The organism is Nocardioides ultimimeridianus (assembly GCF_054777895.1).
In genome coordinates, this window is sequence record NZ_BAAHAB010000022.1 from 113,389 (window position 1) to 170,468 (window position 57,080).

The window sequence follows — 57,080 nt, forward strand, 5'->3', positions numbered from 1 at the left end:
GAACCCCCACCAGAAGGCCGCCCTCTACCTCAACGGCTTCGGCCCGGCCGGGCTCGCGCAGGCCGAGCAGCTGCACGGCAAGGAGATGTCGTACAACAACTACGTCGACACCGACGCCGCGCGTCGGGCCGCCAACGACTTCGCCGAGCCGGCGGTCGCGATCATCAAGCACGCCAACCCGTGCGGCCTCGCGGTCGGCGCCGACATCGCCGAGGCGCACGCCAAGGCCCACGCGTGCGACCCCGTCTCGGCGTTCGGTGGCGTCATCGCCGCCAACCGGCCGGTGACGGTGGAGATGGCGAAGCAGGTGGCCGAGGTCTTCACCGAGGTGATCGTCGCGCCGGCGTACGAGGACGGCGCCGTGGAGATCCTCCAGGGCAAGAAGAACATCCGGATCCTGATCGCGCCCGCCGACGGCGGCTCGCCGGTCGAGACCCGGCCGATCTCCGGCGGCCTGCTGATGCAGACCGTCGACCACGTCGACGCCGAGGGCGACGACCCGTCGACCTGGACGCTCGCGACCGGCGAGGCGGCCGACGAGGCCACGCTCGCCGACCTCGCGTTCGCCTGGAAGGCCTGCCGCGCGGCCAAGTCCAACGCGATCCTGCTCGCCAAGGACGGCGGCTCGGTCGGCATCGGCATGGGCCAGGTCAACCGGGTCGACTCCTGCAAGCTCGCCGTCGAGCGGGCCAACTCCCTGGCCGAGGGCGTCGCCCGCGCCGAGGGATCCGTCGCCGCATCCGACGCGTTCTTCCCGTTCGAGGACGGCCCGCAGATCCTGATCGACGCCAAGGTCAAGGCCATCGTCCAGCCCGGCGGCTCGGTCCGCGACGAGCTCACGATCGAGGCGTGCAAGGCTGCCGGGGTGACGATGTACTTCACCGGCACCCGCCACTTCTTCCACTAGTCGCCTCCGGGCCGAGCGTGTCGCCGCTGTCGATGTCTCGTCGGACTTGCTCGCTCGGCTCCTCCGGTCGCTCGTTCCTCGCTCCCTTCGTCGCCTCGCTCTCGCGCCCGACCTCGACATCGGCGGCGCCACGCTGCCGGCCTTCCGGCCTGCGCGGTTGGCTTGGCAGGGCGTCGCCTCGGTCTGGCGGCAAGACTTGGGTGACCCTGTTGTCCGTTCCTCTGAAAGGATGTCGATGTGACTGCGCAGAAGCTGGACGGCAACGCGACCGCCGCCGCGATCAAGGGCGAGCTCAAGGCCCGGATCGCCGCGCTGGCCGAGCAGGGGATCACCCCGGGGCTCGGGACGGTGCTGGTCGGGTCGGATCCCGGCTCGACCTGGTACGTCAACGGCAAGCACAAGGACTGCGCCGAGGTCGGCATCGCCTCGATCCGCGAGGACCTGCCCGAGACCGCCACGCAGGAGGAGATCGAGGCCGCCGTCGCCCGGCTCAACGCCGACCCGGCGTGCACCGGCTACATCGTGCAGCTGCCGCTGCCCAAGGGCCGCGACGAGAACCGGGTGCTCGGCCTGATCGACCCCGCCAAGGACGCGGACGGCCTGCACCCCACGAACCTGGGCTGGCTGGTGCTGGGCAACGAGGCGCCGCTGCCGTGCACGCCGTACGGCATCGTCGAGCTGCTGCGTCGCCACGGCGTCGAGATCAACGGCGCGGAGGTGTGCGTCGTCGGGCGCGGTGTCACCGTCGGCCGGCCGATGGGCCTGCTGCTGACCCGGCGCTCGGAGAACGCCACCGTCACCCTGTGCCACACCGGCACCCGTGACCTCGCCGCGCACGTGCGCAACGCCGACATCGTGGTCGCGGCGGCCGGGGTGCCGGGCATCATCTCCGCCGACATGATCAAGCCCGGCGCGGCCGTGCTCGACGTCGGTGTGTCGCGTGTCGACGGCAAGATCGCCGGCGACGTCGCCGACGAGGTCTGGGAGGTCGCGGGCTGGGTCTCGCCGAACCCGGGTGGCGTCGGACCCATGACGCGGGCCATGCTGCTCGCGAACGTCGTGTCGATGGCGGAGAAGGCTGCCGCCACCGCGTGACCGAGCAGCAGGTGGAGATGACCGAGGACCAGGCGCCGGAGCAGGCCCCCGAGGAGGGGCCGCGACGCTACCCCTCAACGCTGGGTGGCGCCTTCTACATCGGCGTCGTCCTCACCGCCGCGGCCGGTCTCGCGATCGTCGGCTTCGGCGGGTCGTGGCGGGTCGGGATCCGGGTGCTGTCCGGTGCCCTCGCCGCTGCCGGCCTGCTGCGCCTGGTCCTGCGTGACCGGGACGCCGGCATGCTCGCGGTCCGCAACCGCTGGCTGGACGCGGCCCTGGTGATCGCCGCCGCGGTCGCTCTCACGATCCTCTCCATCACCATCCCCGACCAGCCGGTCTGATCCTCTCCGGGTTGGTGTGGGCCAACCACACCGACCCCGTCGACGACGAAGGCCGGCCCCGCAACGGAACCGGCCTTCGACGTCGATCGTTGATCAGATGAGGCCCAGCTCGGTGACGGCGGCCTTCTCCTCGGCGAGCTCGGCGACGCTGGCGTCGATCCGGCCGCGGGAGAAGTCGTCGATCTCGAGGCCCTGGACGATGGTCCAGTCGCCACCGGCCGTGGTGACGGGGAAGGACGAGATCAGGCCCTCCTGGACGCCGTACGAGCCGTCGGAGACGACCGCCATCGACACCCAGTCGCCCTCCGGCGTGCCGTTGAGCCAGTCGCGGGCGGCGTTGCAGGTCGCCGAGGCGGCGGACGCGGCCGAGGAGGCGCCGCGCGCGTCGATGATCGCGGCGCCGCGCTTGGCGACGGTCGGGATGAAGTAGTCCTCGATCCAGGACTGGTCGCCGACGACCTCGGCGGCGTTCTTGCCGCCGACCTCGGCGTGGAAGAGGTCGGGGTACTGGGTGGCCGAGTGGTTGCCCCAGATCGTCATCTTCTTGATGTCGTTGACCGAGGCGCCGGTCTTCGCCGCCAGCTGCGAGATCGCGCGGTTGTGGTCCAGGCGGGTCAGCGCGGAGAACCGCTCGTTAGGGATGTCGGGCGCGTTGGTCATCGCGATCAACGCGTTGGTGTTGGCCGGGTTGCCCGTCACGCCGATCCGTACGTCGGACGCCGCGACCTCGTTGAGCGCCTTGCCCTGCGCGGTGAAGATGGCGCCGTTCGCGGAGAGCAGGTCGCTGCGCTCCATGCCAGGCCCGCGCGGCCGCGCGCCGACCAGGAGCGCGAGGTTCACGCCGTCGAAGATCTTGGTCGGGTCCGAGCCGATCTCGATGCCGGCCAGGTCCGGGAACGCACAGTCGTCCAGCTCCATCACGACGCCCTCGAGGGCCCCCAGCGCGGGCTCGATCTCGAGCAGCCGCAGCTCGATCGGGCGGTCGCCGCCGAGGGCGCCGCTGGCGATGCGGAAGAGCAGGCTGTAGCCGATCTGGCCGGCGGCGCCGGTCACGGCCACCTTGAGCGGACTGGTGCTCACGAGTAACTCCTTGTGGTCTGAGGGGACTCCGCGAACGTAGCAGCGCAACGCCGGGTAGCGGGAGGAGGCCGCCCACCGGAACGGCACTGGGACAATCTGATCCGTGGCCTCCTGCAGGAGTACGACGAAGCGCGCCGGTGCGGCAGCGACGGTGCTCCTGGCGACGGTGCTCTCCACGGTGCTGGCCGGGTGCGGCACCGGCGCGCCGGCGTACCCGCCGACGGGGGTGGACGGACTGCAGATCCCGACCGCGTCGCCGGCTCCGCGCGACTTCGTGGCGGTCGTCGACAACCCCTGGTTCCCGGTCGTGGCGGGCACCCGATGGGTCTACCGGACGACCGGGAGCCCGCTGCGGACTACCGTGGTCGCCTCGGCCGGCCCCGTCGTCGACGGGGTGGCGACGGCGATGCTGACGACCACCGAGCCGGGCTCGGCCACCACCCGCGACTACTACGCCCAGGACCGTGCCGGGAACGTCTGGTGGTTCGGCCGCGCGGGGGAGTGGCGAGCCGGCGACGGGGTCGGCGCCGGGCTGGCGATGCCGGCCGCGCCGCGTCGCGGGGACGGCTACTGGATGGCCTCGGCGGGCGACCTCGGGGTGCGCGGCGTCGTGGTCGACACCGACCGGTCGTGGACCGCCCCGATCGGCAGCACCCGGGCCGCGGTCGTGATCGAGGTGGTGCGGGGCAGCACGGCCGACATCGAGACCTTCTCGCCCGGTGTGGGGATGGTCCGGAAAGGCCAAGCGGGGCTGGTGTCCTACACCAGCCCCGCCTGAGGGTCCTCTGCTACGCCCGAGCTACTGCGGCGGACGCACCATGGTGTGCTCGCCACCGTCCTGCGGCGGCTGCCAGCCTCCCTGGACCTCACCGCCGAGCGGCGCCTGGCCGGCCTGCGGCGCCTGCGGGGCGGGCGGGGCCTGCGGGGCCGGGATCCACTGCTGCGTGGCCGGGTCCCACTGCCAGCCGTCCTGGATGATCGGCTGCTGCGCGGCGGGCTGCTGGCCCCACTGCTGGGCGAAGGCCTGGTCGGCCGCACCGCCGCCACCGCCGCCGAAGCGGAGGCCCGAGCCGGGGACCGGGTCGGCGTCGCGACCGAAGATCAGCGGGTAGAGCAGCCCGGAGATGGCCGCGCCGATGAGGGGCGCGACGATGAAGACCCACAGGTCCTTGAGACCCTCGCTGCCGCTGAACAGCGCGGGACCGATCGAGCGGGCCGGGTTGACCGAGGTGCCGTCGATGGCGATGCCGACGAAGTGGATCGCCGAGAGCGCCAGGCCGATCGCGAGCGGAGCGAGCCGCTGCGCCGGGTTCCGGGCGTCGGTGACCGCCAGGATGATCAGCACGAAGATCGCGGTGAGCACGATCTCGGCGATGAGGGCACCCCACCAGGCCATGTGGTTGTAGTCGTCGCCGAACCCGTTGCGGCCCAGGCCGTTGTCCGAGGCGCTGAAGCCGTCGAAGCCCTTGAACACGACGAAGAGCACCAGGGCACCGACGATGGCGCCGACGATCTGCGCGACGACGTACAGGCCGGCGTCCTTCCACGCGACCCGGCCGCCGAGGGCAGCGCCGACGGAGACGGCGGGGTTGAAGTGGCCCCCCGAGACGCGACCGAAGGCGTAGACGGCCATGACGATGGCCAGGCCGAAGGCCAGGCCGACGGTGCCGACGAATGCGGCGAAGCTGTCGCCGCCGTCGTGCGCGGCCCAGGTCATGCCGGTTGCGGCGCCGCAGCCGATGACGACGAGGATCAAGGTGCCGATGAACTCGGCAGCGAGCTTCTGGACAAGGGATGGGGCGACGGGTTCGTCGATCGCCTGCACTACTTCTGTCATGTGGGTAGTCCTCTCCTCGACTCGGTCCCCGGAAACAAGCAGGATGCAGGAGCAACCCTAGTGTTGCGGGCCCCGGTTGCCTGGCACCCAGTGCGGTGCAAGGCTGAGCCGGCACCCGAGTCCTGGCTCGATGAGATATCTTGACGTCAAGATTATCTGTACGCCGCAGGTCGACCGATCCCTAGGAGACGCTCCCGATGCCGAGCATCATCTACACCCACACCGACGAGGCGCCGCTGCTGGCGACGTACTCCTTCCTCCCGATCGTCGAGGCGTACGCCGCCAAGGCCGGAGTCGCCTTCGAGACGCGTGACATCTCGGTGGCCGCGCGCATCCTGGCCCAGTTCGGGCTGGCCGACGACGCGCTGACCGAGCTCGGCGAGCTGGCGAAGACGCCGGAGGCGAACATCGTCAAGCTGCCCAACATCTCCGCCTCCATCCCGCAGCTCAAGGCCGCGATCAAGGAGCTGCAGGCGAAGGGCTACGACGTCCCGGACTACCCCGAGTCGCCGGCCACCGACGAGGAGAAGGCCATCGCGGCGAAGTACGACAAGGTCAAGGGCTCGGCGGTCAACCCGGTCCTGCGCGAGGGCAACTCCGACCGTCGCGCGCCGCAGAGCGTGAAGAACTACGCCAAGACGCACCCGCACACCAACAAGCCGTTCACCGAGGGCTCGAAGACCAACGTGGCGACCATGGCCGCGCACGACTTCAAGGACAACGAGAAGTCGGTGACCCTGGCCCAGGACGACACCCTCTCGATCGTCCTGGAGACCGAGAACGGCGAGAAGGTCACCCTGCTCGAGAGCCTCCCGGTGCTGGCCGGCGAGATCGTCGACGCCACCAAGATGTCGGCGGCCGACCTGGACGCCTTCCTGGTCAACGCGCTCGCGCGGGCCAAGGCCGACGACGTGCTGTTCTCGGTCCACCTCAAGGCGACGATGATGAAGGTCTCCGACCCGATCATCTTCGGCCACGTGGTGCGCGCCTACTTCAAGGATGTCTTCGAGCAGTACGGCGCCGACCTGGCCGCCGCGGGCCTGTCCGCCAACGACGGCCTCGGCTCCATCCTCGCCGGCCTGGACGCGCTGCCGAACGGGGCCGAGATCAAGGCGGCCTTCGACGCGGCCCTGGCCTCCGGCCCCCGGCTGTCCTACACCAACTCCGACAAGGGCATCACCAACCTGCACGTGCCCTCCGACGTCATCGTGGACGCCTCGATGCCCGCGCTCGTCCGCAACGGCGGCCGGCTCTGGGGCGCCGACGGCGGCGAGGACGACACCCTCGCGGTGATCCCGGACAGCTCCTACGCGGGCGTCTACCAGGCCGTCATCGACGACGTGAAGCGGAACGGCCCGCTCGACCCGGCCACCATCGGCACCGTCCCGAACGTCGGGCTCATGGCGCAGGCCGCCGAGGAGTACGGCTCGCACAACAAGACCTTCGAGATCGCCCAGGCCGGCACGGTCCGCGTCCTCGCCGCGAACGGCGACGTGCTCCTCGAGCACGACGTCGAGGCGGGCGACATCTGGCGCGCCTGCCAGACCAAGGACATCCCGGTCCGCGACTGGGTGAAGCTGGCCGTGACCCGCGCCCGCGCCTCGGAGACCCCGGCCATCTTCTGGCTGGACGAGAGCCGCGCCCACGACGCGGAGATCATCAAGAAGGTCAACGCCTACCTGCCCGAGCACGACACCGAGGGCCTGGACATCAAGATCCTCGCGCCGTCGCTGGCCTGCTCGTACTCCCTGGAGCGGATGCGCAAGGGCGAGGACACCATCTCGGTGACCGGCAACGTGCTGCGCGACTACAACACCGACCTGTTCCCGATCCTCGAGCTCGGCACGTCCGCGAAGATGCTCTCCGTCGTGCCGCTGATCGCGGGCGGCGGCCTGTTCGAGACCGGTGCGGGCGGCTCGGCCCCGAAGCACGTGCAGCAGCTGGTCGAGGAGGACTACCTGCGCTGGGACAGCCTGGGTGAGTTCTTCGCCCTCGTCCCCTCGCTGGAGAAGTACGCCGAGCAGGCCGACGCTCCCGCCGCGACCGTGCTCGCCGCCGCGCTGGACCGCGCGACCGGCACCTTCCTCAACGAGGACCGCTCGCCGGGCCGCAAGCTCGGCACGACCGACAACCGCGGCTCGCACTTCTACCTCGCGCTCTACTGGGCCGAGGAGCTCGCCGCGCAGACCGACGACTCCGACCTCGCGGCGACCTTCAAGCCGCTGGCCGAGACGCTGCGCGCCAACGAGTCCAAGATCGCCGAGGAGCTGATCGCGGTCCAGGGCAAGCCCGCCGACATCGGCGGCTACTACTACCCCGACCCGGAGAAGACCTCCGCCGTCATGCGGCCGAGCGCGACGCTGAACGAGGCGCTCGCCAACTTCTGATCGGTCGCAGACGTCCGACGGCCCCGCCTCCTTCTGGAGGCGGGGCCGTCGGTGTTCGGGGGTCGCATGCAGATGACCCAGGACAAGACGTGGATATCGGTGGGTGAGCCGTTGTGCGACCGTGCGCGTCGGCAGGCTGAACGACGTCCCCGTGAGTCGCAGAGCGTTGCCGGCCGTGTAGGTGGGCGCGTCAGCGCCTCGTGAGGCGGGGCCGAGTCTGCACGGTGACCGTGGTCAGCCGATGTCGTGCCCGATCGGCGAGGTCGGACACGGGCAGGATTCTCCCGGGCTGCGTTCGGTCATTGCGCCGCGGTCAAGGCACGCAGATCGCCCACGCCCGCAAGTAGTACCTCTGCCCATAGCTGTTGCCGCCGCGAACGTGCCAGTCTCCCGGGCTGCTGCCGTTGGGCTCTTCTGGCCAGCTGTCGCTGGTCACCAGGCCGACACCGGCGACCACCGCACCGCCGCTGTCGGTCCAGACCGCACCCCCTCCGCTCGGGTAGGGCGCGTCGGTCGGGCAGGTGGCGTAGGTGTTGCCGTTCTGGTTGGGGTCGACAGGAACAGTTCCCGGCGACGCGTAGCGCGGCCGCATGTCCACACATGATGTGTTTCCGGACAGATCAGACCCCTCCGAGACACTGCCACTCGCACACCGAGACGGAATGACGGCGCCCCGGCACGTCCAGGAGTCCCCGTTCCACTGCGGCACCTCAGGGTACGAGCACCCTTGCGGGAGCTGGAAGTTCGACGAGATCCCGATCTGCCCACCGCTGATCGTGAGGCCGGTTCCGGCCGTGTATGACGCTCCGTCCGCACCCTTTGCGCCGTTGCAGGCGTACGTCGTCCCGCTGGCCGACACGAACTTCGCCCCGCCGTTGGGGCAGTTGGTGCCCGCAGGCTCGGACGTGCTCGTCACGCTGGTGCCGTTGGCGCCCGGTACACCCTGCGCGCCGATGTCGCCCTTCGGTCCGGCGGGGCCGGTGAGTCCGGTCGCGCCGGCGTCGCCCTTGGCACCCGTCGGGCCGGCAAGCCCGGTGGGGCCGGCGGGTCCTGTGGCGCCGCGGCTGGCGAGGAGGCCCCAGTAGGTGGTGTTGGTGGGCGCCGTACCGACAGGTGGGTTGGCCTTGGCGACGTATGACGAGCCATCCGAGGTGACGACGTCGAGGACGTTGTAGTCGACCGTGGCGCTGTAGGCGCCCTTGGAGGAGTAGCCCTTGGACCAGTTGACGGTGGTCTCGTTGGTGGTGCACTTCTTGCCGGCCTGGGCGTCGATGATGCGGACGGCGGCGGTGGTCTTGTTGACGCAGCCGGTGATCGTGCCGGTCGAGGACGAGGGCACGGTGGCGAGCGCGGCGGTGGTGCCGGCGATGGCGAGGAGGGTGGCGGAGACGGCGCCCAGGACCGCGGTGCGCCGGCTGGGCCGACGCAAGCGGCGGCGTGGTCGGCCTCGGTCGAGGGCGGCCTCGAGGGCCTCGATCCGGTCGAGCAGCGCGGCGGTGCTGAGGTCGGGAGCGTCCATGTCCCGAAGGTAGGGATCGGTGGGCCGGTCCCGCGCCGGTGCTGACCTCCGGATCGAAGGGGTGGCTACCTTCCCCGTCAGTCCACGCGGGTGAGCAGGAGCCGGGACCCCATCCCGACCGCCCGCCCCAGGGCGTCGTGCTGCAGTCCGGTGAGCAGCGAGCTGCCTCGGATCTCCCACAGCAGGCAGACGGTCGCCCACGCGGCCTCCCGCGCCATCTCGATGTCCCAGGCACTCACCAGATGCGCGACCCGACCGATGCGGTCGTCCACCGCACGCTCGGCCCGGTCGAGGAACGAGCGCCGGATCTCGGCCTCGACCGAGGCCAGCAGGTCGTTGACGCGCTCGTAGTCGGTCCGGATCGAGGACGGCTCGCGGTCGTTCGCAACGCAGCTGGCGACGACCGCGAGCGGCAGGTCGTGCTCGATGTGCGCGTTCATGCCCGCCAGGGCGAACTGGATCGGGAGGAGGGGATCGTGGCGGCGCTCGAACAGGGGCGCCCAGGCCCGCGAGGGTTCCGTGGCGTCGTACGCGCCGAACCAGTAGCGCGCGAAGGTGACGTCGAGCTGCGCCATGAAGGGGCCGTCGGTGAAGGTGCTGCCGGCGCGCAGCAGTTCGTCCACGCTCCGCGTCACCCGGAGGTAGATCGCGTTGAAGACGGCGACGCCGTCGCTCGGCTCGAGCTCCCCGTCGATCGCGGTCATGCGGGCGATGACGTCCTGCACCGTGCTCAGGTCCATGCCTCGACCCTAGGGCGGCTAGGTTCCGGAGGTGACCGTTCTCGTCGACCTCATCCGGGCGGCGCTCCGCTCGGCGGCCGACCCGTCCCTGGCGCCGGGTCAGCAGGCGTACATGAAGTCGGAGATGCCCTTCCTCGGCGTACGGGTGCCGCAGGTGCGCCGCATCGTCAAGGAGCAGGTCCGTGACGCAGGCATGGCGAAGGACGGGCGTGCGCTCGCTGCCGCGAGCCTGCAGCTGTGGGACGAGGCGAGCCACCGCGAGGAGAGGTACGCCGCGAGCGAGCTCCTCGCGCGACCGGTGCTCGCCGGCGACTGGACGCTGGTGCCCCAGCTCGAGCACATGGCCCGCACCGGTGCCTGGTGGGACCACGTCGACGGGCTCGCGCACCGGGTCGCCGCGCTGCACGACGCGCACCCGGTCGCCACGGCCGTCCTGGTACGCCGATGGGCGGTCGACGACGACCTCTGGATCCGCCGCCTCGCCATCATCGGCCAGCTCGGGCGCGGTGACCGGCTCGACCGCGAGCTCCTCGCCGCGACCATCCGGCCGAGCCTCGCCGACCGGGAGTTCTTCCTCCGCAAGGCGATCGGCTGGGCGCTGCGCGACGCCGCGCGCGCCCACCCGGACTGGGTCCGCGCCTTCGTCGCGGACCACGACCTCAGCCCGCTCAGCAGGCGTGAGGCCCTCAAGCACCTGTGACCCGGGGCCGCAGATAATCCGGAGGAAGTTGTCGGTGGCAGCAACTACTCTCGTCTGAGTGACGACGACGTTGACCCGGGCAGCCGCGCCCGCCGCCGAACCCGTCGTTCCCGATCCCAGCCGGCGGGTCGATTGGCGCCGCCTGCGCCGCCCCGCCGCGGGCTTCGCGGTCGGAGCCGTGGCGCTCGCGGCGATCGGTCAGGCGCTCGGCACCGTCGTGGCGGGCCGGATCGCCAACCACCCGACCGGCACCCTCCTGACCTGGCTCGCGGTGTGCGTCGTGGGCGCCGCCACGATCGACACCATCGGCCGCGTGGTCTGGGCCGGCGTGGTCGACCGCGCCGAGGGCAGGCTGCGCGGCGACCTGCTCAGCGCGGCCCTCCAGCAGCCGCTCGAGCACCTCACCGAGCAGGCCGTGGGCGAGGTGCTCGACCGGGTCGACGACGACACCCACGAGGTCGGCACCCTGCTGCGCCAGCAGTTCTGGATGGCCATGCGCACCGGCTTCGCCGTGGTGCCGATGTGGCTGGTCGCGGGGTTCACCTGGTGGCCCGCGTTCCTGCTGTTCCCGGCCGTCGGCGTGGTCACGGCGACCGTGATGCGGCCCGCCCTCGCCGAGATCGCGCGCCGCAAGGTCGTCGAGGAGGCGGCCTGGACCGACCATGCAGCCGCGCTGGAGGAGGGCGTCGCCGGGCGCGACGACCTGCGCACGAGCCTGGGCCAGCCCTTCGTCGTACGACGCCTTGCGGAGCTGTCCGCCGACGTGCACGCGAAGTTCCTGCGGGTGCTCCGGATCGAGGCCCGGCTCGCGATCGTGGTCGGGATGCTGCTCAACGGGCTGCTCGCGATCATCGCGATCTCCGGTGTGCTGCTCGTCGGCGGCGACCACCTGGGCGTGGCGCGGCTCGTGACGCTCTTCCTGGTCACCTCGATCTTCGTGGGCCAGATCAACAACCTGGCCCACCAGCTGCCCGACATCCAGGCCGGCCTCGGCGCCGTCCTGCGGCTGCGCCAGCTGCTGGCCGTCGAGGCCGAGCCGGTCGGCGGCGAGGCCGTGCCGTCGGGCGCGCTCGACCTCCGGATCCGCCACCTCGACTTCGCCTATGAGGAGGGGAAGTTCGCGCTCCGCGACGTCAACCTGTACGTCGAGGCCGGGCACACCCTCGCGCTCGTCGGCCGGACGGGCTCGGGCAAGTCCACCCTCGCCTCGCTGCTGTCGCGCGCCTCCGACCCCGCACCGGCGACGGTCTTCCTCGGCGGGGCCGACATCACCACCCTGGACCTGCACGAGCTGCGCCGCCGGGTCGGCGTCGTCACCCAGCGCACCGAGATCCTGGCCGGCACCCTGGCCGACAACATCACCCTGTTCGCGGCGGTCCCGCGCGAGGAGGTCGTGGCGGCGGTCGACGAGCTCGGCCTCACCGACTGGGTGGCCGGCCTGCCGGACGGTCTCGACACCCTGCTCGGCCCCGGCGGCACCACCCTCTCGGCGGGCGAGGAGCAGCTGGTGGCGTTCGCCCGGCTGCTGGTCCGGCACGTGCAGCTCGTCGTCCTCGACGAGGCGACCGCCCGGATGGACCCGGTCACCGAGGCGCGCGTCGTGGCGGCTGCCGACCGGCTGCTCAGCGGCCGCACCGGCATCCTGGTCGCCCACCGGCTGAGCACCATCGAGCGCGCCGAGGCGGTCGCGGTGCTCGACCACGGCCGGGTCGTCCAGCACGGTCCGCGCGACGAGCTCGCGGTCGTGGACGGCCCGTTCCGGCGGCTGCTCGCGGCCAGCGACACGGCGGGCTTCGCCGACGGGGAGCCGGCGGAGCCGGCTGAGCCTCTCGACGGGCTCGAGGCGGGGGTGGGTGGCCGGCGGCGTACCGGCGAGCCGCCGCAGCGTCCCGAGGTCGCCACCGGCCCCTCCCTCGCGCGCGGCATCTGGCACGCGCTGTGGGTCCGGCCGTGGTGGGGCGCCTGGTCGGTCGCGCTGTTCCTGGGCGGCACCGTCTTCGCGCCCCTCGGCGCGCTCACCGGCTACGTGTGGGGCCGGATCGTCGAGCGGCTCGAGGCGGGGGAGTCCGCGACCGCGCTCGTCGCGGTGCTGGTGGCGTCGCTGCTGTTCGCGCCGGTCCTGCTGGCCGATGCCTTCCGGCGCTACCCGCGGTGGTGGATCGAGGTGATGCTGCGCGTCCGGATGAACGTGCTGCTCGGCCAGGTCCGCAGTCACCGCCTGCCGCGCACGCCACCGGGCGAGGTGGTCGCGCGGTCGATGGATGCCGACCGCTACGCGAGGTACGCCGACCGCTGGGTCGACTTCGTCAACGGCCTCCTCATCGCCGGCATCACCATGGTGGCGGGCGGCACCTGGCTAGCGGGCGGGGTGCTGCTGGTCGTCATGACGACCAGCGCGGTCGCGTCCTCGATCGGTCGCCCGATCGCGGGCCGCTCCGCCGCGCGCTCCTCAGCGGCCCGCGCGCGGTTCGGCCGCGCGGTGGTGTCCGCGGTCGAGTCGGCCCGCACGGTCAAGCTCGCCGGCCGCACCCCGCAGGTCCACGCGCACCTGCGCCGCGTCGACAGCGGGCGCGTGGACGCGGCCGTCTTCGAGCACCGGGTGCAGGCGGTCCTCGACGGCGTACCCATCGTGATGGTGCAGGTCGGCGTCGTCGCCGCGTGGGCGCTCTACCTGCGCGACGTGTGGGGCCTGGCCACCGCGCTCCTCGTCGCGACCGCGGTCAACGGCTTCGACTGGTTCGGCCGGGTCGCCGGCGCCGTCGTCACCGAGGCGCCGGGCGTGCGCGCCTGGCAGCGGGCCACCTCCGGCTTCGCGGGAGGCGTCGACCTGATGGAGCTGCCCGCGGGCGTCGACCTCGTCGCCGGCGCGGCGCCCGACCCGGTCGCGCCCGACCGGGTGCGGCTGGAGCGGCTCGAGCTGGCCGGCTACACGGCGGTCCACGACGACGGCACGATCGGTGCCGACTCCGTCGACCTCACCGTCGAGCGCGGCGAGCTGGTGCTGCTGGTCGGCCAGGTCGGCTCGGGCAAGTCCAGCCTGCTGTCCTCGCTGGCCGGCCTCATCGACCACCGCGGCACCCTGTGCTGGAACGGGGCGGACGTCGGTGACGCCGAGGTGTTCCTGCGTCCCGGACAGGTCGCGCACGTCGCCCAGGTGCCACGGGTGCTGTCCGGCACCTTCGCCGACAACGTCCAGCTGGGTCACGACCGCGCCTTCGAGCGGCCGGTCGCCGCGGCCCGCCTCGCCGAGGACGTCGCCGACGCGGGCGGCGCCGACGCCGTGGTCGGTCACCGCGGCGTACGTCTCTCCGGCGGGCAGGTCCAGCGCCTCGCCCTGGCGCGCGCCCTGGCGACCGATGCCGAGCTGCTGCTCGCCGACGACGTGTCCAGTGCGCTCGACGCGGCCACCGAGATCGAGCTCTGGTCGGCGCTGCGCGAGCGCCACACCACCGTCATCGGCGCGACCTCGAAGCGCGCCGCGCTGGCCCAGGCCGACCGGGTGGTCGTCCTCGTCGACGGTGGCATCGCGGCCGTCGGCCCGTGGGCGGAGCTGGCGGCGGACTGGGGCCACCTCGCCGGCTGACCTGCCGAGACCGGTACGACAAATTGTGGCTAACTCGGTAGGGGGCCGTCCCGCGGACCACTAGCCTGCGCTCCGTGGGGACCAGGGGGCGCAGCAGCAGCGCGCCGTGGCCGGAGTGGGCGCTGGCGGGCGTCGTCGGCCTGTCGAGCCTGACCGTCCTGCTCGAGCCCCGCGACACCGCGCACCCGCTGATCGGCCTGCTGGAGGGCGCGCTGATCGTGTTCCTTGCGATGGCGGCGGCGCTGCTCGCCGACGACGAGGCCCAGCGGGGCAACGCCACGCTCCTGTGCCTGGTCGGGGCGTGCCTGGCCATCGAGCACCTCCGCTTCCAGGACGACACCCCGTTCCCGCTGATGAGCTGGATCGCCGGGCCCCTGGCCGGAGCGATGCTGGCGGTCGTGCTGGTCCGGTTCCCCGGACCGCGGCTCTCGCCGCGGGGGCACCGCTGGGCCAGGGCCGCCATCGTCGTGCTGGTCGTGACCCGGCTGACCGTGACCGTGACGCCCGATCACCTCCGCCAGGGCTGGTGGCCCACGCTGCCCCTGCCCACCCGCGTCGCAGACCTGGGGCTGAAGCTCGGCAACGCCTACATCCTCGTCCTGGCGGCCTGGTTCCTCGGCCTGATGGGCTGGCGGCTGACCCACAACAAGGGCGCGGCCCGCCATGAGCTCGCGCCGGTCGTGTTCGCCGCGATCGGCGCCACGCTCGCTGTCGCCGGTCACGTCGTCTCGGTGTTCGGCGGCCACAACCTCGAAGGCCTCGGCGTGCTCGTCGTCGAGCAGCTCGGTCTGCTCGCGGTGCCCGCGGGATTCATCTTCGCGGCCCTCAGCATGCGCACGGCGCGAGGAGCGGTGGGAGACCTGCTGCTGCAGGTGCGGGCGTCCAGTACGCCGACCGAGATCGAGGCCTCCCTGGCGACGACGCTGTCCGACCCGGACCTGACGCTGTTCGTCTGGGCCGCGGAGGAGGGGCACTGGCGCAGGGCGTCCGGCCACCGGCAGAACCCGGTCGCGGACGCGAGCCAGCTGGTGGTCCGCGTCGACGCCGAGAACGGCGGCCCGCTCGCCGCCATCGTGACCGATGCCTCGATCGCCCGGCACGGGCAGCTCGTGGATGCGAGTGCTGCGGCGGTCCGGCTGGCACTGCAGAACGCCGCGACGATGGGACAGCTGCGCCGGTCACGGACCCGGCTCGCCCAGGCGGAGCTGGCCGAGCGCAAGAGGCTGGAGCGGGACCTGCACGACGGGGTGCAGCAACGCCTGCTCGCCCTCGGGATGAGCCTGGACCGCGTCGTCCATGCCGCATCGGACGACCACACCCGAGCCCTGGCGACCGCCGCCGCCGGACAGGTGCGGGAGGCGATCACCGAGCTGCGCGACCTCGCCCGGGGCATCCTGCCGGCCGTGCTCACCCAGAGCGGGCTGGCTGCCGCGGTCGAGAGCGCGGCCGAGCGGCTGCCCCTGCTCGTGACCAGCGCGGTGCCGGGCCGCCGCTGGCCGATGGCGACCGAGGCGACGGCGTACTTCGTCATCTGCGAGGGGCTCAGCAACGTGGTCAAGCACGCCCGCGCGGAGCGGGCCGAGGTCGAGGTCGGCGACGACGGCCGGATGCTGGTCGTCGTGGTGCGGGACCAGGGGGTGGGTGGTGCCGATCTGGCCGGTGGATCCGGGCTGCTCGGTCTGCGCGACCGGGTGACGGCGCTCGGCGGTTCGTTCATGGTGGAGTCGAGCAAGGGGGTGGGGACGTGCCTGACAGCGACATTGCCCTACGAGTAGCGATCGCCGAGAACAGCGTGCTCTTCCGCGACGGCCTCGTGCTGCAGCTCCAGGCCGCGGGCGTTCAGGTCATCGCCCAGTGCGGGTCGGCCGACGAGCTGCTCGCCGCGCTGGAGCAGATCAGCCCCGACCTGGTGCTGATGGACATCCGGATGCCACCGACCGAGACCGACGAGGGCATCCGCGCTGCCGCGGTGGTCCGCGATCGCTACCCCGAGCTGGGGATCCTGATCCTGTCGACGTACGCCGAGTCGACGTACGCCGCCGCCGTCCTCGCCATCTCCGATCACGCCATCGGGTACCTGCTCAAGGACCGGGTGACCGATGTGGGGGCCCTTCTCGACGCGATCCAGCGGATCGCGCTCGGCGAGTGCGTCATCGACCCCGGTGTCGTGGGATCGCTGATCGCCCAGCCGCCGCGCCGTGGCGACCTGGCGCGCCTGACCGAGCGGGAGCGTGCGGTGCTGCAGCTCATGGCCGAGGGCCGGTCGAACGCGGGCATCGCGTCCGAGCTGTCCCTCACCGTGCGGACCATCGAGGCGTACACCGCCGCGATCTTCGCGAAGCTCGGCCTGCTCGACGACGCGCAGACCAACCGCCGGGTGGCCGCCGTCATCGCCTGGCTGCGGGGCGCGCACACCGTGGTGTGAGGCCGCCCTCATCCGACCCTGGGGCTAGCACGGTACCGGCAGGGGCGGACTCCTCCCTAGCGTTGCCGACTGCAGAACTCTGCAGAGCTCTGCGGGACGGTCAGGGCGGTGGGGCGCCGGGCCGGCTCGCAGGGAGTGATCTCGGGGGCGATGCGGTGTGGCCGACGACCTGGGGGACGCCGGCCACACCGCACCGTCGGCCTTGACGGGGCTCGGGCCACCGGTCATCGTGGCCAGCATGAAGTGGAACAGGTTCTCGTTCTCGGTCGCGATGCTGGGGACGGCGGCCGTGCTCGCCGCGGCCGTCGGGGGACAAAGCCCCGCCAGCGGTACGACGACGCCGGCGCCCCGGCCCGCCACCCACGGCCACTTCGCGACCGCGCCGGACGGGCGGGTGGTGATCACCCACGGCGTGAACATGGTCTTCAAGCGCCCGCCCTACTCCGCGGACGCCGCTGGGTTCGGGCCGGAGGACGCCCAGTTCCTGCGCGACAACGGCTTCACCAGCGTCCGGCTCGGCGTGATCTGGAAGGCCGTCGAGCCCCAGCCCGGCGTGTACGACGACACCTACCTCGCCGAGATCCGGCGCGAGGTCGCGATGCTGGACTCCTACGGCATCTCCAGCCTGCTCGACTTCCACCAGGACATGTGGAACGAGCGGTTCCAGGGCGAGGGGGCGCCGGACTGGGCCGTGCTCGACGGCGGCCTGCCGAACCTGCCGCTGCAGGGCTTCCCGGTCAACTACTTCGTCAACCTGGCCGTGAACAGGGCCTTCGACAGCTTCTACGCCGACGCGCCGGGGCCGGGAGGGGTCGGCCTGCAGGAGAGGTACGCCGCCGCCTGGGCCCATGTGGCGTCGTACGTCAGCCAGAGCCCGGGGGTGATGGGCTTCGACCTCTACAACGAGCCGTGGCCCGGCACGCTCTACGCGACCTGCATCCCGCTCGGCTGCCCGCTGCTCGACCAGCAGCTGCAGGCCGCCGAGCAGAAGATGATCACCGCGATCCGCCGGGTCGACCCGGCGACGCCGATCTACTACGAGCCGAACACGCTCTTCGCCGACGGCATCCCGAGCACGGTCCACCCGTCGGGGACCAACCTCGGATTCTCCTTCCACGACTACTGCGTGACGGCCGAGGTCGGTTCGTCGGCGGGGCCCGTCGGACAGCTGGTGTGCGACGCCACGAACGGGATGACGTGGAGCAACGCCGCCGCCAACGCGGGCGCCTCCGGCGCGACCCCGCTGCTCACCGAGTTCGGCGCGACGACCGACCAGCCGACGCTGACCGGGGTCGCGGACCTCGCCGACCAGCACCTGACCGGCTGGATGTACTGGGCCTACTGCGGCTGCGACGACCCGACGACGACCGGCCCCGGCACCGAGCAGGCGCTGGTGTTCGACCCGACCAAGGCCCCGACGGGCGACAACGTCGACTGGGCCAAGATGTCGGCGCTCGTGACGCCCTACCCGGAGCTGACTGCGGGCACCCCGACGGCGTACCACTTCGACCGGGGGACGAAGACCTTCACGGCGAGCTGGTCGACGGCACGCTACGGCACGCTCGGCAGCTTCCCGGCCGGCGCGCGCACGGTGATCTCCACGCCGGCGTACGTCTATCCGCGGGGGTACGACGTCGCCGTCACCGGCGGGCACGTCGTCTCCGCCGCCGGGGCGGACCGGCTCCTGGTCGCCCAGGACACCGGCGCCGCCAGGGTCGCGGTCACCGTCACGTCGCGCTGATCGGTTAGCGTGCCCCGCGTGACCACGGGAACCACGGGAACCACAGGGACCTCGCAGCCGATGCTCGTCCGCAGCGACCTGATCCAGCTCGGCGGCGGCGCCGCGGCGACGGTGCTCGCGGGCGTCGCCCACTACGCCGACTGGCCGGGCTGGCTGGCGTTCGTGGTCGCGGCGATCGCGGTCGCGCTGCTCGCGAGCGTCGTCGGGCTCAGCGTCGAGCAGCTCGGCGACCGCTTCGGACCCGGCGCGACCGGCGTCCTGCAGAGCGCGCTCGGCAACCTGCCGGAGCTGTTCATCTGCCTGTTCGCCCTCAAGTCGGGGCTGGTCGGCGTCGTACAGGCCGCGCTGATCGGGTCGATCCTGAGCAACCTGCTGCTGGTGATGGGCGCTGCGTTCGTGGTCGGCGGCATCAAGCACGGCTCGCAGAGCATCGACTCCGGGCGGGCCCGCACGATCTCGGTGCTGATGATCGTCGCGGTGACGGCGATGGTGTTCCCGTCGCTGACCAAGCTGGAGGGCCACGGCCAGGCGGGATCGGGCGCGGGCGGCCACGAGCAGGCGCTGTCGATCGTGATCTCGGTGGTGCTGCTCGGCCTGTTCGCGCTGACCCTCCCGGCCTCGCTGAGGAAGGACAACTCCACCGGCATGGCCAACGCCGACGCCGACGCGCCCCCGCACGAGGCGGCGCGGTGGCCGGTCTGGCTGGCTGTGGGGATGCTCGCCATCGCCGGCCTGCTCGCCGCGTTCGTGTCCGACTGGTTCGTCTCGGCGCTGACCCCGGCCATGAACTCGTGGGGCATCAACGAGACCTTCGCCGGTCTGGTCATCGTCGCCATCGCCGGCAACGCGATCGAGAACGTCGTCGGCCTCCAGCTCGCCGCCCGCAACCAGTCCGAGTACGCCTTCCAGATCGTCATCAACTCGCCGCTGCAGATCGCGCTGGTCCTGGCGCCGCTGCTGGTGATCCTGTCCAGCCTCCTCGGCTTCACCGCGCTGACGCTGGTCTTCTCGCCGGCCCTGGTGGTGGCTGTCTTCCTGGCGGTGCTGATCGCCGCGGTCATCACCATCGACGGTGAGTCGAACTGGATCGAGGGCGCCTCCCTGATCGGGGTGTACGTCGTGATCGCGGCCTCATTCTGGTGGGGCTAGGAATAACCCGAGGGTGGCCTCGGGTTGCCGCTTCAGTGACCGCGACCGAGACGAGCCCTGACGAGTCGACCGTGCAGGTCGCGACCGCCCGCCCCGGCCTGGCGATCCTGGCGCTCTCCGTCGGAGGGTTCACGATCGGCACCACCGAGTTCATGACCATGGGCGTGCTGCCCGAGGTCGCCCACGGCGTGGGCATCTCCGTGCCGACGGCCGGCCACGTGATCTCGGCGTACGCGCTGGGGGTGGTGGTCGGCGTACCGATCCTGGCGTTCTTCGGGGCCGCCCTGCCGCGCCGGGCCATGCTGGTCGGCCTGATGGCGGCGTACGCCGGCTTCAACGTGCTCTCCGCGCTCGCGCCCAGCTATCCGGTGCTGGCCCTGGCTCGCTTCCTGGACGGCCTGCCGCACGGCGCCTACTTCGGGGTGGCGAGCCTGGTGGCCGCCAGCCTGGTCGTGCCGGAGCGTCGCGGCCGGGCCGTCGCGGGCGTGATGCTCGGGCTGTCGGTGGCCAACGTGGTCGGCGTGCCGTTCGCGACCTGGCTGGGTGAGAACGTCGGCTGGCGGGCGACGTACCTGACCGCGGCCGCTCTGGCCGTCGTCACCGTCGTCGGCGTCCTCGCGGCCGTGCCGAGCGTGGCGGGCGACGCCACCGCGAGCGGCCGTGCGGAGGCGCGCGAGTTCTTCAGCAACGGCCAGGTCTGGCTGACGATGGCGGCGGGCGCGGTCGGCTTCGGCGGGCTCTTCGCCGTCTACTCCTACGTCGCCAAGACCGTCACCGAGGTCGGCGGCCTCGCCACCGGCACCGTGCCGCTGTTCGTGCTCGCCCTCGGGCTCGGCATGGTCGTCGGCACCTGGGTCGCCGGTGAGCTCGCGGCGATCTCGGTCTTCCGCAGCCTGATCGGCGGGGGAGCGGCGAGCGGCCTCTTCCTGCTCGTCTACTTCTTCGTCGCCCCCACCGGCTGGTGGCTGCTGCCCGTGGCCTTCCTGGTCACCGCGAGCGGCTCGGTGCTCGTCATCAACCTGCAGCTGCGGCTGATGGACGTCGCCGGCAACGCGGTCACCCTCGGTGCCGCCATGAACCACGCCGCCCTCAACGTGGCCAACGCGCTCGGCGCCTGGCTGGGCGGCCTGGTCATCGCCGGTGGCCACGGCTACCGCTCGCCCGCACTCGTCGGGGTGGGGCTGAGCGTCCTGGGGGTGCTGATCCTGCTGCTGTCGGCGACCCTGCACCGGCGGGACGCGGGCTCCGCCGTCGCGGACCTCAGCCGTACAGCTTGAGGAAGCCCCGGGACGCCGCTCGCACGATCTCGGCCGGCTCCGCCCGGATCGCGCCGTCGAGCCACGCCGTGATCAGCTCGGCCATGCCGCCGATGAAGAGCAGGCCGGCGAGCTCGTCCTCGGCCGCGCTGTCCTCGGGGAGCTGCAGCCAGGCCCGCGCCTCCTCGGCGGTGCGGTGGGCGAAGTGCCGCAACAGCTCGGTACGCCGCTGCCGCAGCTCGGGCATCGATCCGGCCTCGACGATCGCCACCCGGCCCTTGCGCGGGTCGGCGGCGAGATAGTCCACGAACGCCTCCACCATCGCCTGCGTGCGGGCCGCCGGGTCGTCGCCCGCGGCGTCGGCCGCTGACGTGGTGGTCTGCTCGATCTCGACCGCGACCGCCTCGAGGACGGCTCGCAGCGCCTCGTCGAGGCCGCCGAAGCTCTCGTAGAAGTACCGCTCGGTGAGTCCTGCCTCGGCGCACACCGCCGTCATCGTCGTACGCCGCGACGGGTCGGCCCAGACCTCGAGCGTGGCATCCATCAGGCGGGCCCTGCGCTCGGCCGCCCGGTCCTGCGCGGACACCCCTCGATAGACCCCCGACTGCACCGCCATGGGGCCAGCCTCTCATGCTGCCGAGAAGGTTGACAGGGTATCCTTCCTGAATCACGCTGGCCTGGTGACCCAGGCGATCGAGCTGTCCGAGCCGGTGCGTGGCGACCGGGGCCTTCCGTGGGCCGGCCGCATCCTCGACTACGCCCGCGACCCCCTGGCGCTGTTCCGTCACCAGTGGGAGACCTACGGCCCGGTCTCGCCCTTCCCCTATCTCGGCGAGCGCGGCGTCATCCTGCTCGGGCCGGATGCGTGCGAGGCCGCCCTGCGCAACGGCGACAAGGCGTTCGCGAACGGCCCCGGGTGGGGGCGGATGGTCGGCCCGTTCTTCCACCGCGGCCTGATGCTGCTGGACTTCGAGGAGCACCACCTGCACCGGCGGATCATGCAGGAGGCGTTCGTGCGCGACCGGCTGGCGGCGTACGTGCCGCGCATGCATCCGGCGATCGCCCGCGCCACCGCGACCTGGCCGACCCAACGAGACTTCCGCGCCCACCCCGCGCTGAAGCAGATGACGCTGTCCATCGCGGCGGACATCTTCATGGGCGGCGCCACGGCGACCGGTCCCGAGGAGATGGCACGCGTCAACCGCGCCTTCATCGACTGCGTGCAGGCGGCGACCGGGTGGATCCGGGCGGACGTTCCGTTCACCCGGTGGGGCCGTGCCTTCCGCGGCCGGCGGGTGCTCGAGGACTTCCTGCGCGGCTACCTCCCCGAGAAGCGCGCCCGGCGCACCGACGACTTCTTCTCGGTCCTGTGCCACATCGAGACCGAGGACGGCGAGCGCTTCACCGACGACGACGTCGTCAACCACATGATCTTCCTGATGATGGCGGCCCACGACACCACGACCATCACGACCTCGACCATGCTGCAGTTGCTCGGGCAGCACCCGTCCTGGCAGGAGCGCTGCCGCGAGGAGTCCCGGGCGCTCGGCGACGAGCCGAGCATGTCCGAGCTCGAGGGCCTGACGTCGCTGGACCTGGTGATGAAGGAGGCGCTGCGGCTGCGCGCGCCGGTGCCGGTGCTGGCCCGGCGCACGGTCAAGGACGTGGACGTGCTCGGCGTCCGGATCCCCGCGGACACCCCGGTGATGGTGGGCGTGCAGTTCTCGCACCTGATGCCGGAGTACTGGACCGACCCGGGCACCTTCGACCCCGAGCGCTTCTCGTCCGAGCGCCGCGAGGACCGCTCGCACCGGATGGCCTGGGAGCCGTTCGGGGGAGGGGTGCACAAGTGCATCGGCCTGCACTTCGGGGGCCTGGAGGTGAAGGCCGTCCTGCACCGCCTGCTGCGCGACCACCGCTGGAGCGTCGACCCGTCGTACGTCGCACCGCTGGACAACCACTCGCTGCCGTTCCCCAAGGACGGGGGGCCGATCGACCTGGTGCGGACTGCCTGACAGAATCGGGGACCATGTCCGCCACGACCGCCCAGCCCCCCGTGCCGGAGACGGCCACCGGGCAGCAGGCACCGCAGGGAGCGGCCCGTCCCCGGGTCCTCTCGGGCATCCAGCCGACTGCCGACAGCTACCACCTCGGCAACTACCTCGGAGCGGTGCGCAACTGGCAGATCCTGCAGGCCGACTACGAGCCGTTCTTCTTCATCGCCGACGAGCACGCCATCACCGTCGAGTGGGACCCGAAGCTGCTGCGCGAGCGCACGCTGCGCAGCGCGGCCCAGCTGCTGGCGGCCGGCGTGGACCCCGACAAGTCCGCGATCTTCGTGCAGAGCCACATCCCCGCGCACGCCCAGCTGGCCTGGGTCCTCAACGGCATCACCGGCTTCGGCGAGGCCCGCCGGATGACCCAGTTCAAGGACAAGTCGGCCAAGGGCGGTGAGGGCTCGTCCAGCGTCGGGCTGTTCACCTACCCGATCCTGATGGCGGCCGACATCCTGCTCTACCGCCCGCACTACGTCCCCGTGGGCGAGGACCAGCGTCAGCACCTGGAGCTGACCCGCGACCTGGCGCAGCGGTTCAACAGCCGGTTCAAGAAGACCTTCCGGCTGCCCGAGCCCTACATCCTGAAGTCGACGGCGAAGATCTACGACCTCCAGGAGCCCACGAAGAAGATGTCGAAGTCGGGCTCGGCGCCCAACGGGATCATCGAGATGCTCGACGACCCCGCGGCGACGATCAAGAAGATCAAGAGCGCGGTCACCGACTCCGACGGCGAGATCCGCTACGACCCCGAGAACAAGCCGGGCGTCAGCAACCTGCTCAGCCTGTACGCCGCGCTCGGCGGGGAGTCCATCGCCGACCTCGAGGCGCAGTACGCCGGCCAGGGGTACGGCGCCCTCAAGAGCGACCTCGCCGACGTGGTGACCAGCTACGTCACCCCGTTCCGCGACCGCACCCTGGAGCTCCTCGACGACCAGGACTACCTGATGCAGGTGCTGGCCAGGGGCGCCGAGCGGGCCCGTCCGGTGGCGGAGGCGACGCTGCGCGACGTCTACCAGCGGGTGGGCTTCGTGGCCCCGACCGTCCCGACCGCCCCGGGAGCGCCGGCCTGATGAGCTCGTTCCGCAACGGCATGCCCGATGCTGACGAGACGACCGCGACGATCGGCGTGGCGGTCGCGATCCCGGAGCCGGCGGCGACCCGGCTGCAGGAGTACCGCCTGGAGATCGGCGACCCGACGGCCCTCGGCGTACCGACCCACATCACGCTGATCCCGCCCACCGCCGTCGATCGCGACCTCGCCCCGATCGTCGAGCACCTGGAGCAGGCGGCGACGAAGATCGAGCCGTTCACCGTGCACCTGCGCGGCACCGGCACCTTCCGCCCGGTCTCGCCGGTGGTGTTCGTGGGCCTGGTCGAGGGCATCTCGCAGTGCGAGGCCCTGGCCGACGTCGTACGCCGCGGACCGCTCGGCATCGAGATCGACTGGCCCTACCACCCGCACGTGACGGTGGCGCACCACGTCGACGACGCGACCCTGGACCGGGCGTTCGCGGACATGGCGGACTTCGAGTGCCTCTTCGACGTCCGCGAGTTCCACCTCTACGTGCACCAGGGCGCCGCGGGCTGGGTGCCGCTGCGGAGCTTCGAGCTGACGGCCGGCGCGGCCCAGTAACGTCGGGGCCATGGCGGGCATCAAGCAGCGGCTCGAGGACGCCCGGGAGCGCTCCGCGCTCCTGGACCGCGTGCTCCGCACGGTCGAGCACTACGGATCGGTCAACGGCAGCCAGCAGGCGGCCGGTGTCACCTACTTCGGGTTCCTGTCGGTGTTCCCGGTGCTGGCGCTGGCGTTCTTCGTCATCGGGTACGTCGCCCGCGTCGTCCCGAACGCCCGCGACACCCTGGTCAACGCGATCAGCCAGGTCCTGCCGGGGCTGGTGGGCACCGGGCCGAACCAGATCCAGCTCGCCGACATCGAGAACTCCGCGGGCGCGGTCGGCCTGATCGGCCTCGCCGGTGTCCTGTACGCCGGCCTCGGCTGGCTCTCCGCGCTCCAGACCGCGCTGATCGCGGTCTTCGAGGAGCCCCAGCGGCTGCGGCCCAACTTCATCATGGGCAAGCTGCGCGACCTCAGCGCCCTGGCGGTCCTCGGGGTGGTGCTCCTCGCGGGCGTCGCGGTCTCCGGGGTGATCGGCCACTCCTCGGGCTGGCTGCTGGACAAGCTGGGACTCTCCGGCGGCCTCGGCTGGATCGTCACCGTGCTGGCGGTCGTCGTCGGCGTGGCCGCCGGCACCCTGATGTTCTTCCTGATGTTCGTGCTGCTCGCGCACCCGCGTCTCGGACGGCGCGCGCTGTGGCAGGGGGCGCTGCTCGCCGCGGTCGGGTTCGAGGTCCTCAAGCAGGCCTCCACGCTGCTGCTGGCCTCCACCAAGGGGCAGCCGGCCTTCCAGGCCTTCGGCATCGCGCTGATCCTGCTGGTCTGGATCAACTACTTCTCCCAGGTCACCCTGTACGCCGCCGCCTGGGCCCAGACGTCCCGCGCCCGCACCGTGGCGGACCCGAAGGCCCTGATCAGCCTGCCGGTGCTGCCCGCTGTGAGCCAGGTCGCCGCGCAGCCGCAGTCGGGCAGGGGCGGTCCCTTCGCCGCCGGCGCGGGTACGATGCTGGCTCTCGTCGTACTTCTCAAGCGCACGCGGAGGCCCCACCCATGAAGTTCGAGCGCAAGCACGCCTGGCTGCTGATCGGCGTCGGCATCTGGAACTTCTGGATCTGGCTGACCTTCGCCAAGAACCTGTCCGCCGCCCACAGCCGCGGCGAGGCGCACCCGAAGGGCTACTGGATCGCCCACTCGATCCTGATCGTCGTGGACCTCGTCCTGGGCGCGGTGCTCGGCGGCCTGGGCGTCAAGGCGCTGCGCGCCTCCAAGAGGGCCGAGCGCATCTAGACCAGCGACCCCAGCAGGAAGTACGTCGTCATCGGGCCCTTGCCCTTGACGTCGATCACCTGCGGGGCGCTGAAGGCGTAGCGGTTCTCCAGCAGGTCGTGGGTCGAGGCCGCGACCTGGATCCGGTGCGGCCGGCCGCTGGACTCCATCCGGCTCGCGGTGTTCACCGTGTCGCCCCACAGGTCGTAGGTGAACTTGCGCTGCCCGATCACGCCGGCCACCACCGGGCCCGACGCGATGCCGATCCGCATCGAGATCGGGCTCGGCCAGTCCGCCGAGAGCCGGGTCAGGGTGCGCTGCATGTCCAGGGCGAGCTCGGCCACCGAGGCCGCGTGGTCGGCGTCCGGGGTGGGGAGGCCGGCCACCGCCATGTAGGCGTCGCCGACGGTCTTGATCTTCTCGATCCCGCGCCGGTCGCAGAGCCCGTCGAACTCGCGGAACATCGTGTCCAGCAGCTGCACCAGGGCCTCCGGCGTCAGCGTCTCGGAGACCGGCGTGAAGCCGACGATGTCGGAGAAGAGCACGCTGACGCTGGGGGCCGAGTCGGCGATCGCCCCGGAGCCGGTCCGCAGCCGCTCCGCGATCGAGGCGGGCAGCACGTTGTGCAGGATCTCGTCGGACCGGGCGCGCGCCTCCTCGAGCTCGCGCTCGCGCAGGAAGTTCGTACGCCGCAGCCGCTCGAGCCCGTAGGCGATCGCCCACGTGATCGCGGCCGTGCCGATGGTCGGCGCGATGAGGACCCCCAGCGCGTCCACGCTGTCCAGCGCCCCGGGCAGTGTCAGGCAGACCGCCACGAAGATGGCGACCATCGCGTCGACGGCCCGCATCCGCATCCGCAGCAGGCCGACCGCACCCAGGATCGTGACGCTCGCCGAGGTGCGGAGGTACTCGGTGGGGAAGTCGGCCCCCATGCCGAGCGCCGGGCCGAGCGAGACCAGCACCAGGGTCAGCAACAGCAGCGTGGCCACCTGGAAGTGATCACGCGCGAGCCGGATCCGCTGCAGGATCACGTTGGCGCCGAGGAAGAAGATCACGGTGGCGACCCGGATCGCCAGCGCCGCGACCCGTCCCTCGCTGAGCACCAGCATGTCGAACCCGCCGTACACGACGGTGAACGCGACGCCCACCAACAGGGCGAACGGCGCGGAGGCGATCCCGTTCGCGTCGTCCTGGCGCCGGAACTCGCGCTCGACCTCGGCCTGGTCGAACTCCAGCATCCAGCGCCGCATGTGCAGCTGGGAGTGACGCTCCTCCAGCCACGAACGGATCGCGATCGCACCCACAGCCGAAAAGTAGCGGAGACCCGGGCCCGCCGTACGGCGAAACCCGGGCCTCCCGGCTACTCAGTGGCCGGACTTGAGCGCGGTGCGCAGGTCCTTGTTGAGGAAGGAGATCACGTCGAGCGGGATCTCCTTGGGGCAGGCCGCCGCGCACTCACCGATGTTGGTGCAGCCGCCGAAGCCCTCGTGGTCGTGCTGGCCGACCATGTCGACCACGCGCGACCAGCGCTCGGGCTGGCCCTGGGGCAGCTCGCCGAGGTGGGTGATCTTGGCGCCGAGGAACAGCGAGGCCGAGCCGTTGGGGCAGGCCGCCACGCAGGCACCGCAGCCGATGCAGGTCGCCACGTTGAAGGCGCGCATCGCGTGGTCGCGGGGGACCGGCACCGAGTTGGCCTCGGGGGCCGAGCCGGTGTTGGCCGAGATGTAGCCGCCGGACTGGATGATCCGGTCGAAGGCCGACCGGTCCACGACGAGGTCCTTGATGACGGGGAACGCCGCCGAGCGCCACGGCTCGATGGTGATCGTGTCGCCGTCCTTGAAGGAGCGCATGTGCAGCTGGCAGGTCGTGGTGACCTCCGGGCCGTGCGCCTCGCCGTTGATCATCAGCGAGCACATGCCGCAGATGCCCTCGCGGCAGTCGGAGTCGAACGCCACGGGCTCCTCGCCCTGGTCGTTGAGCTGCTCGTTGAGGACGTCGAGCATCTCCAGGAAGCTCATGTCCGAGGAGATGCCCTCGACGTGGTAGGTGCGGATCCCGCCCCGGTCGTCGGCGCCGGTCTGACGCCAGATCTTGAGGGTCAGCCTCATGCCGTCTGTACCGTCCTGGCTCACTTGTAGGACCTCTGCTTCATCTCGATGGCCGTGTAGACCAGGTCTTCCTTGTGCAGGATGGGCGCCTCGCCCTCACCGGCCCACTCCCACGCGGCGACGTAGGCGAACTCGTCGTCGTGACGCAGCGCCTCGCCGTCCTCGGTCTGGGACTCGGCGCGGAAGTGGCCGCCGCAGGACTCGCGCCGGTTGAGGGCGTCGATGCACATCAGCTCGCCGAGCTCGATGAAGTCGGCGACGCGGCCGGCCTTCTCCAGGCTCTGGTTGAGCGTGTCCGCGGCGCCGAGGACCTTGACGTTGGTCCAGAAGTCCTGCTTGAGCTCGCGGATCATGTCGATCGCCTTGCGCAGGCCCTCGGCCGTGCGCTCCATGCCGCAGTACTCCCACATGATGTGGCCGAGCTCGCGGTGGTAGCTGTCGACCGAGCGGGTGCCCTGGATCGCGAGGAACTTCGCGACCCGGTCCTCGACCTCCTGCTTGGCCTCCACGACCGCCGGGTGCGACTCGTCGATCTCGTCGAACGGGCCGTCGGCGAGGTAGTCGCGGATGGTGTGCGGGAGGACGAAGTAGCCGTCGGCCAGGCCCTGCATCAGGGCCGAGGCGCCGAGGCGGTTGGCGCCGTGGTCGGAGAAGTTCGCCTCGCCGGTCACGAACAGGCCCGGGATCGTGGACTGCAGGTCGTAGTCGACCCACAGGCCGCCCATGACGTAGTGCACGGCGGGGTAGATCCGCATCGGCACCTCGTACGGGTTCTCGCCCGTGATCCGCTCGTACATGTCGAGGAGGTTGTCGTACTTCTCCTCGATGGCGTCCTTGCCGAGGCGCTCGATGGCGTCCTTGAAGTCGAGGTAGACGCCGCGCCGGAAGTCGCCGACCATCGGGCCGACGCCGCGACCCTCGTCGCACATGTTCTTGGCCTGGCGGGAGGCGATGTCGCGGGGGACCAGGTTGCCGAAGGACGGGTAGATCCGCTCCAGGTAGTAGTCGCGGTCCTCCTCGGGGATGTCCCGCGGGTCCTTGGTGCAGTCCTCCTTCTTCTTCGGCACCCAGATCCGGCCGTCGTTGCGGAGGGACTCCGACATCAGCGTCAGCTTGGACTGGTGCTCGCCGGAGACCGGGATGCACGTGGGGTGGATCTGCGTGTAGCAGGGGTTGGCCATGTAGGCGCCCTTGCGGTGCGCACGCCACGCGGCGGTGACGTTGGAGCCCATCGCGTTGGTCGAGAGGTAGAAGACGTTGCCGTAGCCGCCGGAGGCGATCACCACGACGTCGGCCAGGTGGGTCTCGATCTCGCCGGTGACCATGTCGCGCGCGATGATCCCGCGCGCCTTGCCGTCGGCGATGATCACCTCGAGCATCTCGTGACGCGTGTACGCCGTGACGGTGCCGGCCTTGATCTGCCGCTCCATCGCCTGGTAGGCGCCGATCAGCAGCTGCTGGCCGGTCTGGCCGCGGGCGTAGAACGTGCGGGAGACCTGGACGCCGCCGAAGGAGCGGTTGTCGAGGAGACCGCCGTACTCACGGGCGAACGGGACGCCCTGCGCGACGCACTGGTCGATGATGTTCGTGCTGACCTCGGCCAGGCGGTAGACGTTCGACTCGCGCGAGCGGTAGTCGCCGCCCTTGACGGTGTCGTAGAAGAGACGGTGGACCGAGTCGCCGTCCTCCTTGTAGTTCTTGGCCGCGTTGATGCCGCCCTGGGCGGCGATCGAGTGCGCCCGGCGCGGGGAGTCCTGGTAGCAGAAGGACTTCACGTTGTAGCCGGCCTCGCCGAGCGTGGCCGCGGCGGCGCCGCCGGCCAGGCCGGTGCCGACGATGATGATGTCGAGCTTGCGGCGGTTGGCCGGGTTGACCAGGCGCGCCTCGAACTTGCGGGTCTGCCAGCGGTCGGCGATCGGGCCCTGGGGCGCCTTGGTGTCGACGAGCGGGTCGCCCGCGACGTAGTAGCCCGCCGCGTCGTCGTACTCGCCCGGGGACGGCTCGTCGTGCGATCCGTGGTGGGTCAGGGTGGTGTCCGGCATGTCAGTCATTGCGTTGGTCTTCCTGCTAGGCCGGTCAGTCGATGATGCCGAAGACGACACCGAGCGGGACGAGCGAGAAGCCGCCCGCGATCACGATCGCCACCGCGAGGGCGAAGGTCCGGGCGCGAGCGCGCGCCTGGGCCGAGCCGGTCCAGCCGAGCGTCTGCATCGCGCTCCAGGTGCCGTGGTGGATGTGGGCGCCCAGGAAGGCCATCGACACCAGGTAGATGACGGTGTTCCACCAGGTCTTGAAGTCGTCGACCAGCAGGTTGTACGGGTCGTTGGTCGGCCCGCCGGACGGGTTGACCTTGCCGATCGTGAAGTTGATCAGGTGCCAGATCAGGAAGCCCAGGATCCACACGCCGGCGATGCGCATGATGCGCGCCGCCGGGATGGCCCCGGTGTGCTTCTTGACGACGTACTTGATCGGGCGCGCCTTGGCCGCGCGCCGCCACAGCGCCGCGCCGGCAGAGATGTGCACGACGATCGCGAGGATCAGCAGCACGCGCATCAGCCACAGGAAGCCCTCGCGCGGCAGCATCGGCGTACCGAGGACGCGCAGGTGCGCGGCGTACTCGTCGAACGCGTTGTGCCCGGCGAAGGCCTTCAGGTTGCCGTACATGTGGACGAGGACGAATCCGATGAAGAGAACGCCGCTGGCGGCCATCAGGAACTTCAGCGCGATGGTCGTGCGGACCGCGCGTGAGTTCTCGACAAGCCCCGTCTGGGAGATGAGAGGTGCAGCCACGGCCGTCACGGTACCGCTCACCGGCGGGCCCGGCGATCCCGGGGGTTTGCGGTGTGGCCCCTTTCACATTCGGGGCCGAAGGTGCAGACTCGGTCGCGCTTTGCCTCCCACCAACGCGAGGAAGGTCAGATGGCGACGGACACCAACGGGGTTCACGGCCCGACGAGGGCCAGGATCGAGGAGGGGACGCTTCGCACGGACCGTTGGTGGGCCTACCCGCTGACGACGTTCGTCGTCTTCACCGCCTTCGTCGTCTACGCGACGATCCGCGCGTTCGCGGGATCGCACTACTACGCGGCGCCGTACCTCTCGCCGTTCTACTCGCCCTGCCTGGGCGACTGCGTGAAGGGCAGCAGCGACTTCGGCCAGCCGTTCTCGTGGTGGCCGCTCTCGGCGGCGCTGATCATCTTGATCTTCCCGCTGGGCTTCCGGATGAGCTGCTACTACTACCGCAAGGCCTACTACCGGTCCTTCTGGCTCTCGCCGCCCGCGTGCGCGGTCGCGGAGCCGCACTCGGCGTACTCCGGCGAGACGCGGCTGCCGCTGATCCTCAACAACCTCCACCGCTACTTCTGGTACGCCGCCGTGGTGGTCGGGCTGATCCTCACCTACGACGCGGTGCTGGCCTTCCGCAACCCCGACGACCAGTGGTTCCACATGGGGCTCGGCACCGTGGTGATGTGGGTCAACGTGATCCTGATCTGGGCCTACACGCTGGGCTGCCACTCCTGCCGGCACATCGTCGGCGGTCGGCTGCGGCACTTCAGCAAGCACCCGGTCCGCTACTGGATGTGGACCCAGGTCTCGAAGCTGAACGGCAAGCACGCCATGTACGCCTGGCTCTCGCTGTTCTCGGTGGCCCTCACCGACCTCTACATCTACCTGGTGTCCAACGGCACGATCTCCGACCTGAGGTTCTTCTGACATGACGACCGACCGGCACCCGATGACGGGTAACGAGATGTCCGGCGACGCCGAGGGCGGCATGGAGCGGCACCAGTACGACGTCGTGGTGATCGGCGCCGGCGGGTCCGGCCTGCGCGCGGCGATCGCGGCCCACGAGGCGGGCGCCAAGGTCGCGGTGCTGTGCAAGTCGCTGCTCGGCAAGGCGCACACCGTGATGGCCGAGGGCGGCGCCGCCGCGGCGATGGGCAACGTCTACCCCGAGGACAACTGGCAGGTGCACTTCCGCGACACCATGCGCGGCGGGAAGATGCTCAACAACTGGCGGATGGCGCAGATCCACGCGCAGGAGGCCCCCGACCGGGTGATGGAGCTCGAGGACTGGGGCGCGCTCTTCGACCGCACCAAGGACGGCCTGATCTCCCAGCGCGACTTCGGCGGCCACCGCTACGCCCGGCTCGCCCACATCGGCGACCGCACCGGGCTGGAGATGATCCGCACGCTCCAGCAGCGACTGGTATCGCTGGGCATCGACGTCTACATGGAGTTCACCGTCACCGACCTGCTCAAGGTCGACGGCGCGATCGCCGGCGCCTTCGGCTACTGGCGCGAGTCCGGCCGGTTCGTCACCTTCGACGCCCCGGCGGTCATCCTCGCGACCGGCGGCTTCGGCAAGGGCTGGAAGGTCACCTCGAACTCCTGGGAGTACACCGGCGATGGCCACGCGCTCGCGCTGCGCGCCGGCGCGACGCTGATCAACATGGAGTGCGTGCAGTTCCACCCCACCGGGATGGTGTGGCCGCCCTCGGTCAAGGGCCTGCTCGTCACCGAGTCGGTGCGCGGCGACGGCGGCATCCTGAAGAACTCCGAGGGTCGCCGGTTCATGTTCGACCACATCCCGGAGTACTTCCGCGCCGAGACCGCCGACACCGAGGAGGAGGCGGACCGGTGGTACGACGACAAGAAGAACAACCGGCGTCCCCCCGAGCTGCTGCCGCGTGACGAGGTGGCCCGAGCGATCAACGCCGAGGTCAAGGCCGGTCGCGGCACGCCCCACGGCGGGGTCTACCTCGACATCGCGTCGCGGCGCACGCCGGAGTTCATCAAGAAGCGGCTGCCCTCGATGTACCACCAGTTCAAGGAGCTGGCCGACGTCGACATCACCGCCGAGCCGATGGAGATCGGCCCGACCTGCCACTACGCGATGGGCGGTGTCGAGGTCGACGCCGACACCGAGCAGTCGCTGGTCCCGGGCCTGTTCGCGGTCGGCGAGTGCTCGGGCGGCATGCACGGCTCGAACCGGCTCGGCGGCAACTCGCTCTCGGACCTCATCGTGTTCGGCAAGCGGGCCGGCGACTCGGCGGCGGCGTACGCCTCGGGTCGCGCGGGCGGCGCGACGGCTCCCGACGACGTGATCGCGGCCGCCAAGCGGCAGGCGCTGGCGCCCTTCGAGCACGAGGGCGGGGAGAACCCCTACACGATCCAGTCGGACCTGCAGCAGACCATGCAGGACCTCGTCGGGATCATCCGCGACGCCCCCGAGCTCGAGCAGGCGATCACCGCGATCGAGGAGCTCAGGCAGCGCGCCCAGCACCTCAGCGTCGAGGGGCACCGGCAGTACAACCCCGGCTGGCACCTCGCCATCGACCTGCGCAACCTGCTGCTCGTGGCCGAGTCGGTCGCCAAGGCGGCGCTGGAGCGCAAGGAGTCGCGCGGCGGGCACACCCGCAACGACTTCCCCGGGCCGGACCCGGAGTGGGGGAGCAAGAACCTCGTCGTACGCCTCAATGCCGAAGGCACGGGCGTCGACCTGACCGAGCAACCCCTGCCGGTCATGCCCGCCGAGCTCAAGCAGTTCTTCGAGGAGTGACCATGGGCTACCAGCTGAAGCTCCGGATCTGGCGCGGCGACAAGAGTGGCGGCGAGATCAAGGACTACCCGGTCGAGGTGTCCGAGGGCGAGGTCGTGCTCGACGCGATCCACCGCGTGCAGGGCACCCAGGCGGGCGACCTGGCGGTGCGGTGGAACTGCAAGGCCGGCAAGTGCGGCTCGTGCAGCGCCGAGGTCAACGGCAAGCCGCGGCTGATGTGCATGTGCCGGCTCTCGGACTTCGAGCCCGAGGAGACCATCACGGTCACGCCGATGCGCACCTTCCCGGTGATCCGCGACCTGGTCACCGACGTCTCGTTCAACTACGAGAAGGCCAAGCAGCTGCCGTCGGTCTCCCTCCCGCCCCGCGACGCCGACGGCAAGCGGCGGATGGCTCAGGTCGACGTCGAGCGCGGCCAGGAGTTCCGCAAGTGCATCGAGTGCTTCCTGTGCCAGAACACCTGCCACGTCGTGCGTGACCACGAGGAGAACAAGGAGGCCTTCGCCGGCCCCCGCTTCTTCCTGCGGTACGCCGAGCTCGACATGCACCCGCTCGACACCCACGACCGGCGCGAGCTGGCCCAGGGTGCCGCCGGCATCGGGCTGTGCAACATCACCAAGTGCTGCACCGAGGTCTGCCCGGAGGGCATCAAGATCACCGACAACGCGATCATCCCGATGAAGGAGCGCGTGGTGGACAAGAAGTACGACCCGCTGGTGTGGCTGGGCAACAAGATCGGTCTGCGGAACAAGGACTACGAGGGCCGCACCGAGGTCTGACCCCGTCGGTGCGAGACCTCAGGCGGCGAGCGGAGCCGGCGCGGGGTAGTGCGCCGCGACCAGCTCGTCCACGGCCTCGGCCCAGCTGCGCTGCATGACCAGCTCCCGGCCGCGCGCCCCGAGCAGTGCACGGTGCGGGTCGCCCGCGACCGCCTGCACGGCCCGCAGCAGCCCACGCCGGTCCTCGGGGTCGTAGAGCAGCCCGGTCTCCAGGTGCCGTACGACGTCGGGTGCGCCACCGGCCCGCGGCGCGACGGTCGGTACGCCGGAGGCGGCGGCCTCGCGCAGCACGTGGCAGTCGGTCTCGGCCGCACCGGGGTGGACGAGCACGTCCAGCGTCGGCAGGGCGACGGTGAGGTCGCCGGTGGCCAGCGCGCCGGTGAACCGCGCCGCGGGCAGGCGCTTGGCCAGCCAGTCGCGCTCGGGGCCGTCGCCGATGATCACCACGCGGGCGTCCCGCAGCCGCGCGAGGTCCGCCAGCCGGCGTACGCCGTGACGCTTGTGGAGGCTGCCGGCGTACCCGACCACGGTCTGGGGCGTGCCCGCCTTCGCCCGCGACCAGGAGGTGTGCAGCCACTGGTCGCGCAGGGCGGGGGTGAACGCGGCCGTGTCGACCCCCGGCGCCCACAGCTCGGCCTCGACGCCCAGCTCGGCGGCGCGCTCGACCATCCACCGCGAGGTGACCAGCACCTGGTCGGCGCGGCCGCCGACCTTGGCCCGCCAGTAGTCGGCCGCGAGGTCGAAGACCGGCGACTGCTCGACGGCAAGGGAGGCGATGCCCATCCGCTGGGCGTGCTTGAGCGCCTTGCGCCCGACGCCGCGCGGGGAGTGGGTCTGCACCAGGTCGGGCCCGAACGCCTCGAGGGCTGCCTTGACCTGCGGACCGGTGGGCTCCAGCGGCCGCATCCGGACCACCTGGCAGCCGCGGTACGTCGCCAACCCGGGCCCCGGCGCGATGATCCGCACGGTGTGCCCGAGGTCGACCAGCCGGTCGGCCGTGGCCTTGAGCGTGGTGGTCGTGGAGTCGACGGCGGGGTAGAACGTCTCGGTCACCAGCGCGATCCTCATGCTCCGACAGTGCCGGTCCGAGGTTGCGCCACCTTGAGACCCCAGGTGCGCCGAGGTGTACGCCGGGTGAACTCAGCCGACCGGCGGCGTCTGGCCGCGCCGGATCGCGTCCGCGACCTCGTGGATGCGCAGGCCACTGGCCTGCCAGTCGCCCGCGGGCGCGTCCCACACGATCTCGAACCCGCGGCGGGCCTCGATCGTCCAGGCCTTCCCGAAGAGGGCACGGCCCAGGACCGCGAGCGGCAGCAGGAGCAGCAGGAGCAGGAACTCGGCCGCGACGATCAGACCGAGGACGATGAACGGCAGCGCCAGGATCAGCAGGATGATGCCGATGACGGCGCTGATGGGGTCGTCCCCGAGGCCGCCGGCTCCCCAGTCAAGCGGTGTGCTGACGTCGCCCATGCCCGTGAGCCGGCGCCGCCAGGGCACCCATCGCCGCGTCACCCGCCAGGTCTGCCCACTCGGGTCCTTCACCTTCACGGCCGGAACCTACCCAGGGACCACGAATTGGTCACATACCCGGGAGTAGGAATCGCGCGCCGATAAAGTGGTCACTCGTGACTGATGCACCGCTGACGCTCGCGCAGCCCGAGGACGCCCACTCCCGCGAGGAGTGGGAGGCGGCCACGGCCGCCGTGCTCCGCAAGGCGCGACGCCTCGCCGAGGACGACGCCGACAGCCTGGTCTGGGACAAGCTGGCCCGTACGACGCTCGACGGCGTGGTCATCACCCCGCTCGGCACGCCCGACGACCTCGAGGGCCGCCAGACCTCCGGGCGCCCCACCCGCGCCGGCGCCTGGGACATCCGGGCCCGCCTGGCCGGGGCAGGGGAGAGGCTGCTCAACGAGCACGCCCTGGTCGACCTCGACGGTGGCGTGACCTCGCTGTGGGTCGGCGCGAGCGTGGACACCGACTTCGCCACGCTGCTGGACAAGGTCCTCCTCGACCTCGCCCCGGTCGTCCTCGACCCGGTGGGCGACCCGGTCGCCGTCGCGTCGGCGTTCCTCGAGCACGCGACGTACGCCGAGCTCCACCCGGGCACGAACCTCGGTGTGGACCCGATCGGCGGTGCGCTGCGCGGGCTGGTCGAGCCCGGCACGCAGAAGAACGTCGACGACATCGTCACGATCGCGAAGCTCGCGCAGGAGCACGGCATCCTCGGCCTGGTCGTGGACGCGACCGCGGCCCACGACCTCGGCGCCAGTGACGTGCAGGAGCTGGCGCAGAGCCTGTTCGCGGGTGCGCAGTACCTCCGCGTCCTCGAGCAGGCAGGCGTCGACGTCGCCGACGCCGCGCGGCTGATCGAGTTCCGCTACGCGGCCACCGACGAGCAGTTCCCGACCATCGCCAAGCTGCGCGCGGCGCGGCGGCTGTGGGCGCGGGTGCTGGAGCTGTCCGGCGTCGCGACGGACGCGGACGCCGGCGTCGCCATGCGGATCCACGCCGTCACCAGCCGCCCGATGTACAGCAAGTACGACCCCTACGTGAACATGCTGCGCGCCACCGTCGCCGCGTTCGCGGCCGGCGTGGGCGGCGCGGACGCCGTCACCGTCCTTCCCTTCGACGAGCCGCTGGGCCAGCCCGAGGCCCTCGGCCGCCGGATCGCGCGCAACGTCTCGCACCTGCTGATGGACGAGTCGCACGTGCACGAGGTGGCCGACCCCGCCGGTGGCTCGTACGCCGTCGAGCGGCTCACCGACGACCTCGCGGTCGCCGCCTGGGAGCTGTTCGGCCGGCTCGACGAGGGCGAGGAGCTCGCCCCGCTGATCGAGGCGACCGTGGCGGCCCGCGAGGCCGCGATCGCGAAGCGCAAGCAGCCGATCACCGGTGTCTCGGAGTTCCCGAACCTCGCCGAGGAGCTGCCCGTGCGCGAGCCCAGCGTGGACGGCGCCTTCGTCCGCCGCTACGGCGCATCCTTCGAGGCGCTGCGCGACGAGCCCGCGACCACGCCCGTCTTCCTGGCCACGCTCGGCCCGATCGCCCAGCACACCGCCCGCGCGACCTTCGCCGCCAACCTGTTCGCCGCCGGCGGCGTCGCCGTCGACGTCGCGGGAGCCACCTCCGGCGTCGACGATCTGCTCAAGGCGTACGCCGGGCAGGCGGTCGTCTGCCTGGCCGGCTCGGACACGGCGTACGAGGAGTGGGGCGCCGACGCGGCCGCCGCCCTCCGCGAGGCCGGGGCGACCCGCGTGATCATCGCCGGCAAGCCGACCGACTACACCGACGACTCGGCCGCGATGGGCGTGGACGCGTTGTCCTTCCTGGCCCGGACCCGAGAGGCGCTGGCATGAGCATCCCGAAGAGCTTCAAGGACCAGCCGCTGACCGGCGGCACCGCTCCCTCGACCGGCGAGGTCCACGGCGACCTGGTCTCGTGGCACTCCCCGGAGGGCATCGAGATCAAGCCGTCGTACGGCCCTGAGGACGTCAAGGACCTCGACGCCCTCGACACCTGGCCGGGTCTCTCGCCGTTCCTGCGCGGGCCCTACCCGACCATGTACACCTCCCAGCCCTGGACCATCCGGCAGTACGCCGGCTTCTCCACCGCCGAGGAGTCCAACGCCTTCTACCGCCGCAACCTGGCCGCGGGCCAGAAGGGCCTGAGCGTCGCCTTCGACCTGGCGACCCACCGCGGCTACGACTCCGACCACCCGCGCGTGCGCGGCGACGTCGGCATGGCCGGTGTCGCGATCGACTCGATCTACGACACCCGCACCCTGTTCGACGGCATCCCGCTGGACCAGATGTCGGTGTCGATGACGATGAACGGCGCGGTGCTGCCGGTCCTCGCGCTCTACATCGCCGCGGCCGAGGAGCAGGGGGTGAAGCCGGAGCAGCTCACGGGGACCATCCAGAACGACATCCTCAAGGAGTTCATGGTCCGCAACACCTACATCTACCCGCCGACGCCGTCGATGCGGATCATCTCCGACATCTTCGCGTTCACCTCGGAGCGGATGCCGCGGTTCAACTCGATCTCCATCTCCGGCTATCACATGCAGGAGGCGGGGGCGACCGCCGACCTCGAGCTGGCCTACACGCTGGCCGACGGCGTCGAGTACATCCGCGCCGGTCTCGCGGCGGGCATGACCATCGACCAGTTCGCGCCGCGGCTGTCCTTCTTCTGGGCGATCGGCATGAACTTCTACATGGAGGTCGCGAAGATGCGCGCGGCCCGGGCCCTGTGGTCGCGACTGGTGCGCCAGTTCGACCCGCAGAACCCCAAGTCGCTGTCGCTGCGCACCCACAGCCAGACCTCCGGCTGGTCGCTGACCGCCCAGGACGTCTTCAACAACGTCGGTCGTACGGCGATCGAGGCGATGGCCGCGACGCAGGGCCACACCCAGTCGCTGCACACCAACGCCCTCGACGAGGCGATCGCGCTGCCGACCGACTTCTCCGCGCGGATCGCCCGCAACACCCAGCTGCTGCTGCAACAGGAGTCGGGCACGACGTACTCCATCGACCCGTGGGGCGGCTCCTACTACGTCGAGAGGCTGACCCACGACCTCGCCGAGCGCGCGTGGGCGCACATCCAGGAGGCCGAGGCCGCCGGCGGCATGGCCAAGGCCATCGAGCAGGGCATCCCGAAGATGCGCATCGAGGAGGCGGCCGCCCGCACCCAGGCGCGCATCGACTCGGGCGCGCAGAAGGTCATCGGCGTCAACACCTTCCGCCTGCCGCAGGAGGACAAGCTCGACGTCCTCAAGGTCGACAACGACTCGGTCTACCGCCAGCAGATCGCGAAGCTGGAGCGGCTGCGCGCCGAGCGGAGCCCGGAGGACGTGGAGGCCGCGCTGCAGGCGCTCACCAACGCCGCCGACCGGGGCGACGGCAACCTGCTCGAGCTCGCGGTCGCCGCGGCCCGGAACAAGGCCACCGTGGGTGAGATCTCCGACGCGCTGGAGAAGGTCTACGGCCGCCACCAGGCCGTGATCCGTACGATCTCCGGCGTGTACAGGAGCGAGGTCGGCAACGACGACGCAGCCGCGAAGGTGCTGGAGGCGACCGCCAAGTTCGAGGAGGACGAGGGCCGCCGCCCGCGCATCCTCGTCGCCAAGATGGGCCAGGACGGCCACGACCGCGGCCAGAAGGTCGTCGTATCGGCCTTCGCCGACCTCGGCTTCAACGTCGATGTGGGCCCGCTGTTCAGCACGCCCGAGGAGGTCGCGCAGCAGGCCGTCGACGCCGACGTCCACATCGTCGGGGTGTCCTCGCTGGCCGCCGGCCACCTGACCCTGCTCCCCGCGCTGAAGAAGGCGCTCGAGGACCAGGGCCGCGGCGACATCATGATCGTCATCGGCGGTGTGATCCCGCCCGACGACGTACCGACCCTGAAGGAGATGGGCGCCGCCGCGGTGTTCCTGCCCGGCACCGTCATCGCCGAGTCCGCGCTCGACCTGCTCGCGCAGCTCTCGGAGCAGCTCGGTCACTGAGCGCGTCCAGGTAGGTCGCCCCGGCCCGGATCATGGCGGCGACCTACCCGCGCACCGGGCTCAGTAACCTTGGCCGCGTGGTGAAGGACGCGGCGCAGGTGGCACAGCTCGTCGAGGGCGTTCTCGCCGGCCAGCGCGCGCAGGTCTCGCGCGCGATCACCCTGGTCGAGTCGCGCAAGCCGGCCCACCGCGAGCTCGCACGCGACCTGCTGGCCCAGCTGACCCCGCACGCCGGCAACGCGATCCGGGTCGGCATCTCCGGCGTGCCCGGCGTCGGCAAGAGCACGACCATCGAGGCGCTCGGCACCAACCTCACCGCCGAGGGGCACCGCGTCGCGGTGCTCGCCGTGGACCCGAGCTCGGTCCGCACCGGCGGCTCGGTGCTCGGCGACAAGACCCGGATGGCCCGGCTCAGCGTCGACCCCAACGCCTACATCCGTCCCTCGCCGTCCGAGGGCACCCTCGGCGGCGTGGCGCGCGCGACGGCGCAGGCGATGACGATCGTCGAGGCGGCCGGGTACGACGTGGTGCTGGTCGAGACCGTCGGCGTCGGCCAGTCCGAGGTGACCGTGGCCGGCATGGTCGACACCTTCCTGTTCCTGACCATCGCGCGCACGGGCGACCAGCTCCAGGGCATCAAGAAGGGCATCCTGGAGATCGTCGACGTGATCGGCGTGAACAAGGCCGACGACGGTGAGCAGGAGGTCGCGGCCCGGGTCGCGGCACGCGAGCTGTTCGGCGCCCTCAAGCTGGTGCGGGGGAGCGCGGCGGCGCCGCCGGTCATCACCTACTCCGGCCTGCACAACAAGGACCTCGACGTCGTCTGGGGCGAGGTCATCAAGCACCGCGAGGCGCTCGGCACCGAGGGGCTGGCCCGCAAGCGGGCCGAGCAGCAGCTCGACTTCACCTGGGCCCTGGTCCGTGACGAGCTCGACCAGCGGCTGCGTCACTCGGCCGGGGTGAAGGCGATCCGCGACGTCGTACGGGAGCAGGTGCTGGCCGGCGAGCTGACCGCTCCGCTGGCCGCCGACCGGCTGCTCGCGGCGTACGACGATCCGGGTCAGGTCTCGACGCGGTAACGAACCGGCGAAATCCGGCGCAATCCCTCGTCGCCCAGCGTCAGTTCGCCTACTGTGCTGCGCAAGCGCGGGAGGGTTTCCTGCGTCCCCGATTCCCGGACTCACAGGAGGACCCGTGCACAAGAGCGCACGTCTTGCCGCAGTTGCAGCGGTCGCAGGTCTCGCACTGACCGCATGCGGTAGCAACAACGGCACCGCGACCGACGGTACGTCCGGCGCGACGTCGACGGCGACGGGTGGGTCCACGGACGCTTCCCAGGCCGCGCAGTACCCCGACTTCAAGGCCTGCATGGTGTCCGACACCGGCGGCTTCAACGACCACTCCTTCAACGAGACCGCGCTCAAGGGCCTCACCGCCGCCGGCTCGACGTACGGCGTCAAGACCACGAAGCTGCAGTCCAACGCGGACTCCGACTACGCGGTCAACCTGAAGACCGAGGTCAAGGCCGGCTGTGACCAGATCACCGCCGTCGGGTTCCTGATGGCCGACGCGACGCTGGCGGCCGCGAAGGCCAACCCCAAGACCGACTTCGCGATCATCGACAACTCCTACGTCGACGCCAACGGCAAGCCGATCAAGCTCCCGGCCAACCTCAAGGAGCTGACCTTCGCCACCGACCAGCCCTCGTTCCTCGCGGGCTACCTCGCGGCGGGCACGAGCCACACCGGCGTCGTCGGCACCCTCGGCGGTCTGCAGATCCCGACCGTGACGATCTTCATGGACGGCTTCCTGGCCGGTGTCAACCAGTACAACAAGGACACCGGCAAGAGCGTCAAGGTCGTCGGCTGGAACGGCAAGAGCGGCCAGTTCTCCAACGACTTCGCCGACACCTCCAAGTGCAAGACGATCGCGACGACCGAGATCCAGCAGGGTGCGGACATCGTCTTCCCGGTCGCGGGTGGCTGTGGCACCGGCGCGCTCGACGCGGCCAAGGCGGCCAACGACCTCGGCATCTGGGTCGACACCGACGGCTACGAGTCGCTCGACCCGACGTACCACTCGATGCTGCTGACGTCGGTGGTCAAGCGGGTCGACAACGCGACCACCGCGGCGGTCCTCGACGCCGCGAGCGGCAAGTGGAACAACGACCCGTACGTCGGCACCCTGGAGAACCAGGGCGTCAGCCTCGCGTCGTTCCACGACCTCGACGCCAACGTCCCGGCCGACCTGAAGGCCAAGATCGCCGACTACCAGCAGAAGATCATCGACGGCTCCTACACCGTCGGCTCCGGCAGCTGACCCGAGCTCGACACGAGGCCGGGGCGGGATCCACCGCCCCGGCCTCGCCCGTCCCTCACCGGTCCGGGTGACCGGCGCGGGCGGGACTACGCTCAGCACAGCAGCGCCCGTCCGAAGGAGGACCCATGCGCCTGGAGATCCAGGGGCTGACGAAGCGGTTCGGCGACTTCACCGCCAACGACCACATCGACCTGACCATCGAGCCCGGTGAGATCCACTGCCTGCTCGGCGAGAACGGCGCGGGCAAGTCCACGCTGATGAACATGCTGTACGGCCTGCTGTCGCCCACCGAGGGCCGGATCATCGCCGACGGGGAGCCGCTGGAGCTGGGCAGCCCGGCCGATGCGATCGCGGCCGGGATCGGCATGGTGCACCAGCACTTCATGCTGGTGCCGGTCTTCACGGTCGCCGAGAACGTGATGCTCGGGCGGGAGCAGACCCGCGCCGGCGTGGTCCTGGACCGCAAGGCCGCCGAGCGCAAGGTGCGCGAGCTGTCCGACCGCTACAACCTCTCGGTCGACCCGCACGCCCTCGTCGGCGACCTGCCGGTGGGGGTGCAGCAGCGCGTGGAGATCATCAAGGCGCTGGCCAACGACGCCGACGTACTCATCCTCGACGAGCCGACCGCGGTGCTGACGCCCCAGGAGATCGACGAGCTCATGGAGGTCATGCGCAGCCTCAAGGCGCAGGGCACCTCCATCATCTTCATCACCCACAAGCTGCGCGAGGTCAAGGCGGTCGGCGACCGGATCTCGGTCATCCGGCGCGGCAAGGTCGTCGGCACGGCCGCACCGACCGCCTCGGAGAACGAGCTCGCCGAGATGATGGTCGGGCGCGCGGTGAAGCTCGTCGTCGACAAGGAGCCGGCCCAGGCCGGCTCGCCGGTCCTCACCGCGACCGACGTGACGGTCTTCGACCCGCGCGGGCACCAGGTCGTCAAGGGCGTGTCGTTCGAGGCCCGGGCCGGGGAGATCCTCGGCATCGCCGGCGTCCAGGGCAACGGCCAGACCGAGCTCATCAAGTCGCTGCTGGGGCTGGTCACGCCGGACGCCGGAGAGATCGTCCTCGAGGGGCGCTCGCTCACCAAGGCCGGCCCGCGTCGCAGCCTCGACGCCGGGATCGGCTTCATCCCCGAGGACCGCGGGCAGGACGGGTTCGTCGGCTCGTTCTCGGTCCAGGAGAACCTCGTCCTCGACCTGTACCGCGACGAGCGCTTCGCGCGCGGGCCGGCGCTGCGGATGGCCGCGATCGAGCAGAACGCGCGCGAGCGCATCGAGACCTTCGACATCCGCACCCAGGGCGCCGCGGAGCCCGTGGCGTCGCTGTCGGGCGGCAACCAGCAGAAGGTGGTCGTGGCGCGTGAGCTCTCGCGGCCGCTGAAGGTGCTGGTCGCCTCCCAGCCGACGCGCGGCGTCGATGTGGGGTCGATCGAGTTCATCCACCAGCGGATCGTCGCCGAGCGGGACCAGGGCACCGCCGTGATCCTGGTGTCGACCGAGCTGGACGAGATCTTCGCGCTGTCCGACAGGATCGCCGTCATGTACGACGGCCGCATCGTCGGCACCGTGACCCCGGACATCTCCCGGGAGCAGATCGGCCTGATGATGGCCGGCGCCTACGACGCGGAGACGGTGGCATGAAGACCCTCCTCAAGCGCTGGTACGCCGGCAGCCTGCCGACCGCCGTCAGCTCGCTGGCGGCCATCGTGCTGGCGCTGCTCGTGGGCGCGCTCCTGGTCATGTTCACCGAGAGCGACTGCCTCAGCGCGATCGGGCGCGGCGACCTGCTGTTCCCGCTGCAGCGCGTGGTGCACTCCTACTGGGCGCTCGGCCAGGGCGCGCTCGGCGGGTGGGACAACATCACCTTCACGCTCGAGAAGGCGGCGCCGCTGATCTGCGCCGGCCTCGGCGTCACACTGGCCTTCCGGGCCGGGCTGTTCAACATCGGTGCCCAGGGCCAGTTGATCATCGGCTCGATCTGCTGCATCTACGTCGGCTTCCACTGGCACATGGCCGGCGGCATCCACCTGCTGGCGGCGCTGCTGGCCGGGATGCTCGGTGGGGCGCTCTGGGGCGCCATCCCGGGCATCCTCAAGGCCCGGACCGGTGCGCACGAGGTCATCGTGACGATGATGCTCAACTACGTGGCCGTCCAGTTGATGCGCTTCGCGCTGCACAAGGACGCCTTCCACCGTCCCGGCAGTGACGACCCCACGTCGCCCACCGTCGACCCGAACGCGCTGTTCCCGACCATCGCCGGCGTGCACCTCGGGGTGATCCTCGCGCTGGTCGCGGCGTGGGCCGTCTGGTGGCTGCTCGAGCGCAGCACCTGGGGCTTCGAGATGCGCGCCGTGGGGGCCAACGCACCCGCCGCCCGCACGGCCGGCATGAGCATCGCGAGCGTCACGACCGTCGTACTCATCCTGTCCGGGCTGCTCGCCGCGCTCGGCGGCGTCATGCTCATCCAGGGCTCCAACAACGACCTGACGCCGAACTTCGGTGCCACCATCGGCTTCGACGCGATCACCGTGGCGCTCCTCGGCCGCGCGACGCCGATCGGCACCGTCTACGCCGGGATCCTGTTCGGCGCCCTGCAGGCGGGGAGTGGCTACATGCAGGTCCACGCGAGCACCCCTGCCGAGCTCACCGGGGTGCTGCAGGCGCTCATCGTGCTCTTCGTCGCGGCGCCGGCGCTGGTGCGCTCGGTCGTGCGGCTGAAGATCATCAGGGGCGAACAGACCATGGCGGCGAAGGGGTGGGGAGGATGACGACGACGGCTCCGCAGGAGGCGGCCCGTCCGGAGCGCGAGGTCCGGGTGCGCGACCGCGCCGACCTGCACCGCCAGATCCGGCTGGTGGTCGTCTTCGCGATCACCACCGCGCTGCTCACCTACTTCTGGCTGAGCACCCACGACGCGCACGTGCTGTTCGGCAGCCGTGCCACGGCGGGCGGGTGGTTCGGCGGCGCCGGACCCGCCAAGCCGCCGAAGAACATCGACATCACCTGGATCCAGGTCAGCTGCGCGGTCGTGTCGGCCGCGGTGCTGGTGCTCGCCGCGCTCAACCGCGTGCCACGCAGCTGGATCGGCGGTGCGCTCGTCGCGCTCGGCGGGCTGGCGTTCTTCGTCGGGTTCTACCTCAGCAACTTCGTGGACCAGGCCGGCGACCCGAGCGGCTGGATCACGGTCGTGGAACCGTTCAGCGCCGGCATCGACCAGGCCACGCCGATCATGCTGGGCGCCCTGGCGGGCTGCCTGTGCGAGCGGGCCGCGGTCATCAACATCGCGATCGAGGGCCAGTTCCTCCTCGGCGCGTTCCTGGCCGCCGTGGTCTCCACGGTCGCCACCCACGTGCACGGCGTCTCCACCCAGTTCAGCGCGAGCCTCGGCCTGCTCGGCGGCATCGCCGGAGGCGTCATGATCTCGGCGCTGCTGGCGCTGTTCGCGCTGCGCTACCAGGTCAACCAGGTCGTGCTCGGCGTCGTGCTCACGGCGTTCGCGAGCGGTCTGACGTCGTTCTTCTTCGGCGAGATCCGGCTCAACCACAACGTGGAGGCGCACCTGAACTCGCCGCGGATCCTCGCGGCCTGGGACTTCCCGTTGCTGTCCAAGATCCCGTTCCTCGGCAAGATCCTGTTCCACCAGACGACCCTGGTCTACCTGGTCTACGTCTCGGTGGTGCTGGTCTGGTTCCTGCTGTTCCAGACCCGCTGGGGCCTGCGGGTGCGGGCCGTCGGTGAGCACCCCGCGGCCGCGGACACGGTCGGCATCAAGGTCAACCGGATGCGCTGGCAGGCCGTCCTCATCGGCGGCATCTTCGCCGGTCTCGGCGGTGCCTACTTCACCGTCGGCAACACGGGCGCCTTCGGCGAGGGGATGTCGGGCGGCAAGGGCTTCATCGCCCTCGCCGCGGTGATCATGGGCCGCTGGCACCCGATCTGGGCGACCTTCACCGCGCTGTTCTTCGGGATGATGCTGAGCCTGCAGTACCAGTTCACCAACCTGGACGCGAGCAACGCCTACCTCTTCGCGGCCATGCCGTACGTCGCCGTGATCGTCGCCGTCGCCGGGTTCATCGGTCGCGTGCGGCCGCCGGCGGCCGACGGCGAGCCCTACGAGAAGCACTGATCGATGGCGAGGGTCGACTGGGAGGCGCTCAAGCGCCTCGCCGTGGAGGCGTCGGGGCACGCCTATGCGCCGTACTCGCGCTTCCGGGTGGGGGCCGCGGCCCTCGTCGACGACGGCCGGGTGGTGGTCGGCTGCAACGTGGAGAACGCGGCCTACGGCGTGACCCTGTGCGCCGAGTGCGGGCTCGTCTCGCAGCTGCACATCACCGGTGGCGGCCGGCTCACCCACTTCGTGTGCGTCAACGGCTCCGGCGAGGTGATCATGCCGTGCGGACGCTGCCGGCAGCTGCTCTGGGAGAACGGCGGCCCGGCGCTCGAGGTCTGGACCGTCGCCGGCGTACGCCCCATGACCGAGGTGCTGCCGGACGCGTTCGGGCCCGACGACCTCGGGTGAGGTCACCGGGCCCGAACGGGAGCGGTACGGCGGATCAGGCCTTCGGCAGGAACCGGCTCAGATCCGCGTCCGGACCGGGGCCGAAGTCGATGAAGGAGCGCTTCGGGGCCTTCGCGCTGAAGTCGGTCAGTGAGTAGTAGCAGCCCGACGAAGCGCACAGGTGTCGGCGCAGCTGCCCGCGGACGGTGAAGTACTCGTGGCCGCGGGCGCAGTAGGCGTACTTGCCCGGCGGGATGGTGAAGTCGCCGCCGACACTGGTCGCGTCGGTGGTGGAGTGCTTGATGCCACCGCTGATCTCACCGGACACCTTCTCGAAGATCAGCCCGGCCTCGAACTTGACCGACGTGCTCAGGCTCCACTCGAAGGTGGTCGACTGGGTCCACGTGCAGTGCCCGTTGACGGACTGGTTCGTGTAGCTGTTGTGCAGGGTGTAGGTCTTGTCGTCCAGCACGTGCGGCGTGATCCGCGTGAGCCGCACGCAGTCCTGGACGGTGCCGCCCGGCCTGGTGTGGACGGCTCCGCAGCGCCACGACGTCGTGAGGGCGTCGGCGGGCGCGGCGGTGGTCAGACCGGCCACGGGCGAGAGCACGCCGAGGAGGAGCGCGATCGCGCCGAGAATGGGAAGGCGCTTCGTGCGCATGGGGACCTTCTTCGTGTCAGGTGGATGTGAGGGCCTCCTCCTTCCCCGCATGACGGCGGCCAAACTGGTCCCTCACCCGCCGGGGCGCCGGCGGCCTCGTCTAGGGTCGCGCCATGACGCACGACGCCATCGAGGTCATCACCACCAAGCGGGATCGGGGCGTGCTCAGCACGAGCCAGATCGACTGGGTGATCGACGCCTACACCCGCGGCGCGGTCGCTGACGAGCAGATGTCGGCACTCGCCATGGCGGTGCTGCTCAACGGCATGGACCGGCGCGAGATCGCCGACTGGACCGCGGCGATGATCGCGTCGGGGGAGCGGATGTCGTTCGCGTCGCTGAGCCGGCCGACCGCCGACAAGCACTCGACCGGTGGCGTGGGCGACAAGATCACGCTGCCGCTGGCGCCGCTCGTGGCCGCGTGCGGCGTGGCGGTGCCGCAGCTGTCCGGGCGCGGTCTCGGGCACACCGGCGGGACCCTCGACAAGCTCGAGTCGATCCCGGGGTGGCGGGCCCTGCTGTCCAACGAGGAGATGCTCGCCCAGCTGGAGTCGGTGGGAGCCGTCATCTGTGCCGCCGGCGACGGCCTCGCCCCGGCGGACAAGAAGCTCTACGCGCTGCGCGACGTCACGGGCACCGTCGAGGCGATCCCGCTGATCGCCTCCTCGATCATGAGCAAGAAGATCGCCGAGGGCACCGGCGCGCTGGTGCTCGACGTGAAGGTCGGCAGCGGCGCGTTCATGAAGTCCCTCGACCGCGCGCGGGAGCTGGCCGAGGTGATGGTCGGCCTCGGCACCGACGCCGGGGTGCGCACGGTCGCCCTGCTCACCGACATGGACACGCCGCTCGGGCTGACCGCGGGGAACGCGATCGAGGTCACCGAGTCGGTCGAGGTGCTCGCCGGCGGTGGGCCGGCGGACGTGGTCGAGCTGACGGTCGCGCTGGCGCGCGAGATGCTCGCGGCCGCCGGTGTCGACGACGTCGACCCGGCCGAGAGGCTGGCCGACGGGTCGGCCATGGATGCCTGGCGCCGGATGATCTCCGCGCAGGGCGGCGACCCGGATGCCGCGCTGCCGGTGGCGAAGGAGTCGCACGTCGTGACCGCTCCGGCCGACGGCGTGCTGACCCGCCTCGACGCGATGGCGGTCGGGGTCGCGGCATGGCGCCTGGGCGCCGGCCGCGAGCGCAAGGAGGACCCGGTGCAGGCCGGCGCCGGCGTCGTCTGGCACGCCCGCCCGGGTGATCAGGTGCGGGCGGGGGAGCCGCTGTTCACGCTGCTGACCGACACCCCGGAGCGGTTCGACCGCGCGCTGGCCGCGCTGGAGGGCGGCTACGAGGTGGGATCGGCAGGTACGTCGTACACGCCGAGCCCGCTCATCGTCGACCGCATCTGCTGAGGCCCGTCGTACCTGATGGTTCGGCCCTGGTTCCGGCGGAGATGGGGCCGAACGGTCAGGTACGACGGGGCCGGACTCACTCGATCTCGTCGATGACCCCGTCGCAGTCGTCATCGAGACCGTTGCCGGGGATCTCGGCGACCGGCTGCGGTCCTGACTCGGGTGTCTGGGCGTAGAAGGGCGCCGCGGTCGTCTCCGTGCGCGACCAGCTGAACGTGCAGATGCCCACACCCGACTGGCCGCTCAGGTGCGCGTCGAGGAGGCCGTTGCAGTCGTCGTCCTTGCCGTCGAACACCTCCGCGGCCCCCGGGTGGATCGCTGACGCGGCGTCGTCGCAGTCACCCTGGTCGGGGGTGAAGCCGTCGCCGTCCGCGTCGGTGTCGCCGGCGTTCGTGCACTTGAAGGTGATCGTGCCGTTCGTCGCGACTGCGGTCGCCACGATGCCGGGGCTGTGCCCCGGCACGTCGCAGCTCGAACCGATCTGGGGTGCACCGGGTGCACCCGGCGCTCCGGAGGGACCGGTCGGTCCCGTAGGCCCTGGGGATCCCGGCGCACCGCTCGGTCCGGTCTGTCCGCGCAGCTGCGCACGGGCGCTCGCGGCGAGGTCGCGGGAGCTGAGCGATCCGTCCTTGACGTCGCGGCCGGTGACCGTGCCGTCCTTGATCTGCGCCCCGGTGATCAGGGACGTCGCGGTGGCCCCTGCGGTCGCTCCGGCGACCAGCAGGGCCACGCTGCCCAGCACCAGGGGTACTCGGCCGAGGGAGATGCGCCTCATGACGCGAGGGTAAGCCTCAGGGAAGGAGCAGGACCACGGTTTCGGCGATCATCGCCGGCTTGTCGACGCCGTCGATCTCGATGGTGTGCTGGACGGTGAGCTGCTTGCCCTTGGGGATGTCGGTCACCGTCGCGATCTTGACGTGCACGCGGACCTTCGAGCCGACCAGGACCGGGTGGGGGAAGCGGACCTTGTTGACGCCGTAGTTCAGCTTGGCGCCGGGGGTCTGGAGGCTGAAGACCTGGCTGCCCAGCCAGGGCACCAGGGAGAGGGTCAGGTAGCCGTGCGCGATGGTCCCGCCGAACGGGCCCTGCTTGGCGCGCTCGAGGTCGACGTGGATCCACTGGTGGTCGCCGGTCGCGTCCGCGAACTGGTTGACCCGTCGCTGGTCGATGGTGACCCACTCGCTCGCGCCGAGCTCCTCGCCGGCGGCCTGCTCGAGCTCGTCGAACGTGGTGAAAACCCGCATCGCAACCGTCTCCTCCGTGGTACCCGTGGGCCGCCATGGCCCAGTGGAACAATGCCGTCATGGAACCTACCCGCTCCGCGACCGACGATCTGCTGGTGTCCGCACCGAAAGTGCTGCTGCACGACCACCTGGACGGCGGGTTGCGGCCGGCGACGATCGTCGAGCTGGCGGCGCGGGTCGGGCACGAGCTGCCGGCCGACGACCCCGAGAAGCTGGGCGCCTGGTTCCGGGACGCGGCCGACAGCGGGTCCCTGGTGCGCTACCTCGAGACCTTCGCGCACACCCTCGCCGTGATGCAGACCGCCGAGGCGATCACCCGGGTCGCGCGCGAGGCGGTCGAGGACCTCGCGGCGGACGGCGTCGTGTACGCCGAGATCCGCTACGCGCCCGAGCTGCACCTGGCCGACGGGCTGAGCCTCGGTGAGGTGGTCGACGCCGTCCGGCTCGGCTTCGACCAGGGCATGGAGGCCGCCGGCGGCCGGATCGTGGTGCGCCAGCTGTGCACCGCGATGCGCCAGGCCGCGCGCGCCATGGAGATCGCCGAGCTGGCCATCGAGGGCCGCGACCTGGGCGTCGCGGGCTTCGACATCGCGGGTCCTGAGGCCGGCTTCCCGCCGTCGCGGTTCCTCGACGCTTTCGAGCACGTGCGCCGGGAGAACGGCCACATCACCATCCACGCCGGCGAGGCCTTCGGTCTGCCGTCGATCTGGGAGGCCGTGCAGTGGTGCGGCGCCGACCGGCTCGGCCACGGGGTGCGGATCATCGACGACATCGCCCTGGGCGCCGACGGGGCTCCGGAGCTGGGCCGGCTGGCGGCGTACGTCCGCGACAAGCGCATCCCGCTGGAGATGTGCCCGTCGTCCAACGTGCAGACCGGCGCCGCGGCGTCGATCGCCGAGCACCCGATCCGGCTGCTCGCCGATCTCCGCTTCCGGGTCACGGTCAACACCGACAACCGGCTGATGAGCGGCACCTCGATGAGCCGGGAGTTCGGGCTGCTCCGCGACGCGTTCGGCTACGGCCTGCGCGACGTCGAGTGGTTCACCCTCAACGCCATGAAGTCGGCGTTCCTGCCCTTCGACCAGCGGCTGCGGATCATCAACGAGGTCATCAAGCCGTGGTACGCCGACCACTGCTCGTGAGCCCGGCCAGCTCGGCGTAGGCGGCGTCGCCGGACGCGACCCGGCAGCCCGCGGCCTGCGCCCGGCGTACGATCCGGCGCTGGGCGCGCGCCAGCGCGAGGCCGCGGCGGACCAGCACCAGCGGGGGCTTGCGGCGCTCACGCAGGTCGCGCGACAGGCGGCGGGTGAAGGTGATCAGCGGGTGCTGGGTGATGCAGTACGCCGCCGCGAGGACACCCGCGTCCCGGCACGCCGCCACGACCTGGTCGGCGAAGATGCCCTCCGCGCAAAAGAGCCTGCTGCCCGCGAGGTCGAGGACCTGGTGGCCGGTCGCGCGGCTCTGCGGGATCGAGTAGTCCGGGGTGTCGGTCCGGCCGGTGCGGCACAGCTCGAGCAGCGCGGCCACGGCCGCCTCCCGGTGCCAGCTGGCGGGGTCGTCCCAGTCGGCGAGGCCGTGGTTGTGCCCGGCCGTGATCCGCGGGAGCGACGGGTCGTCGCCGTCCTTGTAGAAGTCGTCGAGCCGCAGGGTCGGCCAGCCCTGGGCGCGCTGGAGCCGCTCGGCGAGCCGGGACTTCCCGGCACCCGAGGGTCCGGCGAGGACGACGACGCGGGCCGCCTCAGACACCGATCGGGTGCCAGACGGTCTTCAGTTCCAGCGCCCACGTCATCCGGTCGATCCCCGGCTCGGCGAGCCAGTCCGGGGCGGCGGCGGGGGCCCGGCGTACGCGCTTGAGGTTGTCGGCGGCGGCGACCTCGAGGGCGGTGGCGAGCTCGGGGTCCGCGACGCCGGTCAGGTCGATGGCGTTGACGTCCATGTGCGAGGCGAGCCAGGGCGCCACGTCGGCGACCGGGCCGGTGAGGATGTTGACGACACCGGCGGGGACGTCGGAGGCGTCGAGCACCTCGGCCAGCGTGATCGCGGTCAGCGGGTGGGCCTGGCTGGCCAGCACGACCACGGTGTTGCCGGTGACGATCAGCGGCGCGAGCACGCTCACGAGACCGAGCAGGGCGCCCTTCGGCGCCAGCACCGCGACCACGCCGGTGGGCTCGGGGCTGGTGAGGTTGAAGTAGGGCCCGGCGACCGGGTTCTGGCTGCCGATGACCTGACCGATCTTGTCCGCCCAGCCGGCGTACCAGACGAGGCGGTCGACGGCGGCGGCGACGTACGTGCGCGCCTTGGCGGTCGTGACGCCCTCGGTGCGGACGAGCTCGGCGACGAACTGGTCGGCGCGCGACTCGAGCACCTCGGCGATCCGGTAGACCACCTGACCGCGGTTGTACGCCGTGCGCGACGACCAGCCCGGGAACGCCTTGCGTGCCGCCACGACCGCGTCGCGGGCGTCCTTGCGCGAGGCCTTGCTCGCGTTGGCGAGGAACCGGCCCTTCGCGTCGGTGACCTCGAAGGTGTGCCCCGACTCCGAGCGCGGGAAGGCGCCGCCGATGTAGAGCTTGTAGGTCTTGCGCACGTCCACCCTGCTCATCACTCGGCCCCCTTCAGGTAGGCGCTCAGACCCTGGAGCCCGCCCTCGCGGCCGTAGCCGGACTCCTTGTAGCCGCCGAACGGGCTGGTCGGGTCGAACTTGTTGAACGTGTTGGCCCAGACCACACCGGCCCGCAGCTCGCTGGCCATGTGCAGGATCCGCGACCCCTTCTCGGTCCACACGCCGGCGGACAGGCCGTAGGGCGTGTTGTTGGCCTTCTCGATCGCCTCGCTCGGCGTGCGGAAGGTCAGCACCGACAGGACCGGCCCGAAGATCTCCTCGCGCGCGATCCGGTGGGCCTGGGAGACGCCGGTGAAGATCGTCGGCGGGAACCAGAAGCCCGCGCCCGGCAGGTCGCACGGCGCGGACCAGCGCTCGGCGCCCTCGTCGTCGCCGACGCCCGCCAGCTCGCGGATCCTCGCCAGCTGCTCGGCGGAGTTGATGGCGCCGACGTCGGTGTTCTTGTCGAGCGGGTCGCCGACCCGCAGTGTGCCCATCCGCCGCTTCAGGCTCGCGAGCAGCTCGTCGGCGATGGACTCCTGGACCAGGAGCCGCGACCCGGCGCAGCAGACATGGCCCTGGTTGAAGAAGATGCCGCCGACGATGCCCTCGACGGCCTGGTCGATGGCGGCGTCCTCGAAGACGATGTTGGCGGCCTTGCCGCCGAGCTCCAGGGTGACCCTCTTGTCGGTCCCGGCGACCGCGCGCGCGATCGCCTTGCCGACCTCGGTGGAGCCGGTGAAGGCGACCTTGTCGACGTCGGGGTGGGAGACGACGGCCTGGCCGGTCGCGCCCGCCCCGGTGACGATGTTGACGACGCCCGGCGGCAGGTCGGCCTGCTGGCAGATCTCCGCGAACAGCAGGGCGGTCAGGGGAGTGGTCTCCGCGGGCTTGAGCACCACCGTGTTGCCGCACGCCAACGCGGGCGCGACCTTCCACGCCAGCATGAGCAGCGGGAAGTTCCACGGGATCACCTGACCGGCGACGCCCAGCGGCTGCGGGTTCGCGCCGAGCCCGGCGTACGCGAGCTTGTCGGCCCAGCCGGCGTAGTAGAAGAAGTGCGCGGCGACGAGAGGTACGTCGACGTCGCGGCTCTCCTTGATCGGCTTGCCGTTGTCGATGGACTCCAGGACGGCCAGCTCCCGGGAGCGCTCCTGGATGAGGCGCGCGATCCGGTAGAGGTACTTGGCGCGCTCGGCACCGGGCATCCGGCTCCACCCGCGGAAGGCGCGGCGGGCGGCGCGGACCGCGAGGTCGACGTCGGCCTGCGAGGCCTCGGCGATCTCAGCGAGGCTCTCCTCGGTCGCCGGGTTGATCGTCTTGAACGACTCCCCGCTCCCGGAGACGAACTCACCGTCGATGAACAGCCCGTAGGAGGCCTTGATGTCCACGATGCCGCGCGACTCGGGCGCGGGGGCGTACTCGAATGTCATCCGCTGATCGCCTCAGTCCAGGGTGAAGTAGTCGGGGCCGCTGTAGCGGCCGGTGGCGAGCTTGGTGCGCTGCATGAGCAGGTCGTTGAGCAGGGTCGAGGCGCCGAACCGGAACCAGTCCGGGGTCAGCCAGTCGGCGCCGGCGACCTCGTTGACCATGACCAGGTACTTGATCGCGTCCTTGGTCGTGCGGATCCCGCCCGCCGGCTTCACGCCGATCTGCGTGCCGGTCGCCTCGCGGAAGTCGCGCACGGCCTCGAGCATCACCAACGTGACCGGCAGCGTCGCGGCGGGCTGCACCTTGCCGGTGGAGGTCTTGATGAAGTCCGCGCCCGCCAGCATGGCCAGCCACGAGGCGCGTCGTACGTTGTCGAGGGTCTGCAGCTCGCCGGTCTCGAAGATCACCTTGAGGTGCGCCTCGCCGCAGGCCTGCTTCGTGGCGACGATCTCGTCGTAGACCTGCTGGTAGCGGCCGGACAGGAACGCGCCCCGGTCGATCACCATGTCGATCTCGTCGGCTCCGGCCGCCACCGCGTCGCGGGTGTCGGCGAGCTTGACCGCCATCGACGCCCGCCCGCTCGGGAACGCGGTCGCCACAGCCGCCACGTTCACGCGGTCGCCGACCACCTCCTTGACCGGGCCGACCATGTCGCCGTACACGCAGACGGCCGCGACCATGGGGCAGGTCGGATCTGCCGGGTCCGGGTGCAGTGCCTTGGCGCCCAGCGCCCGCACCTTGCCCGGGGTGTCCTGCCCCTCGAGGGTGGTGAGGTCGACCATCGAGATGGCCAGGTCGATCGCATAGGCCTTTGCAGTGGTCTTGATCGAGCGCGTGCCGAGGGCCGCGGCGCGGGCCTCGGCGCCGACCTGGTCGACGCCCGGGAGACCGTGCAGGAAGCGCTTGAGCGACGCCTCGCTGGACGCCACGTCGGCGAGGCTGGGGGCGCTGACAGACATGTGCCCCAGCATAGGGTCGGCCGTCTCCGGCACTAGCCTTCAGACGTGGGCCGTGACCGAGACGTGATCCCCCTGCGCGAGGCGACCCGGGCCTGGGCGTCGATCGCCGCGCAGACCTTCGGCGGACCGGCCGGCCAGATCGCGGTCATGCAGCACAAGCTCGTCGACGAGAAGCGATGGATCGGGCAGCGCCGGTTCCTGCACGCGCTCAACTACTGCATGCTGCTCCCCGGCCCCGAGGCGCAGCAGCTCGCCATCTACACCGGCTGGCTGCTCAACGGCACGGCCGGCGGGCTCATCGCCGGCACGCTGTTCGTGCTCCCGGGCGTCGTCGCCCTGCTGGCGCTGTCGGCGATCTACGTCGGCTTCGGCGACGTCGGCTTCGTCAGCGCGGTGTTCGCCGGCGTCGGTCCGGCGGTGATCGCGATCGTGCTGCAGGCCGTCATCCGGGTCGGCTCGCGGGCGCTCCGGCACCGGCTGCTCGTGGGCCTGGCGGTGTTGGCGTTCGTGGCGCTGGCGGTCTTCCGGGTGCCGTTCCCGGTCGTGGTGCTCGGGTCGGGCGTGATCGGCTGGCTGCTCGGCCTGCGGCTGCGCGAGCTCGGCGAGCCGAAGCAGCACGGCAGCTCCGACGGCCCCGAGCCGCTGGTGAGCGACGAGCTGCTGCACCACAGCCCACCGTCGCTGCGGCGTACCCTCACGCTGTTCGTGGGCGGGACCGTGATCTGGCTGGCGCCGGTCGCCGTCCTCGCGCTCGCCCTCGGCCGCGACTCGACGATCGTCGACGAGGGCGTGTTCTTCTCCGGCACCGCTCTGGTCACCTTCGGCGGTGCCTACGCCGTGCTCTCGTACGTCGCCCAGCAGGCCGTCCACGTCTACGGCTGGCTCGCGCCGAACGAGATGGTGCGCGGGCTGGGCCTCGCCGAGTCGACGCCCGGCCCGCTGATCATGGTCGTGCAGTTCGTGGCGTTCCTGGGCGCCTACCGTTCGCCCGGCTCGCTCGACCCGTGGGTGGCGGCCGTCGTCGGGTCGTTCACGGTCACCTGGGTCACGTTCGTGCCCTGTTTCGTGCTGGTGCTCGGTGGGGCGCCGTACGTCGAGCGCCTCCGCGCCAACCGGCACCTCACGGCCGCGCTGACCGCGATCACCGCTGCCGTGGTGGGCGTGATCGCCAACCTCGCGGTGTTCTTCGCGCTGCACACGCTCTTCACCCGGACCCGCACCGTCGTGCGCGGCCCGATCCACGTGGAGCTGCCGGTCCTCGGCGCGGCGAGCGGCGAGGCGTTCGCGCTGACCGCGGCGTGCCTGGTCGCGATGTTCGGGCTGCGCTGGGGGCCGCTCCGCGTGCTCGGGCTGGGGGCGGGGCTCGGTGTCGCGTGGTGGCTGATCAGCCGGCTGTGATGCCGGCCGCGGCCGCCACGTCCCGCTTCAGGGACGCGAGCTGCTCGGCCGCCGTCGCGCGGGCGGCACCGACGTCGCCACCCTCTGCCACGGGGATCACGACCTCCAGGTAGCACTTGAGCTTGGGCTCGGTGCCGCTCGGCCGGACGATGACCCGGCCCCCGCCGGCCAGCCGGTAGCGCAGGCCGTCGGTGGGCGGCAGGTCCGCGCTGCCGGCCGACAGGTCATCGGCCGCCTCGACCTCGCGCCCGCCGAGCGTCGTCGGCGGGTGCTCGCGCAGGCGCGCCATGGCCGCGCCGATCTCGGCCAGGTCGGTGACCCGCACGGACAGCTGGTCGGTGGCGAAGAGCCCGTAGCGCCGGGCGATCGCGTCGAGCTCGTCGAGGAGCGTGCGTCCCTCCGCCTTCGCGCCGGCCGCCATCGCGCAGATGACCAGCGCCGCCGAGATGCCGTCCTTGTCGGCGACGTTGGCCGGGTCGACGCAGTAGCCCAGGGCCTCCTCGTAGCCGAACGCCAGCCCGGGGATCCGGCCGATCCACTTGAAGCCGGTGAGCGTCTCCCGCGCGGGCTGCCCGTACGCCGCCGCCTGGCTCAGCAGCAGCGACGACGAGACGATCGACGTGGCGTAGACGCCCGCGCGACCCGACCGCAGCAGGTGCTCGCCGAGCAGCGCGCCGACCTCGTCGCCGCGCAGCATCCGCCAACCCTCGCCGGTGGGCACGGCCACGGCGCACCGATCGGCGTCGGGGTCGTTGGCGATCACCAGGTCGGCGCCCTGCTCGGCCGCGAGGGCGAGGGCGAGGTCCATCGCGCCGGGCTCCTCCGGGTTCGGGAAGGCCACGGTCGGGAAGTCCGGGTCGGGCTGCGCCTGGCGCGCCACGATCCGCGGGTGCGGGAAGCCGGCCCGGTGCAGCGCGTGCG

The 57,080-nt window shown here is 71.3% G+C and carries 50 protein-coding genes (2 of these 50 only partly in view); 31 read left to right on the forward strand and 19 right to left on the reverse strand.

The window, feature by feature from the left end; genetic code table 11:
• The 3 genes from purH to ACYU8V_RS20365 form a co-directional block, all read left to right on the forward strand.
• Positions 1-907, forward strand: partial view of a bifunctional phosphoribosylaminoimidazolecarboxamide formyltransferase/IMP cyclohydrolase gene (gene purH, locus ACYU8V_RS20355; RefSeq protein ID WP_460849985.1) — the 3' portion only. It extends 689 nt beyond the left edge of the window; the window shows 907 of its 1,596 coding nt (coding positions 690-1,596); its start codon lies beyond the left edge, outside the window; its stop codon occupies positions 905-907.
• A gap of 237 nt (positions 908-1,144) precedes the next feature.
• Entirely contained in the window at positions 1,145-2,002 is an 858-nt protein-coding gene (locus tag ACYU8V_RS20360; protein ID WP_460849986.1) for a bifunctional methylenetetrahydrofolate dehydrogenase/methenyltetrahydrofolate cyclohydrolase, read from the forward strand.
• Positions 1,999-2,343 (forward strand): DUF3017 domain-containing protein, encoded by a 345-nt coding sequence (locus ACYU8V_RS20365; protein ID WP_460849987.1) that lies wholly within the window; start codon positions 1,999-2,001, stop codon positions 2,341-2,343. Before ACYU8V_RS20360 ends, ACYU8V_RS20365 begins: the two co-directional genes overlap by 4 nt.
• 93 nt (positions 2,344-2,436) lie before the next feature.
• Here the strand turns inward: ACYU8V_RS20365 and ACYU8V_RS20370 are convergent, their stop codons facing one another.
• The gene (locus ACYU8V_RS20370) at positions 2,437-3,423 is read right to left on the reverse strand and encodes a malate dehydrogenase (RefSeq protein ID WP_460849989.1); all 987 of its coding nucleotides are present in this window, start codon (positions 3,421-3,423) and stop codon (positions 2,437-2,439) included.
• Between the two features lie 103 nt (positions 3,424-3,526).
• Here ACYU8V_RS20370 and ACYU8V_RS20375 point away from each other — a divergent pair, with 103 nt between their 5' ends.
• Positions 3,527-4,201 (forward strand): hypothetical protein, encoded by a 675-nt coding sequence (locus ACYU8V_RS20375; protein ID WP_460849990.1) that lies wholly within the window; start codon positions 3,527-3,529, stop codon positions 4,199-4,201.
• 21 nt (positions 4,202-4,222) lie between these two features.
• Here the strand turns inward: ACYU8V_RS20375 and ACYU8V_RS20380 are convergent, their stop codons facing one another.
• Positions 4,223-5,260: an MIP/aquaporin family protein gene (locus ACYU8V_RS20380; RefSeq protein WP_460849991.1), complete on the reverse strand. Its 1,038-nt coding sequence runs from the start codon at positions 5,258-5,260 to the stop codon at positions 4,223-4,225.
• 197 nt (positions 5,261-5,457) lie between these two features.
• On the opposite strand from ACYU8V_RS20380, the gene ACYU8V_RS20385 reads away from it, so the two are divergent.
• The gene (locus ACYU8V_RS20385; protein ID WP_460849993.1) at positions 5,458-7,647 is read left to right on the forward strand and encodes an NADP-dependent isocitrate dehydrogenase; all 2,190 of its coding nucleotides are present in this window, start codon (positions 5,458-5,460) and stop codon (positions 7,645-7,647) included.
• 313 nt (positions 7,648-7,960) lie between these two features.
• Here ACYU8V_RS20385 and ACYU8V_RS20390 read toward each other — a convergent pair whose 3' ends face one another.
• Both ACYU8V_RS20390 and ACYU8V_RS20395 read right to left on the reverse strand, forming a co-directional pair.
• Positions 7,961-9,166, reverse strand: coding sequence for a hypothetical protein (locus tag ACYU8V_RS20390; RefSeq protein WP_460849995.1), 1,206 nt, complete (start codon positions 9,164-9,166; stop codon positions 7,961-7,963).
• 77 nt (positions 9,167-9,243) lie between these two features.
• Positions 9,244-9,906, reverse strand: coding sequence for a DUF5995 family protein (locus tag ACYU8V_RS20395; protein ID WP_460849997.1), 663 nt, complete (start codon positions 9,904-9,906; stop codon positions 9,244-9,246).
• A gap of 31 nt (positions 9,907-9,937) precedes the next feature.
• Here ACYU8V_RS20395 and ACYU8V_RS20400 point away from each other — a divergent pair, with 31 nt between their 5' ends.
• The 7 genes from ACYU8V_RS20400 (at position 9,938) to ACYU8V_RS20430 (ending at position 20,781) form a co-directional block, all read left to right on the forward strand.
• The gene (locus ACYU8V_RS20400) at positions 9,938-10,606 is read left to right on the forward strand and encodes a DNA alkylation repair protein (RefSeq protein WP_460849998.1); all 669 of its coding nucleotides are present in this window, start codon (positions 9,938-9,940) and stop codon (positions 10,604-10,606) included.
• Between the two features lie 58 nt (positions 10,607-10,664).
• A complete protein-coding gene (locus ACYU8V_RS20405) occupies positions 10,665-14,189 on the forward strand; it encodes an ATP-binding cassette domain-containing protein (protein WP_460850000.1) in 3,525 nt (1,174 codons plus the stop codon).
• Between the two features lie 74 nt (positions 14,190-14,263).
• Positions 14,264-15,964, forward strand: a complete 1,701-nt coding sequence (locus ACYU8V_RS20410; protein WP_460850002.1) for a sensor histidine kinase — start codon at positions 14,264-14,266, stop codon at positions 15,962-15,964.
• Positions 15,934-16,614: a LuxR C-terminal-related transcriptional regulator gene (locus ACYU8V_RS20415; protein ID WP_460850004.1), complete on the forward strand. Its 681-nt coding sequence runs from the start codon at positions 15,934-15,936 to the stop codon at positions 16,612-16,614. Before ACYU8V_RS20410 ends, ACYU8V_RS20415 begins: the two co-directional genes overlap by 31 nt.
• A gap of 238 nt (positions 16,615-16,852) precedes the next feature.
• A complete protein-coding gene (locus tag ACYU8V_RS20420) occupies positions 16,853-18,355 on the forward strand; it encodes a cellulase family glycosylhydrolase (RefSeq protein ID WP_460850006.1) in 1,503 nt (500 codons plus the stop codon).
• 18 nt (positions 18,356-18,373) lie between these two features.
• Positions 18,374-19,504 carry a calcium/proton exchanger gene (gene cax, locus ACYU8V_RS20425; RefSeq protein WP_460850007.1) on the forward strand — a complete coding sequence of 377 codons (1,131 nt, stop codon included), beginning with the start codon at positions 18,374-18,376 and terminating at the stop codon, positions 19,502-19,504.
• Positions 19,505-19,539: 35 nt separating this feature from the next.
• Positions 19,540-20,781: an MFS transporter gene (locus ACYU8V_RS20430; protein WP_460850010.1), complete on the forward strand. Its 1,242-nt coding sequence runs from the start codon at positions 19,540-19,542 to the stop codon at positions 20,779-20,781.
• Here ACYU8V_RS20430 and ACYU8V_RS20435 read toward each other — a convergent pair.
• A complete protein-coding gene (locus ACYU8V_RS20435; RefSeq protein WP_460850011.1) occupies positions 20,765-21,376 on the reverse strand; it encodes a TetR/AcrR family transcriptional regulator in 612 nt (203 codons plus the stop codon). The two genes, ACYU8V_RS20430 and ACYU8V_RS20435, sit on opposite strands and share 17 nt — an antisense overlap.
• A 64-nt stretch (positions 21,377-21,440) precedes the next feature.
• Between ACYU8V_RS20435 and ACYU8V_RS20440 the strand changes: the two genes are divergently transcribed.
• Genes ACYU8V_RS20440 through ACYU8V_RS20460 form a run of 5 tightly spaced genes read left to right on the forward strand, consistent with a single transcriptional unit; the run spans position 21,441 to position 25,719 of the window.
• Positions 21,441-22,775 (forward strand): cytochrome P450, encoded by a 1,335-nt coding sequence (locus tag ACYU8V_RS20440; RefSeq protein WP_460850012.1) that lies wholly within the window; start codon positions 21,441-21,443, stop codon positions 22,773-22,775.
• Positions 22,776-22,789: 14 nt separating this feature from the next.
• On the forward strand, positions 22,790-23,887 hold the full coding sequence (trpS, locus tag ACYU8V_RS20445) for a tryptophan--tRNA ligase (protein ID WP_460850014.1): 1,098 nt from the start codon (positions 22,790-22,792) through the stop codon (positions 23,885-23,887).
• Positions 23,887-24,450 (forward strand): 2'-5' RNA ligase family protein, encoded by a 564-nt coding sequence (locus ACYU8V_RS20450; RefSeq protein WP_460850016.1) that lies wholly within the window; start codon positions 23,887-23,889, stop codon positions 24,448-24,450. Before trpS ends, ACYU8V_RS20450 begins: the two co-directional genes overlap by 1 nt.
• 10 nt (positions 24,451-24,460) lie before the next feature.
• Positions 24,461-25,486, forward strand: coding sequence for a YihY/virulence factor BrkB family protein (locus ACYU8V_RS20455; RefSeq protein ID WP_460850018.1), 1,026 nt, complete (start codon positions 24,461-24,463; stop codon positions 25,484-25,486).
• Positions 25,483-25,719, forward strand: coding sequence for an SCO4848 family membrane protein (locus ACYU8V_RS20460; protein ID WP_460850019.1), 237 nt, complete (start codon positions 25,483-25,485; stop codon positions 25,717-25,719). The genes ACYU8V_RS20455 and ACYU8V_RS20460 overlap by 4 nt, the downstream gene beginning before the upstream one ends.
• On the opposite strand, the gene ACYU8V_RS20465 is transcribed toward ACYU8V_RS20460, so the two are convergent.
• Genes ACYU8V_RS20465 through ACYU8V_RS20480 form a run of 4 tightly spaced genes read right to left on the reverse strand, consistent with a single transcriptional unit; the run spans position 25,716 to position 30,596 of the window.
• On the reverse strand, positions 25,716-27,002 hold the full coding sequence (locus tag ACYU8V_RS20465; protein ID WP_460850021.1) for an adenylate/guanylate cyclase domain-containing protein: 1,287 nt from the start codon (positions 27,000-27,002) through the stop codon (positions 25,716-25,718). The two genes, ACYU8V_RS20460 and ACYU8V_RS20465, sit on opposite strands and share 4 nt — an antisense overlap.
• Before the next feature lie 60 nt (positions 27,003-27,062).
• Positions 27,063-27,806 carry a succinate dehydrogenase/fumarate reductase iron-sulfur subunit gene (locus ACYU8V_RS20470; RefSeq protein WP_460850024.1) on the reverse strand — a complete coding sequence of 248 codons (744 nt, stop codon included), beginning with the start codon at positions 27,804-27,806 and terminating at the stop codon, positions 27,063-27,065.
• A 20-nt stretch (positions 27,807-27,826) separates the two neighbouring features.
• Positions 27,827-29,848, reverse strand: coding sequence for a fumarate reductase/succinate dehydrogenase flavoprotein subunit (locus tag ACYU8V_RS20475; protein WP_460850076.1), 2,022 nt, complete (start codon positions 29,846-29,848; stop codon positions 27,827-27,829).
• Between the two features lie 34 nt (positions 29,849-29,882).
• A complete protein-coding gene (locus tag ACYU8V_RS20480) occupies positions 29,883-30,596 on the reverse strand; it encodes a succinate dehydrogenase cytochrome b subunit (protein ID WP_460850025.1) in 714 nt (237 codons plus the stop codon).
• A gap of 129 nt (positions 30,597-30,725) precedes the next feature.
• Here ACYU8V_RS20480 and ACYU8V_RS20485 point away from each other — a divergent pair, with 129 nt between their 5' ends.
• Genes ACYU8V_RS20485 through ACYU8V_RS20495 form a run of 3 tightly spaced genes read left to right on the forward strand, consistent with a single transcriptional unit; the run spans position 30,726 to position 34,148 of the window.
• Positions 30,726-31,520 (forward strand): hypothetical protein, encoded by a 795-nt coding sequence (locus ACYU8V_RS20485; RefSeq protein WP_460850027.1) that lies wholly within the window; start codon positions 30,726-30,728, stop codon positions 31,518-31,520.
• 1 nt (position 31,521) lies between these two features.
• Positions 31,522-33,369 (forward strand): fumarate reductase/succinate dehydrogenase flavoprotein subunit, encoded by a 1,848-nt coding sequence (locus ACYU8V_RS20490; RefSeq protein ID WP_460850028.1) that lies wholly within the window; start codon positions 31,522-31,524, stop codon positions 33,367-33,369.
• Between the two features lie 2 nt (positions 33,370-33,371).
• A complete protein-coding gene (locus ACYU8V_RS20495; protein WP_460850030.1) occupies positions 33,372-34,148 on the forward strand; it encodes a succinate dehydrogenase/fumarate reductase iron-sulfur subunit in 777 nt (258 codons plus the stop codon).
• 18 nt (positions 34,149-34,166) lie between these two features.
• Here ACYU8V_RS20495 and ACYU8V_RS20500 read toward each other — a convergent pair whose 3' ends face one another.
• Both ACYU8V_RS20500 and ACYU8V_RS20505 read right to left on the reverse strand, forming a co-directional pair.
• A complete protein-coding gene (locus tag ACYU8V_RS20500; protein ID WP_460850031.1) occupies positions 34,167-35,216 on the reverse strand; it encodes a glycosyltransferase in 1,050 nt (349 codons plus the stop codon).
• 72 nt (positions 35,217-35,288) lie between these two features.
• Positions 35,289-35,696 (reverse strand): hypothetical protein, encoded by a 408-nt coding sequence (locus ACYU8V_RS20505; protein WP_460850032.1) that lies wholly within the window; start codon positions 35,694-35,696, stop codon positions 35,289-35,291.
• Between the two features lie 77 nt (positions 35,697-35,773).
• Between ACYU8V_RS20505 and ACYU8V_RS20510 the strand changes: the two genes are divergently transcribed.
• The 8 genes from ACYU8V_RS20510 (at position 35,774) to ACYU8V_RS20545 (ending at position 46,488) form a co-directional block, all read left to right on the forward strand.
• Positions 35,774-37,507, forward strand: coding sequence for a methylmalonyl-CoA mutase family protein (locus ACYU8V_RS20510; protein ID WP_460850034.1), 1,734 nt, complete (start codon positions 35,774-35,776; stop codon positions 37,505-37,507).
• Positions 37,504-39,651 (forward strand): methylmalonyl-CoA mutase, encoded by a 2,148-nt coding sequence (gene scpA, locus ACYU8V_RS20515; RefSeq protein ID WP_460850036.1) that lies wholly within the window; start codon positions 37,504-37,506, stop codon positions 39,649-39,651. The genes ACYU8V_RS20510 and scpA overlap by 4 nt, the downstream gene beginning before the upstream one ends.
• A gap of 77 nt (positions 39,652-39,728) precedes the next feature.
• Complete coding sequence (gene meaB / locus ACYU8V_RS20520) at positions 39,729-40,730, forward strand: methylmalonyl Co-A mutase-associated GTPase MeaB (protein ID WP_460850038.1); 1,002 nt, start codon at positions 39,729-39,731, stop codon at positions 40,728-40,730.
• Between the two features lie 115 nt (positions 40,731-40,845).
• Entirely contained in the window at positions 40,846-41,970 is a 1,125-nt protein-coding gene (locus tag ACYU8V_RS20525; protein ID WP_460850040.1) for a BMP family lipoprotein, read from the forward strand.
• A gap of 125 nt (positions 41,971-42,095) precedes the next feature.
• A complete protein-coding gene (locus ACYU8V_RS20530) occupies positions 42,096-43,610 on the forward strand; it encodes an ABC transporter ATP-binding protein (protein WP_460850041.1) in 1,515 nt (504 codons plus the stop codon).
• On the forward strand, positions 43,607-44,737 hold the full coding sequence (locus ACYU8V_RS20535) for an ABC transporter permease (RefSeq protein ID WP_460850042.1): 1,131 nt from the start codon (positions 43,607-43,609) through the stop codon (positions 44,735-44,737). Before ACYU8V_RS20530 ends, ACYU8V_RS20535 begins: the two co-directional genes overlap by 4 nt.
• A complete protein-coding gene (locus tag ACYU8V_RS20540) occupies positions 44,734-46,095 on the forward strand; it encodes an ABC transporter permease (RefSeq protein WP_460850044.1) in 1,362 nt (453 codons plus the stop codon). Before ACYU8V_RS20535 ends, ACYU8V_RS20540 begins: the two co-directional genes overlap by 4 nt.
• A gap of 3 nt (positions 46,096-46,098) precedes the next feature.
• Positions 46,099-46,488: a cytidine deaminase gene (locus ACYU8V_RS20545; RefSeq protein ID WP_460850047.1), complete on the forward strand. Its 390-nt coding sequence runs from the start codon at positions 46,099-46,101 to the stop codon at positions 46,486-46,488.
• A 34-nt stretch (positions 46,489-46,522) separates the two neighbouring features.
• On the opposite strand, the gene ACYU8V_RS20550 is transcribed toward ACYU8V_RS20545, so the two are convergent.
• Complete coding sequence (locus ACYU8V_RS20550; RefSeq protein WP_460850050.1) at positions 46,523-47,128, reverse strand: hypothetical protein; 606 nt, start codon at positions 47,126-47,128, stop codon at positions 46,523-46,525.
• Positions 47,129-47,241: 113 nt separating this feature from the next.
• Between ACYU8V_RS20550 and ACYU8V_RS20555 the strand changes: the two genes are divergently transcribed.
• Complete coding sequence (locus ACYU8V_RS20555; protein WP_460850051.1) at positions 47,242-48,525, forward strand: thymidine phosphorylase; 1,284 nt, start codon at positions 47,242-47,244, stop codon at positions 48,523-48,525.
• Between the two features lie 76 nt (positions 48,526-48,601).
• Here the strand turns inward: ACYU8V_RS20555 and ACYU8V_RS20560 are convergent, their stop codons facing one another.
• Positions 48,602-49,300: a MopE-related protein gene (locus ACYU8V_RS20560; RefSeq protein WP_460850054.1), complete on the reverse strand. Its 699-nt coding sequence runs from the start codon at positions 49,298-49,300 to the stop codon at positions 48,602-48,604.
• Positions 49,301-49,316: 16 nt separating this feature from the next.
• Complete coding sequence (locus tag ACYU8V_RS20565) at positions 49,317-49,769, reverse strand: MaoC family dehydratase (protein WP_460850056.1); 453 nt, start codon at positions 49,767-49,769, stop codon at positions 49,317-49,319.
• Positions 49,770-49,828: 59 nt separating this feature from the next.
• On the opposite strand from ACYU8V_RS20565, the gene ACYU8V_RS20570 reads away from it, so the two are divergent.
• Complete coding sequence (locus ACYU8V_RS20570; protein WP_460850057.1) at positions 49,829-50,911, forward strand: adenosine deaminase; 1,083 nt, start codon at positions 49,829-49,831, stop codon at positions 50,909-50,911.
• Here ACYU8V_RS20570 and ACYU8V_RS20575 read toward each other — a convergent pair.
• From ACYU8V_RS20575 to deoC, 4 genes are read right to left on the reverse strand one after another with little or no spacing between them, the layout of a single operon-like run.
• Entirely contained in the window at positions 50,880-51,515 is a 636-nt protein-coding gene (locus ACYU8V_RS20575) for an ATP-binding protein (protein ID WP_460850059.1), read from the reverse strand. The genes ACYU8V_RS20570 and ACYU8V_RS20575 overlap by 32 nt on opposite strands.
• Complete coding sequence (locus ACYU8V_RS20580; RefSeq protein ID WP_460850061.1) at positions 51,508-52,371, reverse strand: aldehyde dehydrogenase family protein; 864 nt, start codon at positions 52,369-52,371, stop codon at positions 51,508-51,510. The genes ACYU8V_RS20575 and ACYU8V_RS20580 overlap by 8 nt, the downstream gene beginning before the upstream one ends.
• On the reverse strand, positions 52,371-53,804 hold the full coding sequence (locus tag ACYU8V_RS20585) for an aldehyde dehydrogenase family protein (protein WP_460850062.1): 1,434 nt from the start codon (positions 53,802-53,804) through the stop codon (positions 52,371-52,373). Before ACYU8V_RS20585 ends, ACYU8V_RS20580 begins: the two co-directional genes overlap by 1 nt.
• 12 nt (positions 53,805-53,816) lie before the next feature.
• On the reverse strand, positions 53,817-54,761 hold the full coding sequence (gene deoC / locus ACYU8V_RS20590) for a deoxyribose-phosphate aldolase (RefSeq protein WP_460850064.1): 945 nt from the start codon (positions 54,759-54,761) through the stop codon (positions 53,817-53,819).
• Between the two features lie 45 nt (positions 54,762-54,806).
• Here deoC and chrA point away from each other — a divergent pair, with 45 nt between their 5' ends.
• Entirely contained in the window at positions 54,807-56,159 is a 1,353-nt protein-coding gene (chrA, locus tag ACYU8V_RS20595) for a chromate efflux transporter (RefSeq protein ID WP_460850066.1), read from the forward strand.
• Here chrA and ACYU8V_RS20600 read toward each other — a convergent pair.
• Positions 56,146-57,080: the 3' portion of a phospho-sugar mutase gene (locus tag ACYU8V_RS20600; protein WP_460850068.1), read on the reverse strand. 712 nt of this gene lie beyond the right edge of the window; only the last 935 of its 1,647 coding nucleotides appear in the window; its start codon lies off the right edge, out of view; it ends in the stop codon at positions 56,146-56,148. The two genes, chrA and ACYU8V_RS20600, sit on opposite strands and share 14 nt — an antisense overlap.

Excerpts from the sequence above, each read along its gene's own strand:
- ACYU8V_RS20500 (WP_460850031.1), bottom strand. The coding sequence starts at position 35,216 with ATGAGGATCGCGCTGGTGACCGAGACGTTCTACCCCGCCGTCGACTCC.
- ACYU8V_RS20385 (WP_460849993.1), top strand. The coding sequence starts at position 5,458 with ATGCCGAGCATCATCTACACCCACACCGACGAGGCGCCGCTGCTGGCG.
- ACYU8V_RS20475 (WP_460850076.1), bottom strand. The coding sequence starts at position 29,848 with ATGCCGGACACCACCCTGACCCACCACGGATCGCACGACGAGCCGTCC.
- ACYU8V_RS20560 (WP_460850054.1), bottom strand. The coding sequence starts at position 49,300 with ATGAGGCGCATCTCCCTCGGCCGAGTACCCCTGGTGCTGGGCAGCGTG.
- ACYU8V_RS20470 (WP_460850024.1), bottom strand. The coding sequence starts at position 27,806 with ATGAGGCTGACCCTCAAGATCTGGCGTCAGACCGGCGCCGACGACCGG.
- ACYU8V_RS20450 (WP_460850016.1), top strand. The coding sequence starts at position 23,887 with ATGAGCTCGTTCCGCAACGGCATGCCCGATGCTGACGAGACGACCGCG.
- ACYU8V_RS20460 (WP_460850019.1), top strand. The coding sequence starts at position 25,483 with ATGAAGTTCGAGCGCAAGCACGCCTGGCTGCTGATCGGCGTCGGCATC.
- deoC (WP_460850064.1), bottom strand. The coding sequence starts at position 54,761 with ATGTCTGTCAGCGCCCCCAGCCTCGCCGACGTGGCGTCCAGCGAGGCG.
- ACYU8V_RS20495 (WP_460850030.1), top strand. The coding sequence starts at position 33,372 with ATGGGCTACCAGCTGAAGCTCCGGATCTGGCGCGGCGACAAGAGTGGC.
- ACYU8V_RS20545 (WP_460850047.1), top strand. The coding sequence starts at position 46,099 with ATGGCGAGGGTCGACTGGGAGGCGCTCAAGCGCCTCGCCGTGGAGGCG.
- ACYU8V_RS20490 (WP_460850028.1), top strand. The coding sequence starts at position 31,522 with ATGACGACCGACCGGCACCCGATGACGGGTAACGAGATGTCCGGCGAC.
- scpA (WP_460850036.1), top strand. The coding sequence starts at position 37,504 with ATGAGCATCCCGAAGAGCTTCAAGGACCAGCCGCTGACCGGCGGCACC.
- ACYU8V_RS20580 (WP_460850061.1), bottom strand. The coding sequence starts at position 52,371 with ATGAGCAGGGTGGACGTGCGCAAGACCTACAAGCTCTACATCGGCGGC.
- trpS (WP_460850014.1), top strand. The coding sequence starts at position 22,790 with ATGTCCGCCACGACCGCCCAGCCCCCCGTGCCGGAGACGGCCACCGGG.
- ACYU8V_RS20420 (WP_460850006.1), top strand. The coding sequence starts at position 16,853 with ATGAAGTGGAACAGGTTCTCGTTCTCGGTCGCGATGCTGGGGACGGCG.
- ACYU8V_RS20455 (WP_460850018.1), top strand. The coding sequence starts at position 24,461 with ATGGCGGGCATCAAGCAGCGGCTCGAGGACGCCCGGGAGCGCTCCGCG.
- ACYU8V_RS20485 (WP_460850027.1), top strand. The coding sequence starts at position 30,726 with ATGGCGACGGACACCAACGGGGTTCACGGCCCGACGAGGGCCAGGATC.
- ACYU8V_RS20550 (WP_460850050.1), bottom strand. The coding sequence starts at position 47,128 with ATGCGCACGAAGCGCCTTCCCATTCTCGGCGCGATCGCGCTCCTCCTC.
- ACYU8V_RS20380 (WP_460849991.1), bottom strand. The coding sequence starts at position 5,260 with ATGACAGAAGTAGTGCAGGCGATCGACGAACCCGTCGCCCCATCCCTT.
- ACYU8V_RS20540 (WP_460850044.1), top strand. The coding sequence starts at position 44,734 with ATGACGACGACGGCTCCGCAGGAGGCGGCCCGTCCGGAGCGCGAGGTC.
- ACYU8V_RS20585 (WP_460850062.1), bottom strand. The coding sequence starts at position 53,804 with ATGACATTCGAGTACGCCCCCGCGCCCGAGTCGCGCGGCATCGTGGAC.
- ACYU8V_RS20535 (WP_460850042.1), top strand. The coding sequence starts at position 43,607 with ATGAAGACCCTCCTCAAGCGCTGGTACGCCGGCAGCCTGCCGACCGCC.
- ACYU8V_RS20530 (WP_460850041.1), top strand. The coding sequence starts at position 42,096 with ATGCGCCTGGAGATCCAGGGGCTGACGAAGCGGTTCGGCGACTTCACC.
- ACYU8V_RS20395 (WP_460849997.1), bottom strand. The coding sequence starts at position 9,906 with ATGGACCTGAGCACGGTGCAGGACGTCATCGCCCGCATGACCGCGATC.
- ACYU8V_RS20555 (WP_460850051.1), top strand. The coding sequence starts at position 47,242 with ATGACGCACGACGCCATCGAGGTCATCACCACCAAGCGGGATCGGGGC.
- ACYU8V_RS20390 (WP_460849995.1), bottom strand. The coding sequence starts at position 9,166 with ATGGACGCTCCCGACCTCAGCACCGCCGCGCTGCTCGACCGGATCGAG.
- ACYU8V_RS20570 (WP_460850057.1), top strand. The coding sequence starts at position 49,829 with ATGGAACCTACCCGCTCCGCGACCGACGATCTGCTGGTGTCCGCACCG.
- ACYU8V_RS20565 (WP_460850056.1), bottom strand. The coding sequence starts at position 49,769 with ATGCGGGTTTTCACCACGTTCGACGAGCTCGAGCAGGCCGCCGGCGAG.
- ACYU8V_RS20435 (WP_460850011.1), bottom strand. The coding sequence starts at position 21,376 with ATGGCGGTGCAGTCGGGGGTCTATCGAGGGGTGTCCGCGCAGGACCGG.